The sequence below is a fragment of the Microvirga guangxiensis genome (genome assembly GCF_900102135.1).
Taxonomy (GTDB): Bacteria; Pseudomonadota; Alphaproteobacteria; order Rhizobiales; family Beijerinckiaceae; genus Microvirga; species Microvirga guangxiensis.
Genome location: NZ_FMVJ01000019.1, coordinates 1 through 52,234, shown reverse-complemented (window position 1 = coordinate 52,234; position 52,234 = coordinate 1). Strand labels below are relative to the sequence as shown.

The window sequence follows — 52,234 nt, the reverse complement described above, 5'->3', positions numbered from 1 at the left end:
GATTGTGTGCGTCAAGTTCTGCAAAGTGGGGCGGCCGGTCAGGCTGGCTAAGCGGCTTCGCGAAGAGTGCTTTTCTTGTGCTCCTTGAGATCCTCCATGTTGAGGTAGCGGTGGGCTTCCAGCCAGTTCTCGTGCGTCTCGACCGCCAGCGCCCGCACCAGCCGGCAGCATGAGGCCGCATTGGGGAAGATCCGCACCACGTAAGTGCGCCTCCTGATCTCCTCGTTCAGCCGCTCGAGCATGTTGGTGCTTTTGAGATGCTTGTGATGCTGGCGCGGCAAGCGGTAGAAGGTGAAGGTCTCCTCGATCGTCTCCTCGGCCCAGGCGACCAGGCGCGGGTAGCGTCCCTCCCACTTGGCAATCCAGGCGGCCAGATCCCGCCGGGCTTCCTCGACCGAGCGGCGGTCGTAGAGCCAGCGCAGTTCCTGCAGGCAGTCATCGTCGGCTTTGCGCGGCAGGTGATCGAGCGCGTTCCTGAGGAAGTGCACATAGCAGCGCTGATACGCGGCCTCACTCAGCACCTCGCGGATCGCCGCCCTCAGCCCGGCATGGTCGTCCGCCACCACCAGTTCCACCCCTGAGAGCCCACGCTCGCGCAGGCCCTGGAGAAAGGTGCGCCACGAGGATTGGCTTTCCCGGTTGGCCATCTCGACGCCCAGGATCTGGCGCCTGCCGTCCCAGTCGATGCCGACCGCGATCAGCACGGCTTGCGAGGCAACGATGCCGCCCTCGCGCACCTTCTCGTAGCGCGCATCCAGGATCAGGTACGGGAACGGCTCCTCGAGCCTTCGGGAGGCGAACTGCGCCAGGCTGTCGTCCAGGCGCTTGTTGATGGCCGAGATGGCGGAAGCCGAGAAGCTGTGGCCGCACAGCTCCTCGGTGATCGCCTTGACCTTGCGGGTGGACACACCCTGGACGTACATCTCAGCCAGGGTAGCCACCAGCGCCTGCTCGGAGCGCTGGTAGCGCTCGAACAGCTCGGTGGAGAAGCGGCCATCCCGATCCTGCGGCACGCGCAGCTCGAGCTTGCCGACCCGGGTCACCAGGGTGCGGGTATAGTAGCCCGAGCGGTAGCCCAGGCGAGCCGAGGTGCGCTCGCCCTTCTCAGCCTGGAGGGCATCGGTCATCTCGGCTTCGAGCATCTCCTGCATGACGGCGCGCACGATCTCGCGCAGGCCGTCCGGGCTCTGGCTGAGAAGGCCCTTGATGGCAGCGGCAGCAGGTTTATCCTTTGCAGTGGTCATGGTGGGGCTCCTCTCGGAGGGTGACTTGGACATCACCATCCTGCCATGACCGCCCCAATCAGGCGATTTGCAGAACCTTCACCACACTACTCGGTATCCCGCTGCATCACGGTAGTTCGTGACCTCCCACCGCCAGTGGGGGCTACATCCTGAACCGGCATTGCGCCCCAGTCACAGACACGCAGCTTGTTGTCGAGGGCGCGGTCGAACAGAGCGAGATCTCGGATGCGCTGTGCTACCTGGGCCTGATCCGAATGGCCCAGAATGCTTTGGCCTTCAGAGGCGGATTGGATCAGATCAGCTCGCCCGGGTCCAGGGTGTAGTGGTTCGGCAGGGATGTTCAGCAATCCAGTTTTGCAGTGCAGTGCTCCTGAAACGAAGCCCCGTAATGAACCTTGGCCGTTCTGCCGACAAACCTAGACGGTGCAATCCTCCCAAATCTCCATCAGCTTACAAGGCTACACTCGTCCTATCCTTTGTTCTGATCTCCAGCACGTACCTCCTTGAAGATCGCAATTGCTAATCCTCGCTCACAGGACACCGTAACAAGGGATAGTTGAAGAGTGTTGCTGAGGCTGAGCTGGCTCCTCGCGTCCCAACCAGCTTACTTGCTCACGGGTTTACCTGATGGAGACCGAGTTATTCGCGCCTTCAACTTGCGCAAAATGGAATTGATGTGCTCCTTGACGGCAACCTCGCCGATCTCCAACAGATCCGCAACGGCGGCTGCCTTTTTGCCGGTAACCAGATGAGCGATGATCTCAGTCTCCTCCGACGAAATGCCTGAGGCTGCCGGACATCGGTTCTCGTTCACGGCCTCCAGATGGGGGAACTGAGATGGGCTGTATGCAGCTTCAATGATGCTGCCGGATGGTTCTCTCCGGCGCCGAATGATCTTCGCGGTCATCACGGCTGCCCCCTGCAACGCATTAACCCCGTAATCTCTTTAGTCGATCAAGCAGCAGAGCACTTTGCCGTTTGCCTCAATCTTTGTGCCGTTTATCTCAAGCGCGGGATCAAAGGAGGTAGAGCCTTTCAAATCCGAAGATATTGAATCCACTCTGCCAGAACTGGCTGACCCGCTCCATTCGCGCCAAGCTGAAGATGTTTGATAGTCCGGTGAGCCAAGGCACCCTCGGCCCGCGCCTCTCTGGGTGACATATCGAACATTCCGCGGAACGTCCGGCTGAAGGCGGTTTCATTGTTGAAACCCCACGAATAGGCGATATCCGAAATGGAGCGATGAGAGTGGGCTGATGACGTGATCTGGTGGAAGCAGCGGAGCATCCGTCGTGCCCTAATGAACGCCGCCAATCCACCCAATGGCTCGAACATTCGGCCGAGCGTGGCCCTTGAAAGCCGGAACTCGCGGGCAACGCTGTCCACTGTAAGCGATGGATTTGCCAGATTGTTATCGATATAGCGCTTGATCGTCAGGATCAGTGCAGCGCGTTTAGCGACAGTTGTAGTCTCGTGAGCGTCAGCCACAGGGCCGAAACAGGCAGCAACAAGGCTCGCCGTCGCATTAGAGATGCGAGCCCCATCATCTGAGCTGAGTGAGCCTACGGCATTATATACGGTGCTCAGATATGTAGCGAGTAGGTGGCCGAGAGCGGACCGACCCGAGAGCACCAGGCCATGAAGCCCATCAGGCTTCCTCACCAGAGGCTCCAATACCGACCGAGGGATCACGAGACTGAGATTCTGAAAGGTCTGCGCCCGCGTGTGCAGCGTCCGGGACAGATCAAGGATGCTGAGGTCGCCAGGACCGACATGCACAGTTCGGCCCTCTGCATCGCCCACGTAGCCGCCTAAACAATAGAGCTGAACAAGGTAGTGATCGACACCGCTGCGCGCGATCGTCACCGGGGAACGGCGGAACTCCTGCCCAGTCGCTGCCACGCTGCCGAGGAGCAGCGGACCAAAGTGGTAACTGTCGATTTCAACCTCGAACGATGCAACGGCCTGCGTATCAGAGACCGCTACGTCAAAGAGGGGAGAGACAATGTTGCGCCACGTCCAGTATGCTTCCTCGGGTGCGGACACCAAGGATCCTTCAAATGAAAAAGATGGCAGACTTGGCATTGTTCTGACGGTGCCCGAGAGCTCGTTCTTGTTCAAGTAAGAGCTTACGGAGAAGACTAACGGAGCAGCTTTGAAAGTCGAGGCTTTATCTAGAGGTCAGTATGAACGTCCAGTCACGCCGCCGTCTAACTAACCTTTGTGCTCTCTCGACACGGTATGGGAGGTTCCGAGTTGCCACTAACCGTTTCTTATTCCCTTGCTTCGCTTTGCCAGATTATGGAACGTCACCCTAGACCTGTCCGCTAAGTGACTAGCCTTAGCTGCGCGGGATCCTTCCAATGTCACAGACCAAATGTCCCCCCAAGCACATCTTGGACTTATGCTCGATGCCTGCAAACCTCACCGAACCGGACACTCCAGAAGGAAAGCCAAGATTGGCTTCTGACTCGAACTAGACTGTCAGGGTTCTCGCCAATTTGGAAGGATCACTGGAAATTTGTATCTTTGACGCACTGATGCTGCTGAACGCGAGAATGGTCAGCCTCCAGCTCGCCCGGAGGAAGGAGAAGGAAGAACATTGTTGTCCGCCTTGTGCGAACTGGCGATGAGAGCCTGATAGACGCATTCCTAACGCAGCATGCTGACAGCTCTCTGTTCCTGCGCTCATTTCTGACGCGGGGTGGCCTTGTCGATGAAGGCAAGCCACTTCAGGGTACCTACGCAATTGCCCTGGAGGGCGAGCAGGTTGCGGGAGTCGTCATGCACTCCTGGAACGGGAACATGTACCTGCAAGCACCAGAGGACGCTACTCGTCGTGTGAATACCGCTGTCCAGGCTACCGGTCGGCCTCTCATCGCGCTCGGCGGACCTTGGTTACAGGTGATGGCGGGTACACCTGGCATTGGGTGCTCCCGCAGTGCAACGGCGCTGCCCCGAGGACTTATTTGCTCTAAACATTTCCGACCTTATCGTTCCTAAGCCTCTCGCAACGGAGGCGGTCGCGTGTCGCCGTGCGGAGAAGGATGATCTTGATCTGCTTCGGGATTGGCGCTTCGGTTATGAGGTCGAGTATACCGGTCTACCTGAGACGGCCTCAACGCGTGCGTTTGCAGCCAGCACCATTGAGGGACACGTAGAGCGTGGAGAAGCCTTCCTGCTGGAGGCAGATGGTTGTCCAATCTCCCTGTGCACGCACAATGCGCGAGTTCACGACAATGTACAGGTTGGAGGCGTGTGGACGCCGCCCGCGCTGCGCGGGTGCAGGTATGCCCGACACGATGTGGCCGGTGCGCTCCGAATGGCTGAGAGGGAGGGCGCAACGCGAGCAGTGCTCTTCACCGAGAACCCTGCCGCCCGATGCTCTTATGAGGCTCTTGGCTTCCAGCGGGTCGGAGACTTTGGCGTGATTGTCCTTGCGATTTAATCCGCGCCCCAGTCCACTGACCCCCCGTTGTTGCACCCAGACTTGGGGACTGCCTTCAGTGAGAGGCAATCCTTCGGAGCCCAAGCAGTTTGGCCCCCTCCTATCATACGACTTGAAACGCTCGGCGGGCTCGTTCCCGGATCTCTCCCAATTCGTCCTGCATGGAATTGATTTGCCCTTCCAGATCCTCAAAGGATGCGCATGGAGGTGTGAGAAACAGGCGCCCGTCCTTGCGCTGAGAGTAGCGGGTAAGGGCTATCGCGACGGAAGCTGAAGTGTTCGGGCTCGCGAAGCGGATATCAAGTTCAAAAGCCTTTAATAGATGCATGTGCGCCTCCTTCAACCTAGGTCGGACGCTGGAGCGCAAATGACCACTGCTCGTAGGTATGCTCAGTATGACCTAGGAGTGGGTAGCTGCAGGGGCACTACCCACTCGTGGGAGCAGAATGAAACTTCATCCGGAGCCGCGGATCCCGAGGGTGTTGTGAGACTGTCTTTCCCGAAGGTGTCGCTACCGTTGAGCCACGCTTACTGGCGGGGACCATAAAGGCCTGAGAAGTGGCTCGAGAATGACCCCGCCGATGATGGCGAAGGAAAGTAAAACAAGCCCGATCCGACTATAGAGCGCAGCGCGATCCTTATGGGTCATAGACCCCTCCAGTCGTCACACATCGCAGATAACGTAGATGGGCAAGCCTAGTTGCCATTCCTGGTGCCTGTGATCCGGTGCTCGCCCGCCAGAGGGTGGACGCACGATAACTGGGGTCGCTGCGCAATGAGGCCACCCCGGCGAGTGGCATGCCTGCGAATTAGTCGAGTGTCTGCTGGCCTTGGAAAACAGATATTCATGAAGCAACGAAAATTTCTTCGGATGACCCACTCCGTACGAACCATCCCGAGGTTGCGACACGTGGCTGATGGAGAGATTGTCTCCTCCGATTCTCCATTCCATAACCTTCCTTGCGAGTTACGGAGTGGCGGCTCATACTCGCGCGGACCAGATTTCCTCCTGTCTTTCACGACGCCTCGGCGCCTCCGGACTGATGCTGCGCGATCAGGGACGGTAGGCACAAGCCCGTAACCTCCTGGCGCCCAGCTATGACCAATTTACCGAGGGGTTCGACGCCGACGATTTGCAACGGGCGAAGGCACTGTTGGAGGGCCTGTTACGCCATGCGCCATCCACCAGTTGAGAGCCATTGGCAGTTCCTGACGACCATGCACAACTGGGGCACTTCTTACTACCTTCCATGAAGGAGGCGTTTAGGCGAAACGTAGGGTTTGTCGATGCGGGCGATCTGGTCCATCTCAGCTTGGCTAACGCGATATCCATCCAGCACGGGATCGAAGGTTAGGTTCTCCCAAGGAAAAACGTAGCAGTACGTCCCAGAACCGAGGAAGCCACCCACAGCAACGTCAGCATAGATGAGGCCTCCGCCGTCCGCCTCCCGATACAGCCGCTGAAGGACGCCGATCGCCGGCCGTGAGGGCCATAGATGGCTGTGCCGCTGATCCGGCCATCCCCGACAAGGCTGTTCAATAGGTTGGCTTGGTTCATCCTCGATCCCGTTCAATGACTACGGCTTGAGATGTTGAGCGAGGAAATCCCTCACGTGAGCCGCCGCCATCTCAGCGTTCTGGGGTTCTGACCTGAGCCATTCCGAGAACGTCGTCTTATCAGGCATCGGTGAGGTGGGCTCGAAGTTCTTGAACAGGGTAGGGGCCACCCTTTCTTCGACAGGCGCTCCACCCGCGGATTGCTGCGTGGTGACCCGAGGGCATCTATCAACGGCATCGGGGACAGAGATCCCATTGATGACCAGGGTGGGAGCTGCCATGCGGGACTTAACGGCGCATAGTGGGGAATAGACGAAGGCCACTGCCGCCCTGAAGCGTTCGGGCCTGACGATAAAGGCCGTAGTGTCCGCAGGCGCAGGAATCCGCCAGACATCGCCTGTCTGGAACCCCAGCAGGCCGACGCGCTGCGGGTCCGCCCAGGGTTGCTTGGCGATATAAGCGAGAGCTCCATAGGTATCGGCAACGCGAGTGGCGTCGAAGGTCGGGTTGGCGCAGGTGTCCTTGATGCCACGAGAGCTGTAGCTATCCACCAGCAGTACCGAATAGCCCCAGGACGTCAGGCGCTTGGTCCAGAATACTTCGCGCGAGGATTCAGCGAAGTTCTTTTGAGCGCCGAATTCGCTTGTGGTCACCTCAGGCGGTAACCCCCCGCAGTCGTGGAGGTAGATGATGACCGGATATGGTCCGTTGCCGGGAGGCTTAACGACGTATGCTCGTACCTCGTCGCCCCGAGGGGGCTGAAGGGTCTCGCCTTTCGCTTGCGCACGCCGCTGCTGGAATTCGCTCAGTGGAACCGCGGCACTCTCGAACCTCACTAGTTCAGCAGCATGGCTTGAGGGTATGCAGGAGAGGCAACTGACAGCAAGAAGGAAGACATGCTTGTCAAGCATGATAGCCTCCCGAACATCTGAGATGTCGTTCGCCTTGCGAGGCCGGTCAGTATATCAAAGATTTAGCAGAAAGTCTTGCGATCTGAGGTTCGCCTCTCGCACTTCTCAAAAGAAGCGCTTTGGTCTGCTCATGAGGCGGTGATCAGATCTTGGTTTCATTGGTTTTTCGTTACCCGTTGACCCATCTTAGACATTTCGAAGGCGTCAGCCGCTGATCCCGGCTCTGTTCCAGGCCTGTTTCCATTAGCGGTCCTGCAACAGCATTAGACGTGACCGCAGGGCTTCCCGGATGTGCGCCCTTGCTAGGCTCTTGACCCGGTCCGCATCGCGCGGCGATGGCCTCGATGAGGGCACGGTGCTCCTCGGCCGCAGGGCACAGTCGTAGATGTGCCCAATCAGGTCGGAGAAGCTCTCGTGCGGATTCATGGTTTCCGAGGCTCATAGCAGCGGAGAAGTACGCACGAATACATCTGCTCAAGCTAACCTAGACCGAAGGGATCTCCCTCCCCCAAATGGCGGAGGACGGGCGGATGCATGAACCATCATCTTTTCTGAACGCCAGCCTGATCGATTCGAATCAGTCCCTTTTAAGCGGTGATCACAGGAACGGCCCGACGGCTGACAGAGCCAGGCAGACGCTATCGAGGTCGCCACCCTAATGGCGAACCAAGACTGAATTCGGAACAACACTATCTCGCATTGGGGACGACCTATGGCCTCCGCTCTGCCCCCAGCAGCAACCAAGCTCCTGCCCGAACCCGTCCGCACGGCGGGGATCCTCTACAATTCGGGCAATGTCCTGCTGTTCCTGACGCCTTTCCTGCTCGGCCAGGAAATGAGCCTGACTGGCACGTTCGCTGGCAATCCGCTGCCGCCCATCGCGGCGTGCATGTTCTTCGCGGCCGGGATCGCCTACTCCCTCGGCCACTTTCGCACTGGCAACCGCCTCTCTGCGACCGCGGCTCTCCTGTTGGCCATCGACTTGTTTATGCGCGGGCATCTCCTGGCGGGAGCCACGGTGCTGTTGCTGCATGCAGGCGGGAAGTTCATCGGCTCGTTTCCCGAATTCTTTGGTAGGGTGCTGGGTGAGCGTGCTCCCAGCAGAGCCTCAGGGTTCGGCCCCATGATCAGCCGCATTCCGGTGGCCGCCGATGTGGTGCGAAGCGGGAATTGGCTCTTGGGCATCGCCTGCGCCTTATGGCTTATAGCAGATCTGTGCCTGGCTCATGCCAACAGTTCTCATGATTGAGATCCATCCCTGGGGCCTGTGGTCAGCGAAACCAGCACGAACGGTCGAAGATCTGGAAAAGCGGATCGTATACTACGAATAGTCACCTTATCGCACTTCCAAGATCTAAGCGCTTGATCCGCTTCGGATAGGAGTACCAGATGTTCCTGCCAGCGGACGTAGTTCAGTGCTGACCCAGGTGCGCCCCTTTGATCACGTATGTTTCAACTGCCATCGTTTCCGCTTTAGCTTTATGCTCAAGGAAAACATAGTGCCCCCATGCTGACCGAATGGGCTCAGGATGCGTATTCAACACAGTTGTTGCCAACTCGCTTCAGTGTTCTTTAAGTTTGGCCCTTGCGTTAGTTCCGTTTGCCAGTGGTCTCAAGAAAAGTCTGGCCGATTTCGCTATCGGCCACGCCTCGGACGATAACATTACCTAGTTGCGGCTGGATCGCCTAAACGAAGCTGGGTTGCCGGCCCTCTCACCAAGAAACGGGAGAAGCATTATGAGCGCCAGACTATTAGGTTCCTTACCCGTCCTTTCTCTCTTAGCTGCAACTGGGATCGCGCACGCCCAGGACATCACCATCGCGGTCGCGGGTCCAATGACTGGTCCCGTCGCATCGATTGGGGAGCAGATAAGGCGCGGAGCCGAACTCGCAGCCGAAGCAATCAACAAGAACGGCGGTGTCAATGGCAAGATGATCATAATATCGGTCCAAGACGATGCTTGCGACCCTAAACAGGCGGTTGCCATTGCCAATCGTATCCTGTCGGCGGGCATCAAGTTCGTTGATGGACATGCCTGCTCAGGCTCGTCTATTCCCGCGGCCGAGATCTATGGCGAGAGCAACATCTTGATGATTAGCCCTGCCTCAAGCGCCCCGAAGTTGACAGACGACGCAGCGAAGAATGGCTACACTACGATTCTTCGCCTTTATGGACGCGACGATGCGCAGGGTCGTTTCATTGGGCCCTGGATCAAGGAGAAGTACGGCACAAAGAAGATTGCGATCCTGCACGATAAGAGCGCCTATGGCAAAGGCCTTGCCGATGTGGTGAAGGAAGACCTCAACAAGGCCGGCGTAAACGAAGTATTTTACGAAGGTATCAATGCCGGTGAGAAGGATTACACTGCCGTAGTGAACCGCCTGAAGAGCGCGGGCGTCGAGTTTCTGTATTTCGGCGGTTATCACACGGAGGCTGGGCTGATCAAACGGCAAGCGGCAGACCAGAACTATCAGTTCCAGCTCATGATGGGCGATAGCCTCGCCACGCCTGAGTTCTGGTCGGTTGCCGGACCCGCAGGCGAAGGTACCCTGTTCACTTTCCCACCGGATGCCCGCGATAATGTGGCCGCCAAGGCTGCCATGGAGCAGTTCCAGCGCATCAACTTCGTGCCTGAAGGCTTCACGTTGTTCTCCTACGCTGTGGTTCAAACGATCGCTGGCGGGATCGCCAAGGCAAGCAGCACAGATCCCGTCGCCATAGCAAAGGCCTTGCGCAGCGCGAGCGTGGATACAGTGATCGGTGCCGTTAGCTTCGACGAGAAGGGCGACGTGAAGAACCCGCGCTACGACATCAACGTCTGGAGGGACGGAAAGTACAGCAAGTTGACTCAATAGGCCCAGCCGGCAGGTAGGTGCCGGCTATAATGACAATCAACAGGCTGAACAATGACGCCTGACCACTCGCAGGTAGATAACCCTCATGGCCCTGCGCGCCCATCAACCTAGCTCTGCCCCTGATGAGCAAGAGGTCCACTAATGGTACATCCCGAAAGAAATGCTTTCGTCTGCTCATGACGTGGTGAGTAGACATTTACTTCAATTGCTGTTCGTTACTCTTTGACCCAAAGCGGTCGTTCCTTAGAGGCTGAACACATGAGATGGTAGTAATCTGACGACCTGGGAACGAGGTTTGCATGAAGCGTCGTGACTTCCTCAGGGTAGGTGCGGGTGCGCTGGCAGCGACCTCTTTGCCTCATGACGTTTGTGCGCAGGTCCCGGCCATTAAAACCCACTCGCTTGGAGACTTCATACTGGCCCAAGCAGCGACGCGCTTGCAAGTCGCGCATCGAAGTGCCCCGGACTGGATCATCTGGGAAACCGTGGCCGATGACTTCCTAACCGCCGAAATTGCCACCGCGGACATTCGGGAGTTTGGCACGCCCGAGGGATCATTCGAGATTACCGACACCGTCTCTGGTGCCTTCACACACCCCACTATCGAGGCCATCGTAATCGACGGCAACAGAGCGTTGGTGACAGGGACGCTCAGAGGATCCGCCCGAACCGTCGGGTACAAGCTGGCTTTCGAGGCAGTGTCGCCCTCTCACCTGCGCTTCGTCATCACCGTAGATGCGGCAGACGTGAACCGCATCCGTCTCACTGTCGGATCGGTGACCGACGAAGCCATTTTCGGCTTCGGCCAGCAGCTGACCTACGTTAACCAGAAGGGCTTTGTCCTGCCTATTCTGGTGCAGGAACACGGGGTTGGCCGCGGCCAACCCGTCGTCACCGAGATCATCGACGTTCTCGCCGATCGGGGCGGTGGAACGCCCCTTGTGACCGAAGCCCCGGTGCCTCACTACCTGACGAGCCGCTTGCGCTCACTGTTCCTGGAGAACATCGAGTACAGCACCTTCGACATGCGCCAGTCTGACCAGATCGCGGTCAAGGTTTGGGCCACGACCATGACCGGCCGTATCCTCTATGGGCGAACGCCGCTCGAGCTGATCGAGGCGTTCACTGAGTACACCGGCCGCATGCGGGTCCTACCGGACTGGGTCCATGAGGGGTTCATCCTCGGAACCCAGGGCGGTACGGAAGTGGTGCGCCGCAAGATCGACACAGTCAACAATGCCGGCATTCCGCTCGCAGGTGTCTGGCTCCAGGACTGGCCAGGTGTGCGCGTCACCTCGACGGGTCGGCAGCTCTGGTGGAACTGGCAGCTCGACGAGACTTACTATCCGGGCTGGAAGCAGCTTGTGGCTGACCTGGAGCGCCAGGGCGCGCGCATGCTGACGTACATCAATCCCTTCCTGTCGACGGAGGAGGGTCATAACAGCCTCTACACCGAGGCGCTCGCCAAGGACTATCTCGTCCGGAATGACGACGGGACCCCATTCCTCAACCAGAACACCACCTTCTCCGCAGCACTTGTCGACCTGAGTTATCCGGACGCCCGCTCCTGGATCAAGGGCGTGATCAAGAAGGAGATGATGGAGAAGGCGGGCGCCTCCGGCTGGATGAATGACTTCGGCGAGGCGCTGCCCTTCGATGGAAAGCTGCACGACGGTGCCGATCCGGCCGTCTGGCACAACCGCTATGCACAGGAATGGGCGCGGGTCGCCCGCGAGGCGATTGAGGAGGCGGGGAGGGGCGACGACATCGTGTTCTTCGACCGGTCCGGCTTCACCCAGAGCCCGGGGGTGGCCACGCTGTTCTGGCTCGGGGACCAGATCCAGAACTGGAGCGAGTACGATGGCATCAAGTCCGCCGTCGTAGGCATGCTCTCCGGCGGCATGTCAGGAGCCAGCCTGATCCACAGCGATACAGGCGGCTACAGCGCGTTCAAGTTTGATGTCGCTGGACGGGATATCCCTCTCATCGCACGCACGCCGGAACTGCTGATGCGGTGGACGGAACTCAACGCATTTACGGCCGTGTTGCGGACCCATGAGGGTCTTGTTCCCGCAATCTCGGCCCAGTTTGACTCGAGTCCTGAACTGCTGGCGCACACGGCGCGCTTCACCAAAGTCTACAAGGGGCTGGCAGCCTATCGCAAGCGCCATGTAACGGTCGCCGCTTCCCATGGTCATCCGCTCACTCGGCACCTCTTCCTCCACTACCCCGAGGATCGCAACACGTACGGTTTGCGCTACCAATATCTGCTTGGCCCTGACCTCATGATCGTGCCGGTGGTCGACAAGGGCACCACCTCGGTCGAGGTCTACTGGCCAGAAGGTGCCGAGTGGACCGATCTCTGGACAGGCGCCAGTGCGGGGAGGGCCGGTGAGTGGACCCGGGCACCCGCGCCGGTGGGCAGGCCTGCAGTATTCCTGCGAAAGGGAGCAGAGTCGACGAATGAAATCATCGAAGGGCTAAAGGCTGCCGATGTTCTCAACTGAGGGAAAAGCTCCATTGCGACCAACGAGTAGAAGAGCAGCTTCTAGCACGATTCAGACTTAAGCCGCATGTCTATCCGGAGAGCGAATGCGGACCTCCAACTCGTGCTTGCAGAATAACGGCCGCCAGTGTGGGCGGCCTTTCTAGTGTTTGTGGCAACAAATGGCAGTTAGGTCGAACCTCGCTTCTGATTTCAGCCAATGAGATCCTGACTGATGGGTACACGCGAGAGCTCGATCGTTTCCTCCGCCCCCTGTCCAGGCTCCGCAAAGGCGAGCGAGGAGAAATTGTATTCCTCTCGCGGAACGCACGCCACGCGCCCGAAGACGAGAAGGCGGATGGGACAAAGGCTTGCCTCATCCCACCAAGACCGACCTGCCCATGGTGGCCTCGAATATAAGGCAAATATCGCGAGGCTCACTCGGTTCGGTTAACAGTTATCAACGCTCTTGAAAGTGCCAAACGCGAATCATAGAGCCCACCCACGATTCCTTTCTTGATCAGCGTATGAAGCATGCCGGATCCGGAGCCATGGACGAACCGATCACTTGCTCAATCGTAAGTGCAACCGACAGGGCTTGCACATCGGCGCCTTCTGGACAGATGATCTGCAGTCCTACCGGGAGACACCCGGGCTTCTGCGGCAGGGGGATACTCACGGCAGGGCATGCGAAGTAATTCGCAGGCTGAGTGTTGCGCGTCATGCCCAGTGCAAGCTCAAGGGCTTTCCGTCCGTCGTCCAGGTCAGTGACAGGAGGCGGAGGCGTCGTGGTCGTCGGAGTGACCCAACCGTCGAATCCAGAAAACCTTTCGGATACGCTCCGTCGCGATCTGGTTCGTTGCGCCTCAAGAGCCAAGTAATCTGCTGCCGTCACATCAAGGCCAGACGCCGCGCGCTGTGCGACAATCGGGTCCATCTGGTTGCAAGCGGCAAGAAAGCGATCTCGGCCAAGCGTCGCGATGAGACATGCCGGGAGAACCGCGGGGAAATAGCGCTCACGCTCTCTCGCCTCGGGAACGGAAACAGGGCTCAACCGGCATCCTGCAGCCGACAGGGCCTCCAGCGCTCCTTTGATCTGCGCGTCGACAACTGGGTCGAGATTGTCAAAAAAGTACTCCTGTGGGACGCCGAGCCGGAGCACCTCGATTGGAAAAGCGCGGGCTTCGGGCTTACCTGTCAGCGCAGCAATAGCCAAAGCTGTATCTCGCGCGGTGCGGGTCAGCAGACCAGGTGTATCCAGATGGGGCGCCAGGGGGAATGCCCCGTCCGTTGAGAAGAATCCGGGCGTCGGCTTGAAACCGAATATTCCATTGAATGCGGCAGGAACGCGAACCGAGCCGCCCGTATCAGAGCCAATGGCGAACGCACACAAACCGGCAGCGACTGCCACGCCTGAACCGGAGCTCGAGCCTCCTGGCAAGCGCGGAGTTTGTGCATCCCACGGATTCACTGGCGTTCCGTGAGCGCTGGAAACGCCAGTGATGCCCAAAGCGAACTCAACGGTTTTTGTCTTACCGAGGATGACGCACCCTGCCTGGCGCAAGCTCCTGACCAGAGGACCTTCCTCCCCAGCGATATCATCGATGTTCATTTTGGAGCCGGCTGTTGTTGGCATACCATCGACGACAAACAGATCCTTGACCGCAACCGGCACGCCCATCAACGGCCCAAGGTCAGTGCCGGCCGCAAAAAGCATATCTATTGCGCAGGCGGTCTTAAGCGCCTGTTCGGCAGCAACATGCTGGAACGCACCGAGTGACGGGTCGAGCACTTCGATGCGGGAGAGGTACGTCCGAGTTGCTTGCTCAGACGAGATTTCGCCATTTCGAAACCGCTGGGCGAATTCGTGCAGCCCTTCACGCCCAAGGGGATCATTTTCCAGAGCGACCATTCAGCGTTCCTCGTAATGTTAAATCCAACAGCTTCATTATTCCAGCTAGGGCATGTGAACCGTGGAAGCCACCGATTTGCAATGAAAGATGTTATCCAGTTGGATGCAGTCGACAAAAAGTGTTTGGCAAGGTTCTTGCACGCGCACTAGGGTAACGCGCTGCATGGCGGGCTTAACGGCAGCTAACGCTTTCTATTGAAGCAGACACAAGGTGAGGGAATAAATGAGGATTGCTATCGCCGCTGCATTGGCAGCCACTCTGTCTGTGGTCGGTACTCCGGCTCAGGCGCAGGTTGAAGTGGGCGTTATCAACAGCCTTTCAGGGAACTTCGCCGCATTCGGCGAACGTTATCGCACTGGCCTTCAGGTCGCACTCGATGAAATCAACGCAAACGGGGGCATCAAAGGGCAACAGCTGACCTTGACGATCCAAGACGACCGGTCCGAGGCCAAGAGCGCGCTCGCTGCGGCGGAGAGTTTTGCAAGCAAGGGCGTTCCGCTTGTTATCGGCTCCTACGCTTCCTCAATCACAGGTCCACTGGCACAGTTCCTGACACGCCAGAAGGTCCCTATGATCGTTCTGGGTAGCGCCGACGACAGCATCACGAAACCCGGTTCACCGTGGGTGTTCCGCGCGAAGCACAACTCGACGATTGTTGCGAAGGCCTATTTTGACTATTTCGATCATCTCAAGAGCACGAAGAAGGATGCACCTCTCGCAACGGTTGCTATGCTGTACGGTAACGGCGCGTGGCCAACCTCCCTTGCGAAAGAGGGCAAACGCCTTGCCGCTGAGCGCGGGTATAAGGTTGTGGGCGATCAAGCCTACGATCAGGGTGTCACTGATTTCCGACCGATCCTGAACCGCTTCCGCGGCGCCAATCCTGATATCCTCTACATTGTGTCCTATGCGGAGGATGGTGTTGCGATTACCCGCCAGATGCGTGAAGTCGGCTTGAACGCCAAGGTGATTGCGATCGATACGTCTGCAGCTCTCCCGAGCTTTGTGCAGCAGGTCGGAAAATCTGCTGACTACATAGCAACAGCCGTCAGCTGGAGCCAAGACGTTAAGTACCCCGGCGCTCAGGAGCTTTATGAACGCCTGAAGGCCAAGGCAGGTGGTGAACCCTCGTTCTACGAGGCAGAGGGTTATCTCGCACTGATGGTTGCTGCAGATGCGCTGCGTCGTGCCGATCCGAAGTCGCGTGACTCCGTGCGTGAGGCGCTGGCTACCACGGACATCACGACGCCCGTGACCACAGTCAACTTCAAGAGCGCCGACGGCTTCCAGGGGCAGAACCCGATCCGAAGCCTCATTCTGCAGATCCAGGATGGTAAGCACGTCACCGTATTCCCGGATGATCTTGCAGCGAAGCAGCCGCAGCACCCCACGCCGGAATGGTCAACCCGCTGACCCAGCCGGGCTGGTGGCACTGCCACCAGCCCGATCAAGGCAACATTGACATTTAGCGACTGGCGCGTAGCTGCGCATTGGCGCGCAGACGATCGAAGTGCCATCAATTAGGAATAAGAATGGCCGGTCTAGATATTCTTCTGCAGAACGTCGCCAACGGCGTCCTGATGGGAGGCGTTTATGCCCTCATCGGAATTGGCCTGACCCTTGTGTTTGGGGTCATGCGTACGATCAATTTCGCTCACGGCGATTTCGTCGTGCTCGGCATGTACAGTGCCGTCCTCTTCAACGCACTGCTGGGCTGGGATCCATATCTGTCTTTGCTTCTCGCGATGCCGATTGGCTTCTTCGCCGGTGTTGTCGTCGAACGCTTCGTCCTCTCACGGGTCGTTGATGCACCACCGGAATCGGCGCTGCTAGCGACACTTGGAATCTCCTTGATCATCGGCAATGCGATCCTGCTCACCTTCGGGGGCGAGCCCCGCTCTGTGCAGGTGTCGTATGCATCGTCTACGTTCTCGATCGCTGGCGTCAATGTCTCTATGGTGTTGCTCCTCGCCGGAATCGCAACGGTCGTCATGATCGCGGCGCTCTATACGCTGCTGAACCGAACTGAGATTGGGCGCGCTATACGTGGTACGGCGGAGAACCGGCTCGGCGCCGAACTCGTCGGCATCGACACGCGGCGGATTCATAGCATAGTCTTCGGCCTCGGAGTCATGCTGGCGGTGATGGCCGGCGTCACGCTCATCCCGCTCCTGTTCGCAACCCCGACCAATACTGGAGCCGTGTTCACCCTGAAGGCCTTCGTCGTGACTGTTCTCGGCGGCTTGGGGAACGTGGGTGCGGCGATCGCTGGGGGTGTCCTTCTTGGCGTTGTCGAGGTTCTGGGTGCATCTTACTTCATGTCCGAGTACCGCGAGGCGTATGGATTGGTTGCATTCCTGCTGATCTTGCTTTTCCGGCCCGAGGGCCTGTTTGGACGGACGGTGAAGCGCGTATGATCAAGCATCTCATTGGACTCGGCGTGCTGCTCGCTGTTGGCATCGCCTATCCGGCCATTTTCCCTAACAACCTGACGATTGCGATCTCTGTCCTGCTCTTTGCCGGTTGGGCCACGTCATGGGACCTGCTCGGCGGCTGGAATGGGCAAGTGAGCCTTGGCCACGCATCGTTCGTAGGCCTTGGGGCTTATTTTGTGGCGATCGGACAAAGCCAGTTTGGTCTTGCACCCTGGTGGACGATGGCCATGGCCGCAGTATTTGCGGCAATCCTCGGTTATTTCTGGGGGTGGCTGACCTTCAGCTTGCGCGGACCATACTTCTCACTCTCGACTATCGCAGTGGCTGAGATTCTCCGATTGATCGCTATTAACGAGGAGTGGTTGACCGGAGGTGCTACGGGCGTGTTCCTGGCAACACTTCCAGAGCCTTTCGGCATCGATCTCTTCTCGAGAACGGCACAATTCTATATGGCGCTTGCCTTTGCGGCTGTGGTGGTTGCGACGGTCATCGTAATCTCTCGGGCTCAGTTCGGTTATCAGTTACGAGCTGTTCGCGAGGATGAAGATTCTGCCATGGCCGCAGGGATCGATCCGACAGCGACGAAGCTGAAAGCATTCATGCTTTCGGCTGCGCTCACGTCGATCGGCGGTGGCATTTACGGAGTCGTGCTCGCTTTCATTGAGCCGCACGTCATATTCGCCCTTCTCTTGTCTGTGCAGATCGCCCTCACAGCTATTATCGGTGGGCGAGGAACGATCTGGGGCCCGTCTGTCGGTGCACTCGTTCTGATCGGCGCAGGAGAGATGTTCCGTACTACATTCGCCGAGGCGAACATGCTGATCTACGGAATCCTAATCCTCATAGTCGTGCTTTTCCTGCCCCGCGGCATTGTTGGGGAATTGGCCCGCAGACATATTCGGAGGCTCTATGCCAAACGTGCTCAGAGCTGACGGCATCACCGTCAAATTCGGCGGGGTTACGGCCGTTAACAACGTGTCACTATCCCTCGGCTCCGGCGAAATCCTTGGATTGATTGGCCCCAACGGAGCGGGCAAGACCACCCTGTTCAATGCCGTGACAGGTTTTGCCCCAATGCATTCCGGCACAATTACTTTGCTTAATAAGGACATAACCGCTCTTCCGGCATTTAAGCGGACCCGTTTGGGCTTCGGCCGTACATTCCAGACCGAACGTCCGTTCGAGGAGCTGACAGTTCTGGAGAATGTGCTAGTTGCCGCTTTCCTTACTGTCGGCCGGCGGAGGGAGGCGGAACGCCTTGCCATGAGCGTCCTCGAGCAGGTGGGCCTAGCAGACCGTGCTCACCAGCCAGCACTCGACCTCAACCTCGCTCGCCGGCGGCGGTTAGAACTAGCCAAGGCACTGGCTGTGAAGCCGAAGGTTATTTTTCTCGATGAAATTATGGCTGGGCTGAATCCGCCCGCGCTCCGGGAGATGATCGCTTTCGTGAGATCACTCAGCGCGCAGGGACTCGCAGTCCTAATGGTGGAGCACATCATGGAAGCGATCATCGAACTGTCTGATCATGTCATCGTGCTCGCCAGTGGCGAGAAGATCGCCGAAGGCACTCCGCAGCAGGTCACGAGCGACGAGCGCGTCATCGAAGCGTATCTGGGGACAGATTAATGGGTGACAGAATTCTGCAGGTCGACAAGGTCGACCTTGGTTACGGCGCGCTGAAAGTCGTGTTCGGGGCATCGCTCCATGTAAACCGTGGCGAACTGGTTGGTCTCGTCGGAGGAAACGGCAGCGGCAAGTCAACGATCCTTAGGGCTATCTCAGGCATGATTGCCCCATGGAGCGGACACATCTTGTTTGATGGGGAGGCGATCAAGGGGGCGCGGCCACACCAGATGGCTCGTAAGGGACTTGCCCATGTGCCGATGGGACGTCAGTTATTCCCTAATATGACCGTGCGTGAAAACCTGTTGCTGGGCGCCTACTTGCCTGAAGCAAAGGCTGCCCGGCACGAGAACATGGCAAAGGTTGAAGCGCTCTTCCCGGACCTCACTCGCTACGCCCACGCCATGGCAGGGCAGCTATCCGGCGGACAGCAGCAGATGGTGGCGATTGCCCGCGCGCTTATGCTAGGCCCCAAGATGTTAATCATGGATGAGCCAAGTCTTGGCCTGTCGCCACTATTCGTCAAAGAAGTGATGGCGGCCATTAGGCGTGTCGCCGAAACTGGTCTTCCAATCCTGCTGGTGGAGCAGAACGTGAAGCAGGTCCTCGCTGTTAGCCACCGCGTTTACGTGCTTGAAAACGGCAGGCAGGTGCTTGATGGTCCCTCGGAGGAGTTACAGGGCCATCCGATGATCCGTAAAGCCTACCTCGGACTTTAGGCTGCAATTAACAAGCCGTACCGAGCCCAAGACGCACATGAACTAGGATTCTGCATAAGAGGAAAATGATTTCGGACACGCGTACTAACGCTTGTAGCTGCAATATTTAGAGCTTGTTACTTCTTGGAAGTGTCTTGAGAAGGATTCTTGGGTTTAGTTCGCCAGATCGTCGCCACGGTCAGGTAAGTAGCATCCCTTTTTCAGGAGTTACAGAACTCTATCTCATTGATCGATTTTATCGCTGACACTCAATCACTTTGAATTTATGAGATAACATATGGTTTTAACTTCCAATTTGCACAGGGGACACATCATTGGCGCGACCTCCCAGCCAACGGAGTACGTGTCGGGCCAACAAGGATACTCGATTAGGGCCAAGTGTGTTCGCCCAGGCCTATAATAAGAAACATTATTAGCGAATGCTTTGTAGACGAAAGCGAGGCGTTGGAGCAACGAGCATCACGCCCGCCGCTCCCTGAGCGGAAGACCTCAGGAGCATTGTCATGAAAATGCCAAGGTATCTGATCTTGATACCTTATGAGCAAAGTCCCCAAGCGCCCGAACGAAGTTGACGATCTCAGAGAGCAGGATGATCAGGCTAGACCGGATCGGTCAAAATCCACCAAACCAAAGCGCTCCGCTGCATCGAAGAAGGCGAATGCAGCTCTGAGGCTTCCAGACGCTGATATGCCCAATGGAGTGCTAGAAGAACTTGAAGGGAACAGTAGCTCTAGCCTTTCACCCACGCAGACTAGCAACGTCAGCCGAAGCGGCAGCTTGCCAGTGGAAGGTAATCAGAACGCGCCGGACCGACCCGACCCATCCAGCATAATCGGAAACACGGCCGGGCGACCGGTGCACTCGGTTGACCCTGTCTCGGAAGAGGCGAAACTCAGCGTTGTGAGTAAGCCGCCCCAGCCCAGGGAAGGAGTGGAGATGCTAGCCCAGAAGCCGGAGCCAACTCAGCATCACCCTGTGGGCCATTACGGCACGTCAGATCTGAAAGATGATTTTCCTAGAGGCATCAAACAAAAAGCTGAAAATTCGACTAGCGTGTGGGGCCCACGCCTTCAGGCTGCGTCTGATCGGGTGAGCAATACCTCGGAACGTGTAAAAGTCTGGGCGCAGGAGGAGCGCAAGGTTGATATGAGCGCCAACGTTAGAAAAGCGGTAAATCCAATCTACATTCTTGCTGCGGTTACCCTTGGTATTCCGGCTTTGCTGCTGATCCTGTTGATTGGACTGAACCCAGGGGTTCTCGAAGGATCCCTTACAGCCGTAGCCACTTTTCTCGTGATTTCTGCCTTTATCACGGCTGCGGTGTTTGAGATCAAGCGGTTGGCAGACCAATCCTCTGATGAGGAGCATTACTGACAGACTTGGAATTGCTGGTTCTATTTAGGTCCTGCCGAGACTAGGGATGTCATTGCTTTAAGAAGCGATATAGGAGTCGGTGCTGCCGGTTTCGCCAACAGGTTTTGATGCATATCGGTTGTTCCGGATTTGTAGGCTTTCTATCGGATGTAATAGCAGTGGGGAGTGGCGTGCTCGGGGCAGGCATTTCGATCACTCCGTAAGCCTCTTGTGCGAACGGTGATATCTGGCTGGCGTGCGACCCCACCCTACGCAATCTGGAAGAGACGATGGCCAAGCAGGGCGTCTTTGCCGATCGCTCTACAATCCACAGGTAGACGGTTCATTACGCGCTGCTCCTGCTGGAGTAGCTCCGGAAGTGTGCGATCTCTGACAGATGGCACGGGAACGAAACGTATAGCAAAGTTCGTGGACGACGGCGGAATCCCTATCGCGCTCTTGAAGCCACGGCAACACGCTTGAATTCTGGTTCCGTGAGCAGATCGATGTGATCCGGACCAAACGGTTTCTGTGCAGAACCTTCAAACGGACATGGATGACCCGAACAGGTTGTCATCGACTGCATCTGGAGAATCTGTAGGCGGTGGATCGATTCCAGAAGGAACTGTGGCATGATCCTGGACATGCATTAATGTCCGATAACGCGGAAGGGATAGGCGAAGTATGTCTGCATTGCGCAGCCTTCATTATCTGAGCAGTTCGAGTTGCTAGCCGGCTGAGCTTGCTACTGAGTAACTGTCTGTCCACGCCGCCTCTCCGAGTTCGCAACACAACCTGACGTGAGGACGTCGTTCTTGCGCAATCAACAGTATAGTGCCAGCTGCAGATTGAAGAGAAACGAAATACGCAGCCTAATGATCGTCCGTAATGTCGCAGCGTTCACGGTTGCTGACCTTTACGACTGGATATACGAGGGCCTAAGCTCACAAATCCATTATCAGTCCTACGGTATCATGCCTCTCCAGCGCCGATTTCTCATTCCCTCGTCCGTGGCGCGCCTCATCCAGCGTGAAAAGGGCGTCTTCCGTCAGGTCGAAGGCTTCTTTCCAGTGCAGCATAACCGGCTCTCCTTCGTTCATCTCGAAGAACACCGGGCCTTCCTAATACTCCAAGCAACAGGTCCTGATGGAGAGACCGAGGACCGGACAGAGATTCCGATCCCCCATGCTCACGCTCTTCTCGACGTGTGTGCCGGCGAGGTCGAATATGTCCGGGCCAAGCTTCCGATTGGTTCCTATATCGCTCTCGTCGATCACATCCTCAGACCCAGCCTTCTTCACCTGGTAACTGTTGAGTTCGGCAGTCCCGAAGAGGCGAACGCCTTCCGCCCCTTGGAATGGTTCGGCCCTGAGGTTACCGGACAGCCTAGATTCACCAACCAAGGGCTCGCCGCCTTGAACGGGACAGGCGGAGCTCCTGATATGCCCCTATCCGACGTGGCACTCAACAGCCTGATCGATACCCTGGACAATCGCCTTCCGGCCCAAGCTCGAGTTCCGATCAACCCGCCCAAGGCCAAACAGGTCCACGAGACCAGGGCGTCGGCGGGTCCCGCCTCTGGCATAGGTGGTGCGACTGAAGTCAGCCTCAAAGACATAGAGGCTGCGATGATGCGTGAGATGGAACTCACAATCCGGACCAAGCCAACTTCCTAGGCCCAGCCTGCGATGGCAGATATTCGCTCGCCGATCCGGCACTATTTGGTGCTCTACCGTCGTGACCCGGAGCAGGGACAGGCGCGGTACTACAGCCTGATGATCGAGCGGTGACCTGATCCCTGGAAACTGGACCAGGCAAAGTGGGAATTTTCCCGTAATCTCCCCTGGCTGGGAGAAGGGAACGGGCCATGAAGGTGTCCAGGTTTTCGGAGCAGCAGATTGCTCTGCTCCTCAAGCAGGTCGATGACGGCGCGAGCGTCGAGGAGGTCTGCCGCCGGGCCGGGATTTCGCAGCAGACCTATTATCGGTGGCGCAAGAAGTATGCCGGGCTGATGCCCTCGGAGGTGCGGCGCCTCAAGCAGCTCGAGGAGGAGAACCGGCGCCTGAAGCAGATGGTGGCGGACCTCTCGCTCGACAAAGCCATGCTGCAGGACGTACTGTCAAAAAAGCTCTGAAGCCTGCGCGGGTGCGGCGGCTGGTGGATGGTTTGCAAGGTGCGTTCCAGGTCTCGATCCGACGGGCCTGTCGCGTGCTGCAGTTCCAGAAATCCTCCTACTTCTACCGCTCGCGTCGCCTGTCGCAGGCTGCCCTGTCCAAGCGCATCCGGGAAATCGCCGAGACGCGTGTGCGCTATGGCTATCGCCGCATTCACGTGCTGTTGCAGCGGGAGGGATGGCGCGTGAACCACAAGCGGGTCTACCGGCTGTATGTCGAAGAAGGCTTGCAGATCAGGAACGAGCGTCCGAAGCGGAAGGTGGCCGCAAAGGTACGCTCGGACCGTAAGGCACCCTCAGCCCCGAATGAGGTCTGGGCGATGGACTTCCTGTCCGACCAGCTCTTCGACGGCCGCAAGATCCGGATTCTGACGATTGTGGATGCGTTCTCGAAGCTCTCGCCGGCCATCGATGTCCGCTTCCGCTACACCGGCGCTGACGTGGTTACGACACTCGACCGGGTAGCCGGCCTCTATGGTGTTCCGCAAACCATTCGGGTGGACAATGGCCCCGAATTCGTCTCGCGTGCTCTCGATCTGTGGGCTTACCAGCATGGGGTTGTTCTGGACTTCTCCCGTCCTGGCAAACCCACCGATAACAGCTTCGTGGAGGCGTTCAACGGCAAGGTCCGGGCCGAATGCATCGATCAGAACTGGTTCTTGTCTCTGGCTGATGCCAGGCTAAAATGTGAAGCGTTCAGACACGAGTACAATGGCGAAAGACCACACAGCTCGATTGGGCATAAGACCCCGAGCGAGTTCATCAGATCCATCGGTGCTCCCAGCCAGCCGATGGGGCCGTGAGGCCGGAAAGCCCGCTCGGCCGTGGTCCAGCGTTCGGGGCAGGTCCAACGGGATTTGTTCGGCACAATTCGGCTGGTCCACAATTGGGGGCCTGTGGGATCGAGAGGGCAGGACAAGGTCGAGCTGTTCCCCGACGAAGTAGGGGCCATCAAAGCCTTGGAGACATGGGCAGAAATTCAGCGCCAGAAAGGCTTCACGGATCTGTAGGCTTCGCGCTTCTTGCCGACGCTAGCACTTCTTCGGACAGGTCACCTGAAACAACTCGCTGGCATGTATGCTTGGATTAGTATCTGCGACTGGGACCCACGGGCCCCCTGGAGGTTTGGGCGAGAGGAACCACACTTAGTGATGATCATCCGTGTCCGGCAGTTTACAATGAACTGCTTGCGCTTGGACGACTTGGTGTCTTCGACGCATCGTTCCTTCTTCTCACGGGTTTGATGCAGACCGGATTAACGATCACAAAATTTCCTGGCGTTTGTAGCAAACACCTGCTCGATGACTTCAAATGTGTCTCAATCCGTTCGGCGGACAGAAACAGCGCTCTGCCCAAGACCTTTGCCGGTGAAAACACATCCCCCATCTCAATTGCGATAGCTGGGATGGAAAGTGCGAGAAGGATGAAGACAGACCCGCAGACACTGTGTGCAAAGTCACCTTTCGCTCGGACGCCTGTCATGGGATAGAATGGCGTTTCCCGTTTATGGATCTCCTAAGATTAACTTCGCAGCAAGATCCTCCCGGCACTGTGCTCTTTCATTATTAAGGAGCACACCATGACGGCTTGGCCACGCACCGACCGGGAACCGATATCAGAGGAGAAACTCCTCACGGCCGTCAATATTCTCGCCGATATCGTTGAACAGGAAGGACAAGCCTTCCGGCCGCTGTATCTGAGCCTTCGCCAGCAGCTGACCGAATTCCGCCTACAGCAAGGTGTCGAGGCTACCCTCACAGCAATCGCGTCCCAGAACGAAAGCAAAGTTGCCTGAAACCTATATTCTGAAATCGAGAATGGTCGCATTACTCGAGTTGAGACGCTGCTTGGAGCTGCGTCTCGAACAATCTGAATGTCCCAAAGGGACGGTTATCGCCAGTCCTTTTTCTTTGCCTAACGCGGGCTGCTAACTCTCCTGTGCCGCAGTCGCTGAACAAAGATCGGTTCTCAAGTTTATCCTTGGGCTTCATCAAGTTATGACACGGGATTGCTCGATGCAGACCGATCGCTTGGTGCCTAGGTCCCGATCAGCGCCAATACGCTTGATCAATGTATTGCTTTCAAAGATCCGCTGCTCGCCGACTACGGGCAATATCCTGCTCTTCCTGGATTTCGGCCGCCCCGGTTGCGATGGGCTAGGTTACTCTCGGGCGCAAGATTGGTCTTTTGCGTTTACTGTCTGATAAAGCCACCGAGCCCACAGACTAGGATCTCGTCTATTCCTAAAAAGGGGATCACGACGGTTTCGATTCTGACACCATTGATATTTCGCCTGAAACATCTGATCTTTCAGGCGCGCGTTTCTCCGAAGCCGCAGGCGCCCTGATTGGAATAACGAGGCCATGCTCCGATCAGGGCGCTCCCCACAGCAGTGATAAATCCTGAATTGATAGAATGTTAACGATTGACTGTTTATTGTAGCGGCGCAATGTGTCTACCCACATCGCCTACGCCTTGGTTGAGTTTCCGCCTAAACTCTCGACCAGGGCGTTTTCATATTCAATCGGGTATTTTCTCTGCCGACCGGGGGGCTTCAGTTCCAGCATAGCCTTCACACAGCCAGGATCCTAAATTGCTCGACGAAAGATAGTTGCGGACTGCTGGCATCCTTCGCCCAGTGATGCACATTTAGAATACGCTTGGCGACTCCGAGGCTGCGGTACTCGTAGGATCAAAACACGACCGCGTCATCGTTGCTGTCGATAGCTCGGCAAAGGTAAACCCACTGCCCAATTCCGTCTATGCACGTTTCGTGCGCGTGCTATCGTCGCCTGCCGGCTCGCTTGCTGGATCGAACTGCGCGAGCAATTCAGACGGGTAACGCACGACCCGTCCAGGAATGGTCACTTGATCGACTAAGATATTCCTCCTGGCCATCATTACCTTGAAATCGTGCGGGCCGAGGCCACACGTCAGATATCAAGGCATGCACTGCAGGATCATAATGCGGTCGAAGTAGTGGCCTTCAAATTTTTGAAACTCCCGCGTTGGCCAGAAGCAATGACCGAATTGAGTCATTGAACGGTTTGCGAGGGATCCGTACGCGCGCTACCTGGGTGAGAGTTGAAAGAAGAGTGCCTCTTCTGAGGGAATAAAACAGACAATCCCCTGAAAAGAACAGTCCGACCTGAGCACAGCAACTGAAGGTCGGATCCGTTGGTTACCAACGCTGCACATCGCGCTGTGACGGTGCGGCCACATCACTGAATCACCCAATCATCATGAATAAACATCATATCAAGTTGAACGCCCGGTTGGAGGCGCACGCTATCCTGGACCGTCTCGTGGCAGACGGACCTACCTTCTCGTTAGAGGACGCCTGTCGGCTGATCGACCTCATCCCAATAGCACCTAGGTCTCGGTTCTCCTTCACAGGCGCTCTCCGCAAACGCGGACCAGGAGCTAAAGGTCATGCTGCTGGTATCGGTGATGTCAACCTAGAAGGGGAAACGGAGCAGACCACGTTCACCCTCAACGCCCCTGCGTCCTACCGGATCGGCGGCTATGTGGTGACGCATACGCCCGGGCACCTAGACATCGAGTTGATGTGGGCTGAAACCCAGGCAGACCGCACAGGCCAAGCTTGCTCACTCATCTATGATGTTAGCACTAGCAAGCCGGAGGAGATGCGCATTGCCGTGCAGAAGTCACTGACTGTGCTGTTCGTCACCTTCAACTACATCTCATTCGTTCCGTGGAAGACACCTAGAAACATCTAAGCGCGTTGTGAGCAGGCGATATCAGACAAAGAGGTAAGCCAGCTCTCGGGCGAAGATTGAACGAAAAATCCCCTGAAGAAAGCTGCGACCATAGCTCTGATGCTCGAAAGGGCAGGAGAGGGAATCTTCAACACCGACAAATGATAGGAGCTCCATGCATGTTCGTGCATGAACGCGGCCAGCTGCCCTCGTCAGGCACAGAGCAATCGGCGGGTGAGGCTCGCCCAATCCCTCGGTGGGGCCTCAGGCAATTTACAACGGAGGCTCGCGAAGCCATTCGCGCTGCCCTACCGGATGAGGTGTGGGTCGAAGCAACCATCCTCTCTGTTGCCCAGGCTAGTTCAGGCTATACCCTGGACTTGATTGAACCAGATTCCCAGAACTTCTCCACCAGTGCACAGCTACGGGGCTACCTACCGTCCGCGGTGGCCGAGCAGTTAGTCGCTGCAACTGGTGAGCCATTGGAGGTTACCGCCGTGAGGGGCAGCAACGCCTGGGTCAGGATAAGGCCCACGTTCCACCCGAGCCGCCACCTCCAGGCCGCGATCTCAGACCTAGAGCCAGTCCCCGCCCTGGGAATCCTGGACCAAGTGCGAGAAGAGACTCGCCTGCGTTTGATTGAAGACGGGGTCTTCTGCCGTCAGCGTCAGTTGCCCGAACCAATCGATATCCTGCGCATTGGCATCATTCATCCCGAGCGGTCGGCCGGCTATGCCGACGTTCGATGTGAGCTTGAGCGTATGGAGCGGACAGGCATCGCCACTTCGGTGTCATTCCCGGCCAGCTTCGAGGGCTCCAGAACGCGACACTCGCTATGTGCCGCACTGAAACAGGCAAGGGATGTTGCCCTAGGGGAGGGGCTTGATGTGCTCCTGGTGGTGCGAGGTGGTGGACACTCGGTAGGGTTGGCTTCTCTCGTCTTCGAGGATGTTGCCCGATTGATCTGCACTTTCCCGGTGCCGGTTATCACCGGCCTGGGTCATGCCACAGATCACACCCTGCTCGATGAAATCGCTTGGCGGTCAGCTGATACTCCGAGCAAAGCCATCGGTCTGGTGCTTGATCTGATCCGAAGCCGGGCGGAGCAGGTGATGATCGACTACCGGGTAATCCGCAAGGTCGTAGACAACTGCCTGAGCCAACAGGCGCAGCATCTGAAGAGCTTGAGAGAGCAGCTTCTTCGCAGTGGCGCAACCTGCCTCCAGGAGCAGGAACATCAGATCGAAGGAGGTCAGCAGGCGGCGATCACTTGCAGAGTCTTTCTGCGAAGCAGGCTAGACGCCAATCGGCAGGATCTGGAGCGACTCTTCCGCGAGTTGATCGGCGTTTCGCACGGCTTTTGTCATTCGTTTGGACAGGACGCTGGTCCAATTGGTCTGTTCCAGCTTTCTTTGGAGCGGGAGGGCAGGGAGCTTGAACGCATGAAGTGCGAGATCACCTGCCTTCTGAAGCACGCGCTGGAACAAGCAGATCTCACCCTGCAGGGTCTTCATCGAGAAATCCGCGCCTTCAGCATCGAAGGCACCCTCGAACGTGGCTTTGCCCTCGCCCTCGACCAGAACTGCTGCCCAATCCGCCATCTCTCGCAACTCAGCTCTGCTGTCACCTTAATGATCGCGGGCGGATCCGTGCACGTCCGCCGCGATGACGCTACCGCACCTAATTCATAGCCTAGGAGGAAAGAACAATGATGTATAACGCCGAGAGCAGTTCGTCTGCGACAACGGGATTGTACGCCAAACACTTTGGCATTCTCCAAGCGATCGCCGACCGGCTGCGGAGCGGCGGACCGGCTGATGTCGACGCTCTACTGGAGGATACCCGTAGAGCATTGGAGTCGTACGAGATCTGCCGCAGTCGGCTGGATGCAGTCCGGGCTGAACTGAACGCTCAGGTCGGCCGCAGTTTTTCAACGGATAGACTTCCGATGAAGGCGTGACCGAAAAGCGAGCATGTCCAGAATCCACTTTGGACGTGCTCGCGGAAGAACTCTATGGGGAATAGCAAGAGGTGGAATGGTGGGTGCGGCATCTGATTGAAGCCAGCTGCCGCGACCGTCGACGCTGAATGATCTGGCTACGGTGCTACGGCTGGGACTGCGGTCATTCGAAACGCTCCTAAACCACATTGGTAGCAACGTTTGACACCGCGCTGCCCTACCTGCAAATGCCTCTTTGACAGGAAGACTGTATGGGGCACCTGAGTAGCTTCAGGAAGAGTGTTTGCCGGCTTTTGGGGGCTCAGACAGATCGCTGTCTGTAAGTTCCCGAAGAGGTCTTTCACAACCTAATAGTCGCGGTACGTTGTCGACTGACGCAGGATCATCTCAGCTCTCCTGTGCTTTCGTGCGGGACCCGCACCGTGTCATAGATAGTAGGATTATTATTGCCGTGATTGAAGCAGCAGAGAAATGCGGAAGAGTACGTCGAGCGATTCTAGTCTGGAAGGGATAGCGAGCTTCCGCCAGATGGCCCGCCGCAAGAATTGACGCGGTGAGACTCTCAAGCACTGTGCGAGCAACAAGTTAACAGCCTTGAGTCTAGCCCAAACTAAAGTCGAAATGCGTAGTCTTGAGCTTCTCGCTAAAAGGCCACTAACGACCGGAAAAGAAAAAAAGCCGGGCCAAAGGCCCGGCATAAAGTCGAGGTCCGACAGATAAAGTCAAAACCTTCCAGAGGGAACGGCTGACACGGCAGTGCCGGGAGGAAGAAAAGCGCTGCCGCGTTGAAATCAGCCGATGCTGATATCGGCCGCATGGCATCTCATTGCAATGCAGCACGTTTCATGAATGGGCTGCATTTGTTGCATGGCTTACATGTTGCCTTTAATGCTCCTCACACTGACAAGACCATCGAGACTAACGCGCAGCTCATCTGGCTTCTTAAGGCAGCACCGTGTTGGCTCGATGATCTGATTGCCACAAGTGCGGTGCAGAGTTCTGTCGTTATCTGTTTGGGTGAGCGTGGAAGTTTCCCGAGGAAACGTCTAATCTCATTTAAACTAGATCGCTGTGACCTATTGATAGTCTGCTTAGGGCAGAAGTAGTAAGCTATCTCTTCATTGTGCTTAGGGCCTCTTCGGCCCCGCCCTCAAGCGCAGTGCAGCGTCGGCCGCAGTCACTTTCGAGTTGTCTAGGTTCAGGTTGCCGAGCTTCCACGACTGTAGGATAACACTAGCCTCTCCGATCGATTTGGGTTTTACGCCTCCCTCGACGGCACGCTCAATGTTCAAAGTCTTGCCATTCCACTCCAGCAACAAGCGGTCTTCTGGTCGAAAGCCAACGCGGTCCCACAATGCTCGCGGTAGGCGGATGGAGGTATAAAAACGATCGGAACGCTTGGCGTCTGGGATGGACTTCACCACAATAGACCCGCGAGCCTGCTTTTCGCTCTTAGGGCGTGTGCTCTGCCTCGATGGTTCTGTCGCGCCGGCTTCGCTGTCCGACTCCGTTACCGCGGTGAGTGTCTGAGTGGATTCTTGGGAAGACAGTGGTGTCAGCCGCCCTTTGGTACGGACATGTTCGGTCGATTGTAGGAGAGAAATCGGAGACGGTCCGACAGCGTTGACAGCCTCTTGCACACGGCTGGTGATTTCATCTGCCGATTGAACTATCAGTGGTGCCAAACGCACGGTGGCTTCGATGTGCTGACCGCTAAGGGCAACCAATTTGCTCACCTGCTCGGCCATAAGTTCCATAGTAGCTCGAAGAGCCTTTAGATCCGCAGCCATCCCGGTGAGGGTCTGCTCTACATTCAGCGGGAGGATAGGACCTGGTGCTGGCTGGCGCGGTGTATCAGCGGCAGAGCGGTGAGATTGCTGCGCCTCTTTAGGGCGAAAGACCTCCGCCGCAAGCGCCTTGGGGTCGCCGAGGTGCCGAGCCAGAATGTCTGCTGTATCCCGGCGGCGCTTATCCGCCGTCACGGGCTGATCTTGCCGCTGCCCCCGTGTTTCAGGACCAGCGCGGCGAACCTCTGCCGTCCTCAGTGGGGCTTGAGAGCTGCGCGGTTTTGCCAAGCATGCTGAGCACAGATCATAGGAGCGGTCACGTCCCAGCAACCATCCACGCTGTTTGAAGTAGCCTTTGAGGACAGTATCATTCGTATACTTGTTCGCTTCGTAGGTGTCTGTTTGCTGACACTGGGAACACTGAATCCGAAACCGATATTGTGAGGGCGCTCCACCGCTACGGGTGATATAAGGCTCGAACTGACGTGCAATGCCGGGCACTGATCATTTCCTAGGATAATTGAAGATCGCTCTCTGAGACGAGGCGTGCCGAAAGGCATCAATATTGCCCGTCATCATGAAAGCAATAAGGGTGAATAGGCGATCTTTAGTTCAACTTTCGGCAAGATCCAAGTTCGTATGTTTGCTTAAGCTTCCAAGCGGTACGACAAATCCCATAGGCTAGGTGCTGCCCGACCGGAGAAAGGACCTCCACCGATTACGGGGACTGTAAAGTGGTTTGATCCCGTTAAAAGGATATAGGTTCACCTTGGCTGTTATATTGTATGTCTGAGGGGCAACTCATAGTCTATCTGGACTAATTTTCCTCGTTAGCGAACTCCTAGATTATTCGGTCCAGGAGAAAAACTGTGCATCATCATAAGTCCGAACGGGGCGATCCAGTCCGTAAGGCTCAACAGGCCGAAAGCCGCCTCGTCCAACACAAAAAGCGAACTCGTCTTATCCTCGCCCTGCTTTCTGTTCTCAACGCAATCCTACTTGCGCTGATCATAAGCCATCTGTGGGGCCATCCCTGGGTCCAGGAGAGTATCCAAGAGATCGCTCCATAACGTCAGATCGGAAACTCACGGACAATTACCTCAATCGTGGAGAAACGGTCGTACCATCTCACTAGCGACCCAAGATCGTGTCTAGGAAGGGAAGTGGAGGCCTCGCCTGGACTTGAACCAGGGTCCCAGGATTTGCACTCCTGTGCGTCGCCGTCTCCGCCACGAGGCCATCTATATAAATGATAACCGAGGCGAGTTGACGGTGATCAACTCTTTCGAGGTGCGACATATCCCATTCCAGCGAGCAAACGAGCTAGAGCGCAGAAGGCTCTGGGGACGGCGTTGCCCAGAGCCTTCATTGGTGGGGTGGCTTCGCGCTAAGTGTTTCCTGCTTCGAGAAAACTTGAAGCGGAGCCGCAAGGGATATCCACTCATCCACGATGATAGCCTACTTCCGGTCGGGTTCGGCATATACTCAAATAGCTGCGACTATAGCCCTGACGTGACGGGTCTAGCGTCGGACCTACTCTTCCTGAATCCCATAACGTCCTTCCCGCGGAATTCGATCTAACAGGCGAATGGGCGGAAATCCCCTCAAAACCTCAGACAGCGAATATATCGAAGCGTTCCACCAATGAGATTTAGCTTGGTCGCAATCAGACATAAGTTAGATTGCTTGCGCTCGTCGGCGTGAAAATAGCGGGTACGCAAATGACGATCTCGACCACTTCACGATCAGCAATAAGGCAGGTGGATCGCGTGCATTGAGTTAACTTGCTTACCGGCGATCGGCCGATTGTCGCATTTTACTCTGATCACCCAGTTGGAGCCTCAAACCGATTCATACCGAACAGAGAGAGGTCGAGTTTGCTTTTTCCTAAAGTGACAAGATCGGCAAGGACCTCTCCGATCACGCTGGCGAACTTGAAGCCATGTCCTGAACAAGGGGATGCAACTACGATCTCTGGTGTCCCTGGAAGAGTGTCGATCACAAAGTGTTCGTCTGGCGTATTAGTGAATAAGCAAGCGGCCAGCCGCAAGGTTGGACCATCGGCATCCGGGAACATGTGCTTGATGCCCTTGCGAAGAGCCTCTTCGTCGGCTGGTGTCGGCTCGCGGGAGAGTTGGTCGGCATGCCCCTTTTCATTAAAATGGTGATAGAGCCCGATCTTGAAGCCAGGAATCCCCCACATCGGAAACTGGTAGAAATGGCCCACCTGAGACAAGATGTTCGAAACTGGGAAAACCTCTGGCTTGAAGAGGTCAGGGCTCTGCGGCAGGAACCATCCCAGAACCTGTCTTTCTGGCACCGCGTTGGTCCTGAGCGCCGGAATCAGATCGGAGATCCAACTTCCCGCTGAAACCACAACCTTCCCGGCCTCGTATCGGCCCTGGTCCGTAACGACCACGACCCGCCCGTTAACAGGCTCAATAGCGACTACTTTCTCACGCCCATGGATCTCAGCTCCGGCAGATACGGCGAGGGACGCGTGTGCCAAGATGGCACGTTCGGATGCCACAAATCCCGCATCTGGTTGATATATGACGGCGTAACTGTCTGGGAGCTTGTAGCCAGGGAAGCGCTGCGTTGTTTCACGTGCCGTCAGTACTTCATGGGACAGGTTGTGCTCCCGGCAGGCGGTCAACGCACCCTGCACGATCCGACTATCTTCCGTGCCTGCATCAATGCCACCCGTGATGAAGAGAAGCTGCTCCTTCGTAAGCTGTTCAGCCTCGCGCCATAGCTCATAGGCGCGGACGAGGAGTGGAACGTAGTTAGGATGTTCAAAGTAAGCGAGACGGATGATCCGGTTAATCCCATGTGACGAACCCATGCCGTGGCCAAGATCGAACCGTTCGATGCCCAATACCTTCTGGCGGGGGCGAGCCAGTTGCCAAAGGGTTGCAGAACCCATGCCACCGACGCCGATCACGATGGTATCGAAGGTCCTCATCTCAGCCTCCTGTTCGGTGTCCCATTCTTTGCAAGAGGTTATCGGTTTGTAGATAGAGTGCAACGGACATAAGGGAGAACAGGATGCGTCCTCAAAGAGCGGCTATTGGGGGATGCCGCTGCTCTGCACCCTTCCAATCGATCAGAATTGTTGTTACATCATGTAACGGATAGCACACTTGCTTTAAGCGGGATTTGGATGATCGACTTCCCTCAGCAAATCGCCGATCTCGAAGCCGAAATTGATGCCTTGTCCGATGCTGGCGAGCAGTGTCGAAAGAGCATGATTGTGGCGAAAATGGCAGTTTGGGCAGGTGTCGTTCTATTCGCGGTGGCACTCTTGGGACTGATCCAGTTCGATGCAACCCTTCTAGTCGTTGGAATTGCTGCCTTATTGGCGGGAGCCGTTTTCTACGGATCGAGCCGCAGCAGTCTTGAGGAGATCACTAGAAAGATCCGAGCCTCTGAAGCTCGTCGCGCAGAGATGATCGATGAGATGGATCTTCGGATAGTTGAAGGGCAATAGTCGGAACTCAGACTGTTTGATTGATCAGGGCAGTAGCCACAGGCTATCCCTCTACCATCGCTCTAGTGTCAACGTTCTGCGTCAACCGTATAGAGCAAATTTACGGCATTCGGTAGCAAACGCCACCAGACTTGAACCAAGCCTTCTGCTAGCTTCCGGCTCCATTTCTGGAGCGGGCAAACGTGGGTATCGCAGAGGAACTGAAGCGGAAGCGCACTGAGTTGATTGGTGATATGGAGCAGTTGGCTCACAGGATCGAGACGATCAAGAAGCAAGTCGCTGCCATTGATCAGGTGATCGCGATCTACGACCCAGTGCACAAGGCTTCACCAGTAGCAAAGGCAAATCAAAAGCTCTCCAGACAAGAGGCTCCGCTTCCGGCTGCTCTGGTGAAGCTCAACAAGTCGGCGGCTATCCTCGAGGTTCTCCGTGAGGCTGGCGAACCGCTTTCTTCTGCTGAATGCACCAGCCGGATTGCGTCGAGACACGGAGTGGCAGCCGATGATCCGGCTCTTCCGCGGTTCGTGACCCACATTTCGGCTGGCCTCAGCTCCCTGGTGAAGCGCAATCGCGTCCGCCAGGTCGGTACGGTCGGCGGACGCAAGAACCTTTGGGAGATCACGCGTTAGGTTCTGCGGGGTTCCCACACCAGGTCAGGCGGCTTGATCCCCTGCCAATAGCCGCAGAGATTTCGCGACGTCGGATGGGCCAAGGCCCGTCCGAGCATTTCGAGCGTCTGTCCACGGTTGCCGACGCGGCTGCGGTCCTCGCGCCAGGAGAGTTCGGCGATATACCAGTCCAGGTACTTCACCGAGAAGCGATGGTGGACACCCCTATAGGCACGCCGCACACGCGCGAAGAAGCTCTCGATCTGGTTCGTCGAGATGCCCTCGCCGTGCTGGTAGGCCACCTGATGGTTCACGCGCGTGAGCTTGTTGAGGCCGACGAGTTCGTCATAGGCTGCATGCTCGTCAGCAAAGAGATGAGCACTCGGGGCGACGTGCTGGCGGACCATGTCCCAGGCGCAGTCGGCGTTCTCGCTCCGGGCGACCCGCGAGATGGACTTGCCACCCTTCCGGCGCTCCCGCAGCGCCATGACGACCATGCGCTTTGGCGACTGGTTCTGCGCCTCGCGCCGATCAACCCGGTCTTCCTTGCGGTTCTTCGGGCGGACATGCCCGAGTGCGTAGAGGCCATCGATCTCGACCTCACCCTCAAGCACGGTGTCATCCCGCCGGGCCGCCAGCGCCTCGCGCAGCTTCATGAGGTTGGCCCAAGCCGTCTTGTACTGCACGCCGATCTCCCGACAGAGCTCCAGCGCCGCCTTGCCCTTAGCGCCGTTCGCCGAGAGCGCGATGATCGCGAGGATCTGGCGGAACGGCAGCTTCCGGGAGGCAAAGATCGTCCCTGAGGTGACGGTGAACTCCTTGCGGCAGCCGCTGCACTTGAAGCGGCGACGCGTGAGTACGTAGCACTCCAGCACACCGCAGTGGGGACAGTACGGCTTGCCCTTGGTCTCAGGCCAGCGGGCGCGCCGGAACCAGTTGTAGGCTGCGTCCTCGCTCATCCGGATGACCTTGGTCACCGGAAGGTCCCTGGCGAGGCGGGAAAGGAGGAAGTGCTCGCTCATCGCTCAGCACCTCCCTGGGAAGGAAGAGGTACGAGCATGGTATTTCACAGCCCCCGACGAGGGTCGGGATCGTGAACTCCATGGGGTCAATGGCGAGATGCATGCTCGGGCTCCGGCGGCCGGGAGTGGCCATATCTAGGACAGCGGCAGCGCTTGGCGACCCTGGTCGGGATCGCGGCGCTACGGGTAGGTGCTGTTATATGAGCCTTTGCATGGCCACGCTTATGCCAGGAAGCTTTGCCGGAGTCGATCGGAATTTGTGAGGGTCTGGCCCCAGATATCACGGAGGGTTCCCGTTCCTTTAGAAACGGCTGGACTGCCAGCGAAAGCGGACCTTCGATCTTCTTCCGTTCAGTGCCATGAGGCGACCTTCCCGAACTTCGGTTCAATCTCGCGGGAGGCTGTTTGTGGAACTGCGGAGCGACACAGCAGCAGCGCAAGGAAGCGTCTGTGTCGCTGGCTTTGTGACTCTGTCGGTTTCTCTCACCCGAGAGCCGTTACGATCTCACTGGTATCGTAGTAGAAGGGGGTCGCCTCAATCAGGCGCTCACCTTCAAACCGCAAGACCTCCGCGAAGGGCTGCTTGATGGCCACGCCGCTGGTGCGGCACGTCAGGTGGAGGGTACAGGCCATAAAGACGGTGTCGCCTTCTCGCGCTGCGGTGAGGTCTTCAACCCTCATATCACTCCAAACCTCCCGCATTTTATGGAAGAGGGATCCAACGCCTTCCAAGCCCTTCCAGTCGCCTGGATAAGGCAGAGACCCCGGTTCATGGACCACCACATTGCGATGGAAGGCCTCGGCCAGGGCGTCCACATCATCCGCCCCTGATCGGATGAACTTCATCTCGACCTCAAACATGCGCTCAAGAAGCTGCATGGCGGTCAGTTGAATTTGGGTATTTCCGTTCATCGTCATCCTCGCCTTTGGGCTGGACATACCAGCTCCGGTTTGTTGAGTGAGGATGTTTAGAAATAGAATTCCGGGAGTAACACCCGTTTCCTGCGATGCCGACATTTAGCGCTGGAAGCGCGTACGCAATTTCGCTGAACGGGGCGTCACGGAATGTTGCGCTACGCAGTGGTCCGCTCCGGGTCAACTGAGAAGTAGAGCCGAACAACGGAAGGGCCGCTTTCAGGGCGGAACAAGACCTTTGAGGCACTGACCTGCTGAAGTGGCCGCTCCCACGATTGGCATCGCTGGAACCGCTCCCTCGCCGAAGGCCACCGAACATTCCATGATCGCAGGCGTGGAATTTCCTCGCTCGTCTAGGCACTTACCTGTTTCTTGGTGGTCGTTGCTACCGAATGCCGCAAATTTAGGGAAGGCTTCCGACCTCAGCGGCAAGATCATTGGTGAGGCGCACACGATAGTCGCTCCTGCTTCCCTAAAACCCGTTTATTCCCATGTCCCACAAGGCTCTCACGCCTGGGAACAATAATTAGACACTTGAAGTGCGCGAGCCTTATGCGTGCTGCATGCTCCGGATGCGATGGACCTCGATCTGCACTACTTCGTCGTGCGGGGCCTGAGGAACAAGCCTAACACAATGCGGCTGATGCCTAACCCGTAGAAGAGATTGTCTGCGCTTCAGCGTCTTAACGTGGACGGTACCTGGAGTTTTGATTTGCATGCCCGTTTGGGTGACACCGCTCGTACCCTGTCTAACCTCGGATTTGAGCATCAGCACGAGATACAGAGCTTGGAGGCCAGCAGAGTTGATCGTGCTTTAAGGAGGCAAACCATGAAAAGTTAAGGCTGCGTCAGCGCGAACAGCGTCAACCCTTTGTGATGTTGGTAACTGAGGTTCAAAAGCACTTTTTGTCCGCTGCACATGCTGAAAACCAAGCACTAGGCTAATCGGCAATCCCGGTTTCATAGAGTCTTCTGGCCCTACGGGCGGTACTTTAAAGCGCCAATATGGCGCTTCATTCTGCGGTGCTGCTAGCTATAGAGCCCACGGTAGCGAGGCTCATCTTCCAGGGTAAATGCAAGTGACTGTAGGGGCCTCAGGGCAGAATGAGCATCGATCCTTGATGAGGTCTGCTTGAGGCTTCTATGCTCCCGCTCGATGAGCGCTCAGCTTTACTGGGAGAGCTCGCCTTCCACTTCCACGAAGGGGTGAACGGATTTAAAGCCAACCTGCTCCGCAGCTTTTTGAATAGCCTCAGCCACTTCGGCAGAGTGAACTTCAACCGTGTTGCCTGTCTTTGTGTCTACAAACATGATCTTTGTATTGTTTCCGGTTAGCTCACCATGGGACACCACGTAGGAGTTCTTCGTGGCTAGCCGATGAACGAGGCCTGCATGCTGAAGGAATTCGAGAGCGCGGTAGATTGTGACCGGAGCCAGACGTTTTTTTTCGTTACTGAGGCGGTCGACGAGATCATAGGCACCCATTGGGCCGCCGCTCTGAACAAGCTCGCGATAAACGCGCTCACGAATAGGCGTCAGGCGGAGGTTATTCTGACGACACAGCTCGTCCGCATGACGTAGAAGATTGCCTTCCTCTTCTCGTTTAACGGCTTGGGCGCTCATGGACTCACTCCTTCATAAGAAAACCATAGCAAGTATATAGCGGAGTTTCCGTGCCACAATGTGCTATCATTGCTCTTCAAGCTATCCATTGTGTATAAGCTGGGCCTCTGTCGAAACCGCTCGAGGAAGGCTGGAGCCTAAACACTAATGTAAACAATGTACCGCTAGTCGCGTTATGGGTTAACTGTCGCTCAAGGTAGATACAGAGCCATTTTGCCATTGCACCAAAAGCGACACGCTAAGCTGCCCAGCCCATGCCAGAAGAGTCAGGGGAGTGTGTCATTATTAGTTTGCTACGACGGGACATCCGAACTCTGCGCCTACACACGAAAATTCGCATAATACTTGTTTTGACAAGAAGTTCGTAACTGGTGCTGTGGCAAGGTCTCCCGATCAGGAGGAACTTATGCGCTCAAACCGACGTCTGGCTCAACTCTGGCTCGATGCTCTGGCAACGGAACTTGGGGCATCAGCCGGCACCATCGCCACCTACTCTGACGATCTCACCTGCTACCTCGGCTGGCTGGAGCTGAATGGTCTCGGTCTCAACGATGTCGGCTTGGAGCAGGTGCGCGACTATATCGCCGCCCTCGATCAGCGCGGTTACGGCGGAGCAACCATTGCCCGGCGCCTCACCGTGATCAGAGGGCTGCATCGCTTCCTGGTCAACGAGGAACTCGGTTCTCACAATCCGACTGCCTCGATGCCCGCCATGCGCCGTCCCCGGAAGCTGCCCTTCGTTCTGTCGGTTGCCGACACTGAAGCGCTGCTGGAGGCAGCCCACACGCTGGCGGCCGATCCCTCGGTGGGACTCTATCGTCAGGCAGGCTATGCTCGCCGCGCCGCCCTGTTCGAGACCCTCTACGCCTCGGGCATGCGCATCAGCGAGGCTCTGTCGCTGCCCGCGGATGCGGCACCTGCCGGAACCCGCATGCTGCTGGTGCGCGGCAAGGGTGACAAGCAGCGCCTCGTGCCGCTGCATGAGCGGGCCGTTGCGGCGATTACCCACTGGCAGACGCTGGCTTCCGCTTATTCGGGTGGAGCACCCTCCCCTTGGTTGTTCCACTCGGTACGCAATGGCACGAAGGCGCTGACGCGACAGGCAGCCCTGCTTGAGATCAAGGAGGCTGCCGTCGCCGCAGGGTTGGCCAGCCCAGAGCGGGTATCGCCGCACGTACTGCGGCATGCCTTTGCCACTCACATGCATTCAGGCGGCATGGATCTACGCGTGCTGCAGGAACTGCTTGGCCATGCCGGCATCGAGACCACTCAGATCTACACCCATCTCGACACCTCCCGCCTTCACCAGATGGTTCAGGATCTCCATCCGCTGAATACGCAGGATGAAATCACAACCACGGTTGTTTCGCCGTCTGCCGCATAGCCGAAGGGATTGCCTGTCCGGAACATTGAGATGCGACTGGCGTGCGTCTTCAGCTCGGCCTGATAGGCCGTTGCACAACGCTCTCGTGCTAGCGCGCTCCCGTAAAGCAGGACCCGTCAGTCTCGCGCAACGGTGGAGCGGTTGCTGGCCTGCACCCTCGATTGACCTGGGCCAGGCGCACAGCTCCTTCAGGGATCAGAAGTGGTGCTCAATAGTCTGGAGCGGATAACGCCGCCTGCTCCGTGGTAGGACCTCCAGCAGTTCGGCCGTCTAGGCGTAGGGCTGGTACGAGCCGTTTCCTACGACGCTGCCGAGCACCTCGCCGTGCAGGAGCAGATTGTCAGGGGCGGGCGCCAGCTGGATCGATGCTATGTCATAATGCACCGATAGCCGACGTGAGTTGCATCTCGATCCATTCGTAAGCCTTGGCGAGGACCGCTTCACGATCAGGGGCCATGATCAGGGTTGGGCGCTGCTTCGGGAGAGCAACAAACGCCAGCCATTCCAGGCCACTTGGGCTCAGGCGGATCTGATAGCCTTTGTGCTCGACGATCTCTGTGTCCGGGGAATGATCGGGGACAGTCATGGTGGCAAGGCAGGACTTGGTAAAGTGCTGGGTAGTGGGCCTAGAAGGACTTGTACCCCAACCAGACAGTTAGATCCACTTTTACTGGCGTAACCTCGGACCCGCCCGATGCCCTCGGAGGTCAACCCTGCATGGACACACCCTCGACATGGCGGGCGCTATCGGCGGTGCTGGCGAAGGTCGAAGCGGCACTCCGGCCTTATTCCTCACGTATCCGCTCCCGCAGTTCGGCAATCTGGCGGACATAGGGTGCTCGGCGCTCGACGTGTCGCTGCCGTACCGTGTCTGTGATCATTGCTGTGAGACGAGGTGCGGCTGTCACCCGAATCCGCGCCAACTCGAATTCATACTCGACATCGATGTTAGCTAACGTCGCGGACAAGATAGAAATGAGTTGAGTAACGCGGTTATCGTTCGCAGCCTTGTCCATGGGCCTGTGTCCCTTCCTAACGAGTTCCTGAGGCTTGCTCCAACAACCTTGAACGCACCCCTCACCGGATCCCCTCGATGGGAACCTAGTGCGTAAAAGGGGCCTAGGTTCGGAGGTCGCCGTGCATTTGTGTCACCCCTTTAGCTTGTTGCTCGATTGATTTGGCGTCTCGCCGCCTCTTTGGGCGGCTCTCTCCCTAAACCGCAGGTACCGTCGCTGCCTGCCATTCGCCTGAGTTAACTTCTGGTCCTAACGGGCACCAGTCGGAGTGTCCCTACGGATTGTTCCGTACAGTTCAGAAGGCACTTGCCACACCAATTGACGTGCTGATCCCATTAGAGATGGGGGGCGCGCCGTTTCTTGCATCCAAGTTTTCAACCAAGCCTGCTATGCGATTTGGACTGCAAGCCGGCCGCTACAGCAATCTGAACCAGCTCCGGCAGACTTTGGGCCCCCAGCCGTTCCATGATGCGCGCGCGGTGCGCCTCGACCGTGCGCGGGCTCAGCCCTATGTCGCGGGCAATCGTCTTGTTCGTGCCCCCGTCCAGCAGCCCGTCCAGCACCTCCCGCTCGCGCGGCGGCAGAGCCGCAATGAGATCTCTCACGCGCTCGGTCGCTTGATCCTGCTCGGCCCTCTCCCGGATAGTCGCCTGAGCGGACGCGAGCGCGTCCAGCACCTGTTCAGGTTGGTATGGCATGTCGAGAAAATCCACGGCTCCGGCCTTCATCGCCTGAACCCCAACAGAAACATTCCCACCAGCCTCACCGAGCACAATGACTGGAAGCCCGGCTCGGCGCGCCTTCAGTTCTCTCGGGATCGTCAGTCCGCCGGCTTCAGGGGTGCGCATATCGAGCACCACGCAGCCCGGAACCAACACCGGCGCCACTGCGAGGAACGATTGCGCCGACGCAAAGGATTGCACCTCGTAGCCGGCGCCTTGGAGCAGAAGGCACAGGTTCCGGCATGAGGCCACATCGCCGTCCACCACATAGACAATGGAGCCATCATGCTGGGTAATGTCCTGGGCGATGCCGCCAATCCGCCGGATCCGTCCCTGCTCGTCCCGAATCGGAAAAAACGTGTCACGGATCCAGCGCACACCACCGTCAGGCCGGATGATGTGGTACTCGTGCGTGCCCTCCTCCCCACGTTGGCCGCGCTCAAGAGTGGTACTGGCCCGGTCACGGTCGTCGGGATGAACGGCCTTGGCCCAGTGACCCGGATCGCGTAACGCAGCCTCCACCGGCTCGCCCCAGATCGCCTCATAGGCCGGACTGACGTACTCCATCGCGTGGGTTTCGACGTCTTGGATCCACAGCACCGTGGAGGAGTGCTCGGCAAACTGCCGGAAGCGTTCCTCACTGGCCCGGAGCGCCGTCTCGGCCCGGGCGCGCAGGATCGACGTCCAGGTGCGTTCGGCCACTTCCTGAATAAGCGCTACCTCATCGTCACTCCAATGGCGCGGCTCGGCCTGATGAACATAGAGAGCTGCAACCAGTCCACCGTCCCTTACCAGCGGCGCAATAATGGTGGCGCGTTTTCCCGCGCGGAGGAACTCGGCAGCGACGGGAGCTTGCGCGCTAAGCGGATGAGCCAGGGCATCGTCGATGCGCACGGTACGACCCTCCCTCAGCTCGCGGTCGATCCTGGATCCAAAGTCATCGATCCGGCGCTCGCCAGCAAGGCTTGGAGTCTCGGCATCGGTCCAGCCGCAGTCAACCGCGAAGGCATTACCGCCCTCCGTCAATTCATAGTACCCGGCGCGGTTCGCCCTGAGATGCTGCCCGAGCATCTCCGCGGCAGTAGCCATGACCTCGCGTGCCTCAGCCACCCGACGCAGGCGTGTGCTCAGGTCGACCAAGAACCGAAGCCGCTGCTCGGTGAGCACCCGCTCCGTCGTCTCCTGCAAGATGATCAGAACACCACCAAGCTGGTCAGCTGCGTCCATGACTGGGCTGATTGAGCCGGTCCACCAAGTCGCCTCGGGGTAGCCTCTTCGCTGCACAATATCGATGGGCACGTCCTGGACATAGGTCGTCTCACCTCGAAGGGCGCGCACGACCATCGGCGAAACGACTTCCCAGATCTCAGACCATGCCTTCGGCAGAGGCTGTCCGAGCGCCTCCGGCCGGTCCCCGCGAAGCTTGACAGCGGGGTCGTTGTAGAAGGTGATAAGGTCCGTCCCCCACGCGAGATAGGTCGCGAATGCGGAGTGGAGCATGTTGCCGAGCGTGATGCGGAGCACTTCCGGCCAAGTTTCGATGGGACCGAGCGGCGAGCTTGACCAGTCATACGCCTGGATTTTGGCGCCCATGGAGCTGCCCTTTAGAAATCGCATCGAGCGCAAGTTGATGTATCTCCTTCGTCTGCCATCAACCACAACCGGCCAACCTTAGCTTCCGTTCGAGAACGCCACGCTGCCGTGACGCCGGATCAATGTAAGCGGCCGGAGGGTATTTCTCCGTCGTAGTTTGCCGACATGACAACGCGGACGGGCCCGAATAGGTGAACTGTACCGGTACCGTTACCTTTGCCCCTGCGGGCCGGACCTTGGAGCGCCCCGTGAGACGATGGGCGCTTTCTTTTTGTCGAGATGGGATCGTCAGGAAACTTGTTCCGCCTCCCGCTGAGTCCCGCAGGGGTCTGGACCTCGGAGTGAGGCACCAATCAAGGTAGCGATTGCCGTAATCTGCCCAGCACTGCTGTCGTCACATTCAAGCAGCAAGGGACGAGTTCGGGTTGGCTGAGCCTGTCGAGCAGGCGCGCGGACCGCAAGCCGCGTGAGCAGGACGAGCTGCCATTAGTTAGGTGCCATTTCCTCGTCCTCGGTGGGCATTGCTGAGGCCCTCGAGCTAGCCGAAGTGGACGTCGCGAACCGCAGATATGGCGACGGGAAGAAGCGGTCATTGTGGTTGCAGCGCGCATGGATGGAATTAGGCTGGAGCAACCTCTCTCGCCGCAGTACCAGGAAGGCGTGAAGGTGGCGGTTTTCATGGACCATAGCGGCCTGAGGGAGCATCATACGGGCAACAGGAGGGTGCCGTGGATGAGCCGGACCGCCGCCTGCTGGCCATCGTCTGTGCCGACATAGCGGGCTACTCGCGCCTGATGAGCGAGGACGAGGATGGAACGTTCATCCTCCTTCGGAATCTGCTGGCCGACGTGGTCAATCCCTCCGCAGCCAGCCACCACGGCCGCATCGTTAAGACCATGGGAGACGGGTTCCTGGCCGAGTTCGGCAGCACCGTGCAAGCGGTCGGCTTCGCGGTTGAGGTCCAGCGGCGGTGCAAGGAAGTGGGCAGCCCGCTGTGCTTTCGCATCGGCATCCACGTTGGGGATGTCATCGCGACGGAGGGAGATGTCTTCGGAGATGGCGTCAACATAGCTGCCCGGCTGCAAGAGGCGGCGGATCCCGGCGGTATCCTGGTTTCCCGTCAGGTTCGCGATCACGCACGGGATCGCTTCCCCTTCGAGGAGGCTGGGGAACGGAGGTTCAAGAACATCCAACGTCCCGTGCGTACGTTTCGTATCGTAGGGAAGCTCGAGCCGCCTAGGAAGCCGTCGCTCGCAAGATTCCTGAAGGGACACTTGCTCCCCATTGGGCTGGTCGTGGCAGCCTTAGTTACATTAGCCCTCCTGACATTCCTCCTCGCGTCTCCGTCCAAGTGGCGGCCGGAACCGCATGGTGGTCGGCCAACGATCGCGGCGCTGCCCTTCACCAACCGGTCCGGTGACCCGGCACAGGATTACTTCAGCGACGGCCTGACCGAAAACGTTCTCACGGCACTGGCGCGTTTCCCGCACCTGTTTGTCGTCTCTCGCAACTCGACCTTCTCCTACAAAGGCAAGCCGATCGATCTGACCGAGGTTGGACGCACCCTCGGCGTGCGCTACGCCCTGGAGGGAAGCGTTCAGAAGTCGGGGGACCAGATCCGCGTCGCGGCCCAGCTCAGCGACACCCTCAGCGGTGCTCAGATCTGGGCCGAACGGTACGACCGGCCCTTGCAGGACATCTTCGCCATCCAGGATGAGATTGCCGAGAGAATTGCGGCCCGGCTCGGGGCCACGATCCAGCGGGCGGAGGTCGCCGCTGGTCTGAGGAAGCCGACCACGGACCTGACCGCCTACGACTACTACCTTCGTGGCCGCAGCCTGCGCCAGACGAACCGGAGGGATAAGGCGATCGAGGCTCGTGCCCTTTTCGGCAAGGCGGTCAAGCTCGATCCCCTGTTCGCGCCGGCCATCGCGGAGCTGGCCTTCTCCGACTATCGCGAGGTGGCTCTGCGCTGGGATCCGCCCAACCGCGACAAGGTGCTGGCGCGGGGCCTTTCCTATGCCGAGCGGGCGCTAGCAGTCGATCCTGCACTCCCTTTGGCCCACATGGTCATGGGCGACCTGCTCCTGCGTCGGCTGTCGCATGATGAGGCAATCCGCTGGGCCCAACGGGCGGTCGAGCTCAACCCCAGCGAGGCCGAATACCATGCGGGGCTGGCAAACATCCTCACGTTCGCCGGGCGGATCAAGGAGGCGGCTTTCCTTATGCGGCGGGCATTCGTACTCGATCCGCTCCACCCGCCTAATTACGACATGTATCTCGCCCGTGCCCTCTTGTTGGATCGACGGTTCGATGAGGCCCTGCCGCACCTGCGCGACTGCGCGCGGCGGGTTCCCGACTATTGGCCGTGCCACTTGTTCTCGGCGGTTGCTTACGCGCATCTCGATCGAGGCGCGGAGGCTCGGTCGGCGGTCGAGGATCTACGGAAGAACTCGACCGTTCGCTCCGTCAACGGCTTCCTCGGGACCGGCGAATACCTGCCCGGTCCGCATCGCGACCTGATCCAGGAGGGTCTTGCCAGGGCTGGTCTGCCGGTGGACTGATTTGGCCGGGGTTGATCGGAATATGTTGGGGATACGCCCCAAGGGCCACGTTCGCAATTGGGAGAAACCCATTTGGATGTGTACTTTCCTGCTGCTGGGCGGTCTTTGCTTCCGAATGCCGTAAAGGAGTGAGAGAACTTCCAAGCTTCTAGGTACGCCCTCAGGGCTGCTCCTGCGGAAACTGGTCTTCGTGAAACACCGTCACGGCCTGCTCAAGACCATCCCGCACCTCAAAGCCGATCCAATGTCCATCCATCAAATGGGTCTGTCTTGCGCAAGTCAGGAAGTAACTCCCCGACTGCCGTGCGACGAAATCAAGCTGCCGCCTTTCATTGGTGTGAATTCCCTCCGGTGAATCGGTGTAGGCGCCCCAGATCGCGTCCTTTGCCTCTAATTCCCTTGGCGTTTCTGATTAGGCGTAGACCATGGTCACCATCAGGCTGTGCCGGAAGGATTGGGATTCATTGATGAACTCGATCCTTACCGACCAGCCCATCGGTACCATGATCGTGAGATTGCAGCCCAGTAGCCGTTGAAGTCGATGATGTCGGTCCTGCTGTCGCTCTTGGCGTAGCGTGTGACCTGGTTCCAATCCGCGATGATCTCCATCGCAACAGTCCTGGACGTGGGATCGTTCTTGATCCAGCTCGGAACGAAAGGTTCTCCGGCCAGGGTAATGCCCGGAATCGGTCACAAAGCGGAGGCAACAAGCGCAATTCGCGCAAAACAGGCGACATATGCTCCTCCGTGCATGGCAGTCGGAGCGTGAGTGCCGCAAGGCTTCCTGATGAAGAGAATATTCAACTCTGGTGGCGTTGGCTACCGAATGCCGGTCTGATGCATGGGGGGCGGAGGACCCCGGTGAAAGTGTCGGACTTTGATGCGGCGCCCATAAGCATTGCATGGCGACGGCGATTAATGACGGCGATTGAGTCATACAGTCGCCTGCATGCTAGTCCAGGCGGACAGCACTAGGAACTCGTGCCACTGGCCGTCAGGCGCCAGGAGTCGGCGCACGTCGTAATCGGCGGCTTCGCCCGATGCGGCCAAGGCACTGTCGGGAGGAGCAATCAGAGCCTCGTCGTCCCGAGGCGTGAGGCGGATCCGCCGCTCCTCTAACATGGTGTGGAGCATGCCGTCGCACGGGCCTCCCACGCACTGATAGGTTCGCTCCCGCGTCGCCATCGCGTTTGGTGTTCACTCGGCCGGTGCGGCGGGCGCGATGCCGGTCACTTGGGCCGAGGGCTCCTCGCTGAGCCAGCGGTAGAGGATGCCGCCGAGCGCTCCGCCGATCAGCGGCGCCATCCAGAACATCCAGAGCTGCGCCAGCGCCCAGCCGCCGGCGAACAGCGCCGGGCCGGTGCTGCGGGCCGGGTTGACCGAGGTGTTGGTGATCGGGATGCCGACGAGGTGGATCAGCGTCAGGCCCAGCCCGATGGCGATGGGCGCGAACCCGACGGGGGCCTTGCCGTGCGTGGACCCCATGATGATGAACAGGAACATCATGGTTAGCACCACCTCGGCGATGAAGCCCGAGATCATGCTGTACTGGCCCGGCGAGTGCGCGCCGTAGCCGTTGGCGGCAAAGCCCTTGGCCAGATCGAAGGTCGGGGAGCCGGTCGCGATAGCGTACAGGGCCGTCGCCGCGATGATAGCACCCACCACCTGCGAAGCCACGTAGGGCAGGATGTCCGGCTTCGGGAAGCGGCCACCGGCCCAGAGTCCCACCGTCACGGCGGGGTTGAGGTGGCAGCCAGAGATGTGGCCGATGGCATAGGCCATGGTGAGCACGCTCAGGCCAAAGGCGAGTGACACGCCGAGCAGGCCGATACCAACTTCGGGGAAGCCTGCCGCGATGACCGCGCTGCCGCAGCCGGCGAAGGTGAGCCAGAACGTGCCGATCGCCTCGGCGACGCATTTGTGCATGGTACTGTGCATGGGCTCCTCCTACGGGTTAGGCCCGTGTGGTTCAGGAGCGATGTCGGCAGGGTGCCGATCAAAGCAGGCTCATCGCGAGCCTAGGTCCAACGCAGGAATGCTTCTTCGTTTGGCCGTGATGATACCTCGCCTCAGTTGCGGTCGTCGAGAAAGATTTCCGGCGGATGTCTCGAGCCGGATGCCTCATGCCCGGACCCGTGATCCACCCGAGGCGCTGACCTGCTCTTAACGGGCTTGAGCTTGTTCACCGACATTGAGATTATGGGCCCACAGGAGGAACACGGCCTCATCGTGCTGAAGGACCTGCACCGGGATCATCGAGCCAACCGGCTTCTCGCCGCGCTAGAGCCAGCGGATTTTGCCGTGCTGGAACCGCATCTCGAGATCGTGGACCTGCGGAAGTGCACGGTGCTCTACGAGGCCGGCGACTACATCCGGTTCACCTACTTCCCGCATGATGCTATCGTGTCCCTTGTCGAAGACATGGAGGATGGGCGTGCGGCCGAGGTGGCGCTGTTCGGGCGTGAGGGGGTGTTCGGTCTTCTGAGCGCCTTCATCAGCGGTGAAGCCCTGGGGCGCTACGTGGTGGTGGTCTCGGGCACCGCCTCGCGGATTCCCATTGAACGGATGCGCCAGATTCTTGTGTTGCGCTCCCGGCTGCGACGGATGGTGGCCGCTTTCAACGAGGCTGTGCTCGCCCAAGCGTTTCAAGCTGTGGCCTGCAATGCCCTCCACCCGGTCGAGGCCCGATGCTGCCGCTGGCTTCTCAACACCCATGACCGGATAGACCAGGACACCCTACCACTGACTCATGAAACGCTGGCCGAGATGCTCGGAGTCCAGCGCTCCACGGTCAGCACCGTCTTGCGCGCCCTTCAAGCCACCGGCCTGATCGTACAGCAACGCGGCGGCATCGTCGTGGCCGATAGGGCTGGCCTCGAACAGGCCGCCTGTGAGTGCTACCACAAAGTGCGCCTCCGCGTGGAGAAGGTGCTCCCCGGCTCCTATTCCCGTTCCGATCTGAACACGCTGTTACAGCCTGCGAAAGCCGAGCAGCTGCTAACCTATCCAATCCGACCTCGGCGCTGAGAATGTGCCGAAACAGTTCGCAATCGGGATCGGTTCCGAGGTGCGAGCGAACCCAACCAGGCTTTGGCGATCATCCCAACAAGTTTCAGCCGGAGCGTTCGTAGGAGCTTGAGGCGGGCTTTCCTCTTTCCAGGCTGCTCATGCGGACCTGAGGGGGAGATCCGCGACACTCGGCACAACCATCCTCATGATGTTGCAGTGGGATTGTCCTTTCTGCGCCGCTGCTTGCCTGGTCTTATAGGGCTCGCGAATAGCGTACTGGCAGGCCTTTGGTGAATTCCGAGCGGCCCTTTATGAACTCCGCCATGTCAGCGCCAATCAAGGCTTTTGCCAGCGCGTAAACGGCTCCGCCAGCTGGTGACAGCGCAGGATAAGGCGCGTCCGTTGGGATCTCACGAGGCTCGAGTAGCAATGCTTTATCCTACCTAATGCCAAATCAGGCTGACGGAGGACAAGGCCACTCCGCCTACGGCGTCCACACAGTCTTAGCTTGCTCAGTTATACGATCTGGAAGGCTCGGCGCGCTCTTTCCCGGAACTCATCTAGTTCGTCCTGAAGAGCATTAATCTGCCCTCAATCTCCTCATATGACGAGCATTCCGGAGTCACGAATACGCGCCCGCTTGGCTCAAAAATAGCTTTCTGGAGCGCGAGCCTGACAACAGTCGAGTCGTCTTGAGTACCAGGCCTGATGTCCAACTCAAATGCGCCGAAGATGTGCATGGGTTTGTCTCCTGTGTGGGAGATGTCAAGCAGTGACGACAGCAAGCACCTCACCAACAATGGTTTCAGGCTCCCCGTTAACGACATCCATGAGGCTCGCTCGGACCCAGGCCAAAGCCTTGTCGTTTGCCGAATTGGCATTTTCCCTGGTGTCGAACATGGTCACAGAGCCGCCGATTCCATCGCCAGCATCGAACACATAATAGCCGAGGAATCCAGGTGATTGCTTCAGCAGTTGGCCAAGTCCACTCTCTGCCCGACGGGCAGCTTCAGCCATCGAGGTAACGTGATTGAACTTGCGGATGACCAGGTACATGGCGGCTCCCATAAGTGCGGAGTTGTGCCACTCTAACACATTCAGAAGTCTGGGCTAAGCCGCCATCTCTCTTGGTAAGCCTGTGAGGTGGAACAGGTAAAAGCCATTAAACCGTACGCCTACATTCGCGGCATGATCCTCAAAGCCTGGAACGGCAGTGTCTAAAGGCTGGAGATGCCGTTCAAAGATCCATTGTCTTGAACCAAGGAAGCTGGGAACTGGGCGATCCTCGGGCACAGCACAGATAAGCTCAGGCCGTTGCTTGTTCCTAAATAGATTGTAGGTGCAATCGCGCATGTACGGTCTGGCTGGAGCCAGTTGCTGAGCGGACGGCATTGGCTTCCCCTCCAAGGCTGGCGCTTGTGTTCATTTGTTGATTCATAGCGCGCTAGACAAGCTTACCGAATGCACAGGCCATTTTATATTACCCACATGAGGTAATTGGTATAGGTAGATCCTGTTTGAGAGTAGCCTCATGCCTACATATGTCAGAGACGGCTGAGTGCGCTATACTCAGGCAACCAGTAAAGCGTCGGCGTGAGAGGATTCTGAATCCTTGGAGGGCCATATTATGGCACACCGCGAACAGCACAGTAATCGAGAAACGAAGAAGCCGAAGAAAGAGAAGCCAAAAGGAAGCGCCATCGCAAAGCCCAATAGATGGACCGCCAGCGAGGCGCTACAGACAAAAGGCCAGTCAAAGCATTAGGCTTCATTCTCCCCGCATATTGACGGCGATACTGCCTGCAGAGGCTTTGTCGCGATTTCTGATTATGGACAGAAGGATCTCAGAGTGGTTCGTATTCACTTATGCGGCGTGCAAGTGAGACTGCTCGGCGAGTGATAGTTGCCGATTGCAGGTATGCTTCGCCTGCCGCTTGCGCATCATCTCGATACCATCGATGTTCACACGAGCCATGGCCAAGGACTTGAACCCGCGCATGGACTTAATCCGCCGTTTGATCGCTCGGTGGTCCTGTTCGATGCGATTATTCAGTAGGCACGCTACCGGATACGGATTGGCATCAACTTGCGCCTGGATTGATCCCGGGGCCGGTCTCCCGGGTCTCAGCACACGTCGCCAGCGATTGGTCTAGCTGCCGTCGACCAGGATGCGCTCGGAGTGTCCATGTCGCTTGAGAGCCTCGCGCAGAAACCATTTAGCCGCGGTGGTCTTGTGCCATTCGCTGAACCCGAATTCGATGGTATCGCTATGGTTGTCGATAGCGCGGTAAAGATACATCTACCGCTCACAGACTTTGATATACTTTGTGCACGTGCCATCCTCTGACCGACGCCCCGTGTCCGAACAATGAATCGCTGGAGCAGTTCGGGTGCGTACCGTACGATCCATTTGTGAACAGTTGCATGATCGACGAAGATGCCCCCTCTTGACCATCATCTCCTCTAGGTTCCGCAGGCTAAGATTGTAGGCGAGATATCACTAGACGCGCAGCAGGATCAGTGTGTCATCGAACTGATGGCCTTTGACCATCATGAATCTCCGGGCTGACCGGAGCACAGACCGAGCTTTGTTATCAGCGGTTTCGACAGTTCCATCTCGAAACCTCTTGCGTCCACCAGATGGTGTGCGAACTCCATCCGCTGAACGAGTAGGATAAGAATACGATCACGGTCGTTTCACCGTCTGCCGTATGATCTCAAGGTACTTGGAGCATGTACTTTTCGAATCGGAGGTGGATTGGGTCACGCGGTATGTCCTTGAGGCCATCACTCGGGGCAACTCTCTAGGAAAGAAGCTGGTTGAGGTCGGCATCTGCATCGCAGCGGGGCTAAAGGGCGGTCCAGTACGAGAGGGCTTGCGCATGCTCGCTGGACCGGGCGTGATGGAATTGAACCCAAGCTGCGGCATCTGGGTGGCCAACCCGACCGCAAGGATCGCACTGGCATGGTCCAGCCCCTTGGCCAGCCTCAATACGGGAGCTCGGTTCTAGCTACTGCGAAAGAGGGATGAGGCACGTTGCTTTTGCAACACGAGAGTGGACCGTAAATTTCACTTAGGAAAGTGAGAGCGCAAGCGGTTCAAATTCTAAGCTAACAACTTCTTGTTATTCGATGACGGTGATCTCAGTCACGCTAAGGGCGAAGATAACCGACCGTTTCACCAACCTGGGAGCTTCGAGCTTGGCTATTCGTCACATAGAAAAGGCCTACTTGAGCTGCAGACTATCATCGCCCTGAGATGATCTATGTTGCGGATGCCGCATACTATCCTCGCTCATGGAGCATAGCGATCAAAGCTCAGTATCATCTGTTCAGTTCCTGCATTTCGAAGACTCGTCTATCCAGATGGAAGAGGACCACTCTCACAAGGATTATTAACTAGGCTTTGAGACGGGGAGGTCAGGCCAGCGGACCTCCCCTGAAGGTGCTCGGATCTTTAGTCTTCAAACTCCCCGCGCAGTATCTCACGTTTTCCGGCGTGGTTTGCGGGTCCGACGATGCCCTCCTGCTCCATGCGCTCCATCAGCGACGCCGCCCGGTTGTAGCCAATCTGCAGCCGGCGCTGGATGTAGCTCGTCGACGCCTTCTTATGCCGAATGACGACGCTGACAGCCTGCTCATAAATATCCGAGGAGGCCAGACCAAAGTCGCTATCATCGGCCGATAGCTCCGGCGCGTCCATCTCTTCCGGCTCATCCTCGCACGCAGTGACTGCCTCGAGGTAAACTGGCTCGCCCTGACGCTTCAGGTGCGCCACCACGTGCTCGACCTCCTCGTCCGAGCAGAACGGCCCGTGCACGCGCGTGATCCGCCCGCCCCCGGCCATGTACAGCATGTCGCCCTGGCCCAGAAGCTGCTCCGCCCCCATCTCGCCGAGAATGGTGCGGCTGTCGATCTTCGAGGTCACCTGGAACGAGATCCGGGTCGGGAAGTTCGCCTTGATCGTGCCGGTGATCACGTCCACCGACGGGCGCTGGGTGGCCAGGATCACATGGATGCCGGCAGCTCTGGCCATCTGGGCCAGACGCTGGATCGCGCCCTCGATCTCCTTGCCGGCCACCATCATCAGGTCGGCCATCTCGTC

41 protein-coding genes, 1 tRNA gene and 1 pseudogene are annotated in these 52,234 nt (G+C 57.8%); 22 read left to right on the top strand and 21 right to left on the bottom strand.

The window, feature by feature from the left end; all coding sequences use genetic code 11:
• Nucleotides 1-47: 47 nt before the first annotated feature.
• From BLP10_RS21800 to BLP10_RS21785, 3 genes are all read right to left on the bottom strand, one after another.
• Nucleotides 48-1,244, bottom strand: coding sequence for an IS256 family transposase (locus tag BLP10_RS21800; RefSeq protein ID WP_091135019.1), 1,197 nt, complete (start codon nt 1,242-1,244; stop codon nt 48-50).
• Nucleotides 1,245-1,848: 604 nt separating this feature from the next.
• A complete protein-coding gene (locus BLP10_RS21790; protein ID WP_091139514.1) occupies nt 1,849-2,151 on the bottom strand; it encodes a LuxR C-terminal-related transcriptional regulator in 303 nt (100 codons plus the stop codon).
• A 128-nt stretch (nt 2,152-2,279) separates the two neighbouring features.
• On the bottom strand, nt 2,280-3,365 hold the full coding sequence (locus BLP10_RS21785; protein WP_139165570.1) for a helix-turn-helix domain-containing protein: 1,086 nt from the start codon (nt 3,363-3,365) through the stop codon (nt 2,280-2,282).
• Nucleotides 3,366-4,185: 820 nt separating this feature from the next.
• Here BLP10_RS21785 and BLP10_RS24115 point away from each other — a divergent pair.
• Nucleotides 4,186-4,692, top strand: coding sequence for a GNAT family N-acetyltransferase (locus BLP10_RS24115; RefSeq protein WP_091139508.1), 507 nt, complete (start codon nt 4,186-4,188; stop codon nt 4,690-4,692).
• 103 nt (nt 4,693-4,795) lie between these two features.
• On the opposite strand, the gene BLP10_RS21775 is transcribed toward BLP10_RS24115, so the two are convergent.
• Nucleotides 4,796-5,020 carry a hypothetical protein gene (locus BLP10_RS21775; RefSeq protein ID WP_091139506.1) on the bottom strand — a complete coding sequence of 75 codons (225 nt, stop codon included), beginning with the start codon at nt 5,018-5,020 and terminating at the stop codon, nt 4,796-4,798.
• Between the two features lie 1,249 nt (nt 5,021-6,269).
• A complete protein-coding gene (locus BLP10_RS21765; RefSeq protein WP_139165569.1) occupies nt 6,270-6,902 on the bottom strand; it encodes a dienelactone hydrolase family protein in 633 nt (210 codons plus the stop codon).
• A 970-nt stretch (nt 6,903-7,872) separates the two neighbouring features.
• Here BLP10_RS21765 and BLP10_RS21760 point away from each other — a divergent pair.
• From BLP10_RS21760 to BLP10_RS21750, 3 genes are all read left to right on the top strand, one after another.
• On the top strand, nt 7,873-8,409 hold the full coding sequence (locus BLP10_RS21760; RefSeq protein ID WP_091139499.1) for a hypothetical protein: 537 nt from the start codon (nt 7,873-7,875) through the stop codon (nt 8,407-8,409).
• Between the two features lie 488 nt (nt 8,410-8,897).
• Nucleotides 8,898-10,016, top strand: coding sequence for an ABC transporter substrate-binding protein (locus tag BLP10_RS21755; RefSeq protein ID WP_091139497.1), 1,119 nt, complete (start codon nt 8,898-8,900; stop codon nt 10,014-10,016).
• Between the two features lie 299 nt (nt 10,017-10,315).
• Nucleotides 10,316-12,523, top strand: a complete 2,208-nt coding sequence (locus BLP10_RS21750) for an alpha-glucosidase (RefSeq protein WP_091139496.1) — start codon at nt 10,316-10,318, stop codon at nt 12,521-12,523.
• Nucleotides 12,524-13,021: 498 nt separating this feature from the next.
• Here BLP10_RS21750 and BLP10_RS21745 read toward each other — a convergent pair whose 3' ends face one another.
• A complete protein-coding gene (locus tag BLP10_RS21745; RefSeq protein ID WP_091139493.1) occupies nt 13,022-14,413 on the bottom strand; it encodes an amidase in 1,392 nt (463 codons plus the stop codon).
• 298 nt (nt 14,414-14,711) lie between these two features.
• On the opposite strand from BLP10_RS21745, the gene BLP10_RS21740 reads away from it, so the two are divergent.
• The 13 genes from BLP10_RS21740 (at nt 14,712) to xseB (ending at nt 28,396) form a co-directional block, all read left to right on the top strand.
• Nucleotides 14,712-15,827, top strand: a complete 1,116-nt coding sequence (locus tag BLP10_RS21740) for an ABC transporter substrate-binding protein (protein WP_210183653.1) — start codon at nt 14,712-14,714, stop codon at nt 15,825-15,827.
• Between the two features lie 119 nt (nt 15,828-15,946).
• Nucleotides 15,947-16,831, top strand: a complete 885-nt coding sequence (locus tag BLP10_RS21735) for a branched-chain amino acid ABC transporter permease (RefSeq protein WP_091139488.1) — start codon at nt 15,947-15,949, stop codon at nt 16,829-16,831.
• Complete coding sequence (locus BLP10_RS21730) at nt 16,828-17,781, top strand: branched-chain amino acid ABC transporter permease (RefSeq protein ID WP_091139486.1); 954 nt, start codon at nt 16,828-16,830, stop codon at nt 17,779-17,781. The genes BLP10_RS21735 and BLP10_RS21730 overlap by 4 nt, the downstream gene beginning before the upstream one ends.
• On the top strand, nt 17,759-18,475 hold the full coding sequence (locus BLP10_RS21725) for an ABC transporter ATP-binding protein (protein ID WP_091139484.1): 717 nt from the start codon (nt 17,759-17,761) through the stop codon (nt 18,473-18,475). Before BLP10_RS21730 ends, BLP10_RS21725 begins: the two co-directional genes overlap by 23 nt.
• A complete protein-coding gene (locus BLP10_RS21720) occupies nt 18,475-19,191 on the top strand; it encodes an ABC transporter ATP-binding protein (protein WP_091139481.1) in 717 nt (238 codons plus the stop codon). The genes BLP10_RS21725 and BLP10_RS21720 overlap by 1 nt, the downstream gene beginning before the upstream one ends.
• A 936-nt stretch (nt 19,192-20,127) precedes the next feature.
• Nucleotides 20,128-20,565 (top strand): hypothetical protein, encoded by a 438-nt coding sequence (locus tag BLP10_RS22985; RefSeq protein ID WP_139165568.1) that lies wholly within the window; start codon nt 20,128-20,130, stop codon nt 20,563-20,565.
• An 854-nt stretch (nt 20,566-21,419) separates the two neighbouring features.
• Nucleotides 21,420-22,220 carry a CYTH domain-containing protein gene (locus BLP10_RS21710; RefSeq protein WP_244510755.1) on the top strand — a complete coding sequence of 267 codons (801 nt, stop codon included), beginning with the start codon at nt 21,420-21,422 and terminating at the stop codon, nt 22,218-22,220.
• Nucleotides 22,221-22,411: 191 nt separating this feature from the next.
• Nucleotides 22,412-23,520, top strand: a protein-coding gene (locus BLP10_RS21700; RefSeq protein ID WP_091139474.1) for an IS3 family transposase whose coding sequence is annotated in 2 segments (ribosomal slippage) — nt 22,412-22,664 and nt 22,664-23,520 — 1,110 coding nt in all. Because the reading frame shifts where the segments join, the coding sequence is not laid out codon by codon here.
• Nucleotides 23,521-23,541: 21 nt separating this feature from the next.
• Nucleotides 23,542-23,727 (top strand): WGR domain-containing protein, encoded by a 186-nt coding sequence (locus BLP10_RS23910; RefSeq protein ID WP_091139471.1) that lies wholly within the window; start codon nt 23,542-23,544, stop codon nt 23,725-23,727.
• A gap of 569 nt (nt 23,728-24,296) precedes the next feature.
• A complete protein-coding gene (locus BLP10_RS21690) occupies nt 24,297-24,512 on the top strand; it encodes a hypothetical protein (RefSeq protein ID WP_091139468.1) in 216 nt (71 codons plus the stop codon).
• 1,447 nt (nt 24,513-25,959) lie between these two features.
• Nucleotides 25,960-26,457, top strand: a complete 498-nt coding sequence (locus BLP10_RS21685) for a hypothetical protein (RefSeq protein ID WP_175494004.1) — start codon at nt 25,960-25,962, stop codon at nt 26,455-26,457.
• Nucleotides 26,458-26,615: 158 nt separating this feature from the next.
• Nucleotides 26,616-28,127 (top strand): exodeoxyribonuclease VII large subunit, encoded by a 1,512-nt coding sequence (locus tag BLP10_RS21680; RefSeq protein ID WP_175494003.1) that lies wholly within the window; start codon nt 26,616-26,618, stop codon nt 28,125-28,127.
• 17 nt (nt 28,128-28,144) lie between these two features.
• Nucleotides 28,145-28,396 carry an exodeoxyribonuclease VII small subunit gene (xseB, locus tag BLP10_RS23420; protein WP_091139463.1) on the top strand — a complete coding sequence of 84 codons (252 nt, stop codon included), beginning with the start codon at nt 28,145-28,147 and terminating at the stop codon, nt 28,394-28,396.
• A gap of 1,127 nt (nt 28,397-29,523) precedes the next feature.
• Here the strand turns inward: xseB and BLP10_RS21670 are convergent.
• The 3 genes from BLP10_RS21670 to solA all read right to left on the bottom strand — a co-directional run bounded on the left by BLP10_RS21670 (nt 29,524) and on the right by solA (nt 33,148).
• Nucleotides 29,524-30,378, bottom strand: coding sequence for a hypothetical protein (locus BLP10_RS21670; protein ID WP_244510754.1), 855 nt, complete (start codon nt 30,376-30,378; stop codon nt 29,524-29,526).
• Between the two features lie 969 nt (nt 30,379-31,347).
• Nucleotides 31,348-31,422 (bottom strand) — tRNA-Cys (locus tag BLP10_RS21665).
• A 586-nt stretch (nt 31,423-32,008) separates the two neighbouring features.
• Complete coding sequence (gene solA, locus BLP10_RS21660; protein ID WP_091139527.1) at nt 32,009-33,148, bottom strand: N-methyl-L-tryptophan oxidase; 1,140 nt, start codon at nt 33,146-33,148, stop codon at nt 32,009-32,011.
• Nucleotides 33,149-33,346: 198 nt separating this feature from the next.
• On the opposite strand from solA, the gene BLP10_RS21655 reads away from it, so the two are divergent.
• The gene (locus BLP10_RS21655) at nt 33,347-33,673 is read left to right on the top strand and encodes a hypothetical protein (RefSeq protein ID WP_091139455.1); all 327 of its coding nucleotides are present in this window, start codon (nt 33,347-33,349) and stop codon (nt 33,671-33,673) included.
• Nucleotides 33,674-33,855: 182 nt separating this feature from the next.
• The gene (locus BLP10_RS21650) at nt 33,856-34,302 is read left to right on the top strand and encodes a hypothetical protein (protein WP_139165566.1); all 447 of its coding nucleotides are present in this window, start codon (nt 33,856-33,858) and stop codon (nt 34,300-34,302) included.
• On the opposite strand, the gene BLP10_RS21645 is transcribed toward BLP10_RS21650, so the two are convergent.
• The 3 genes from BLP10_RS21645 to BLP10_RS21635 all read right to left on the bottom strand — a co-directional run bounded on the left by BLP10_RS21645 (nt 34,299) and on the right by BLP10_RS21635 (nt 37,841).
• The gene (locus BLP10_RS21645; protein WP_091139451.1) at nt 34,299-35,303 is read right to left on the bottom strand and encodes an IS1595 family transposase; all 1,005 of its coding nucleotides are present in this window, start codon (nt 35,301-35,303) and stop codon (nt 34,299-34,301) included. The two genes, BLP10_RS21650 and BLP10_RS21645, sit on opposite strands and share 4 nt — an antisense overlap.
• Nucleotides 35,304-35,786: 483 nt before the next feature.
• Complete coding sequence (locus BLP10_RS21640) at nt 35,787-36,221, bottom strand: nuclear transport factor 2 family protein (RefSeq protein WP_244510753.1); 435 nt, start codon at nt 36,219-36,221, stop codon at nt 35,787-35,789.
• Nucleotides 36,222-37,388: 1,167 nt separating this feature from the next.
• Complete coding sequence (locus BLP10_RS21635) at nt 37,389-37,841, bottom strand: Fur family transcriptional regulator (protein WP_091139448.1); 453 nt, start codon at nt 37,839-37,841, stop codon at nt 37,389-37,391.
• 406 nt (nt 37,842-38,247) lie between these two features.
• Here BLP10_RS21635 and BLP10_RS21630 point away from each other — a divergent pair, with 406 nt between their 5' ends.
• Nucleotides 38,248-39,225, top strand: coding sequence for a tyrosine recombinase (locus tag BLP10_RS21630; protein ID WP_091139445.1), 978 nt, complete (start codon nt 38,248-38,250; stop codon nt 39,223-39,225).
• A gap of 373 nt (nt 39,226-39,598) precedes the next feature.
• On the opposite strand, the gene BLP10_RS21625 is transcribed toward BLP10_RS21630, so the two are convergent.
• The 3 genes from BLP10_RS21625 to BLP10_RS23415 form a co-directional block, all read right to left on the bottom strand.
• Nucleotides 39,599-39,811: a hypothetical protein gene (locus tag BLP10_RS21625; RefSeq protein WP_091139443.1), complete on the bottom strand. Its 213-nt coding sequence runs from the start codon at nt 39,809-39,811 to the stop codon at nt 39,599-39,601.
• Nucleotides 39,812-40,010: 199 nt separating this feature from the next.
• Nucleotides 40,011-40,241, bottom strand: coding sequence for a hypothetical protein (locus BLP10_RS21620; protein WP_091139441.1), 231 nt, complete (start codon nt 40,239-40,241; stop codon nt 40,011-40,013).
• Nucleotides 40,242-40,615: 374 nt separating this feature from the next.
• Entirely contained in the window at nt 40,616-42,556 is a 1,941-nt protein-coding gene (locus BLP10_RS23415) for a PAS domain-containing protein (RefSeq protein ID WP_210183652.1), read from the bottom strand.
• A 728-nt stretch (nt 42,557-43,284) separates the two neighbouring features.
• Between BLP10_RS23415 and BLP10_RS21610 the strand changes: the two genes are divergently transcribed.
• A complete protein-coding gene (locus BLP10_RS21610; protein WP_091139435.1) occupies nt 43,285-45,120 on the top strand; it encodes an adenylate/guanylate cyclase domain-containing protein in 1,836 nt (611 codons plus the stop codon).
• A gap of 480 nt (nt 45,121-45,600) precedes the next feature.
• Here BLP10_RS21610 and BLP10_RS23905 read toward each other — a convergent pair whose 3' ends face one another.
• The 3 genes from BLP10_RS23905 to aqpZ form a co-directional block, all read right to left on the bottom strand.
• Complete coding sequence (locus tag BLP10_RS23905; protein WP_280141128.1) at nt 45,601-45,729, bottom strand: hypothetical protein; 129 nt, start codon at nt 45,727-45,729, stop codon at nt 45,601-45,603.
• Nucleotides 45,730-46,053: 324 nt separating this feature from the next.
• Nucleotides 46,054-46,254 (bottom strand): hypothetical protein, encoded by a 201-nt coding sequence (locus BLP10_RS21600; protein ID WP_139165564.1) that lies wholly within the window; start codon nt 46,252-46,254, stop codon nt 46,054-46,056.
• A 63-nt stretch (nt 46,255-46,317) separates the two neighbouring features.
• Nucleotides 46,318-47,058, bottom strand: a complete 741-nt coding sequence (aqpZ, locus tag BLP10_RS21595) for an aquaporin Z (RefSeq protein WP_244510752.1) — start codon at nt 47,056-47,058, stop codon at nt 46,318-46,320.
• 240 nt (nt 47,059-47,298) lie between these two features.
• On the opposite strand from aqpZ, the gene BLP10_RS21590 reads away from it, so the two are divergent.
• Entirely contained in the window at nt 47,299-48,147 is an 849-nt protein-coding gene (locus BLP10_RS21590) for a Crp/Fnr family transcriptional regulator (protein ID WP_244510750.1), read from the top strand.
• Between the two features lie 747 nt (nt 48,148-48,894).
• Here the strand turns inward: BLP10_RS21590 and BLP10_RS21580 are convergent.
• The 3 genes and pseudogenes from BLP10_RS21580 to BLP10_RS21560 all read right to left on the bottom strand — a co-directional run.
• Nucleotides 48,895-49,185, bottom strand: coding sequence for a hypothetical protein (locus BLP10_RS21580; protein WP_091139430.1), 291 nt, complete (start codon nt 49,183-49,185; stop codon nt 48,895-48,897).
• An 808-nt stretch (nt 49,186-49,993) separates the two neighbouring features.
• Nucleotides 49,994-50,680: pseudogene (locus BLP10_RS21570) on the bottom strand (IS6 family transposase).
• A 906-nt stretch (nt 50,681-51,586) separates the two neighbouring features.
• Nucleotides 51,587-52,234: DNA translocase FtsK (locus BLP10_RS21560; RefSeq protein WP_139165563.1), on the bottom strand; the 648-nt coding region annotated here is incomplete at its 5' end.

Coding starts and splice junctions, on each gene's coding strand:
- BLP10_RS21800 (WP_091135019.1), bottom strand. CDS start 1,244: ATGACCACTGCAAAGGATAAACCTGCTGCCGCTGCCATCAAGGGCCTT.
- BLP10_RS21790 (WP_091139514.1), bottom strand. CDS start 2,151: ATGACCGCGAAGATCATTCGGCGCCGGAGAGAACCATCCGGCAGCATC.
- BLP10_RS21775 (WP_091139506.1), bottom strand. CDS start 5,020: ATGCATCTATTAAAGGCTTTTGAACTTGATATCCGCTTCGCGAGCCCG.
- BLP10_RS21760 (WP_091139499.1), top strand. CDS start 7,873: ATGGCCTCCGCTCTGCCCCCAGCAGCAACCAAGCTCCTGCCCGAACCC.
- BLP10_RS21755 (WP_091139497.1), top strand. CDS start 8,898: ATGAGCGCCAGACTATTAGGTTCCTTACCCGTCCTTTCTCTCTTAGCT.
- BLP10_RS21750 (WP_091139496.1), top strand. CDS start 10,316: ATGAAGCGTCGTGACTTCCTCAGGGTAGGTGCGGGTGCGCTGGCAGCG.
- BLP10_RS21745 (WP_091139493.1), bottom strand. CDS start 14,413: ATGGTCGCTCTGGAAAATGATCCCCTTGGGCGTGAAGGGCTGCACGAA.
- BLP10_RS21735 (WP_091139488.1), top strand. CDS start 15,947: ATGGCCGGTCTAGATATTCTTCTGCAGAACGTCGCCAACGGCGTCCTG.
- BLP10_RS21730 (WP_091139486.1), top strand. CDS start 16,828: ATGATCAAGCATCTCATTGGACTCGGCGTGCTGCTCGCTGTTGGCATC.
- BLP10_RS21725 (WP_091139484.1), top strand. CDS start 17,759: ATGCCAAACGTGCTCAGAGCTGACGGCATCACCGTCAAATTCGGCGGG.
- BLP10_RS21720 (WP_091139481.1), top strand. CDS start 18,475: ATGGGTGACAGAATTCTGCAGGTCGACAAGGTCGACCTTGGTTACGGC.
- BLP10_RS22985 (WP_139165568.1), top strand. CDS start 20,128: ATGCTAGCCCAGAAGCCGGAGCCAACTCAGCATCACCCTGTGGGCCAT.
- BLP10_RS21710 (WP_244510755.1), top strand. CDS start 21,420: ATGATCGTCCGTAATGTCGCAGCGTTCACGGTTGCTGACCTTTACGAC.
- BLP10_RS21690 (WP_091139468.1), top strand. CDS start 24,297: ATGACGGCTTGGCCACGCACCGACCGGGAACCGATATCAGAGGAGAAA.
- BLP10_RS21685 (WP_175494004.1), top strand. CDS start 25,960: ATGAATAAACATCATATCAAGTTGAACGCCCGGTTGGAGGCGCACGCT.
- BLP10_RS21680 (WP_175494003.1), top strand. CDS start 26,616: ATGTTCGTGCATGAACGCGGCCAGCTGCCCTCGTCAGGCACAGAGCAA.
- xseB (WP_091139463.1), top strand. CDS start 28,145: ATGATGTATAACGCCGAGAGCAGTTCGTCTGCGACAACGGGATTGTAC.
- solA (WP_091139527.1), bottom strand. CDS start 33,148: ATGAGGACCTTCGATACCATCGTGATCGGCGTCGGTGGCATGGGTTCT.
- BLP10_RS21655 (WP_091139455.1), top strand. CDS start 33,347: ATGATCGACTTCCCTCAGCAAATCGCCGATCTCGAAGCCGAAATTGAT.
- BLP10_RS21645 (WP_091139451.1), bottom strand. CDS start 35,303: ATGAGCGAGCACTTCCTCCTTTCCCGCCTCGCCAGGGACCTTCCGGTG.
- BLP10_RS21640 (WP_244510753.1), bottom strand. CDS start 36,221: ATGACGATGAACGGAAATACCCAAATTCAACTGACCGCCATGCAGCTT.
- BLP10_RS21635 (WP_091139448.1), bottom strand. CDS start 37,841: ATGAGCGCCCAAGCCGTTAAACGAGAAGAGGAAGGCAATCTTCTACGT.
- BLP10_RS21630 (WP_091139445.1), top strand. CDS start 38,248: ATGCGCTCAAACCGACGTCTGGCTCAACTCTGGCTCGATGCTCTGGCA.
- BLP10_RS21625 (WP_091139443.1), bottom strand. CDS start 39,811: ATGACTGTCCCCGATCATTCCCCGGACACAGAGATCGTCGAGCACAAA.
- BLP10_RS21620 (WP_091139441.1), bottom strand. CDS start 40,241: ATGGACAAGGCTGCGAACGATAACCGCGTTACTCAACTCATTTCTATC.
- BLP10_RS23415 (WP_210183652.1), bottom strand. CDS start 42,556: ATGGGCGCCAAAATCCAGGCGTATGACTGGTCAAGCTCGCCGCTCGGT.
- BLP10_RS23905 (WP_280141128.1), bottom strand. CDS start 45,729: ATGGAGATCATCGCGGATTGGAACCAGGTCACACGCTACGCCAAGAGC.
- BLP10_RS21600 (WP_139165564.1), bottom strand. CDS start 46,254: ATGCTCCACACCATGTTAGAGGAGCGGCGGATCCGCCTCACGCCTCGG.
- aqpZ (WP_244510752.1), bottom strand. CDS start 47,058: ATGCACAGTACCATGCACAAATGCGTCGCCGAGGCGATCGGCACGTTC.
- BLP10_RS21580 (WP_091139430.1), bottom strand. CDS start 49,185: ATGTACCTGGTCATCCGCAAGTTCAATCACGTTACCTCGATGGCTGAA.